This window comes from Paraburkholderia fungorum, assembly GCF_046027215.1.
Classification (GTDB): Bacteria; Pseudomonadota; Gammaproteobacteria; order Burkholderiales; family Burkholderiaceae; genus Paraburkholderia; species Paraburkholderia fungorum_D.
The window spans coordinates 1-57,671 of the sequence record NZ_JAQQEN010000001.1 but is presented as its reverse complement, the minus strand read 5'-3'; the positions used below and the strand labels follow the sequence as shown (position 1 = coordinate 57,671).

The window sequence follows — 57,671 nt, the reverse complement described above, 5'->3', positions numbered from 1 at the left end:
GCGCGATGGCCGTCTGCACGTCGGCATGCTTCGAATCGCCCAGATGACCGAGACTCGCGGCCAGATCGGCCGGCCCGACGAACAGACAATCGACGCCCGGCGTCGCGGCTATTTTTTCGACTTCCTGCAAGCCACGCGCCGATTCGATCTGCACGATGGTCGCGATCTGCGCGTTGGCGTTCTGCACATAGTCGCGCCGCATCCCGTACGAAGCAGCACGCACCGCGCCCGCGACGCCTCGCAGGCCGTCGGGCACTTCTGCGCTTGGATATTGCGTCAGACGCACGGCATGAGCCGCCTCTTCGGCCGTTTCGATATTCGGGAACATCAGCGTGCGCGCGCCGGCATCCAGCACGCGCTTGACGAGCCATGCCTCGCTGGCGGGCACGCGCACGACCGGCTCACTCGGCAAATGCGCAGCGGCGATCGCGCGCAATTGCGACGTGACGTCGCCGCTATCGTTGGGCGCATGTTCCATGTCGATCAGCAGCCAGTCGAAACCGGCATGCGCGAGCGCCTCCGCGGCCTCGTCACTGCCAAGCGACAGCCACAGGCCGAACAGAGGATCGGTCTCTTTCAGACGTTGCTTGAGGGGATTGGTGAAGGTGCTCATCGCCGCGCTCCCCGACATTGGGAAACATCGACTGAAACCCGGCTGAAGAGGCTGGCGTGGCGGGCCAGGCAAACGCCCGGGCCATGGTGGCCAGCGTGCCTGCTGCGACGCAATGCGGTAACCGGCATGTCTCGCTCCGTGTGGTTGTGGGAGCGATCATACCGTGTCAATAACGCCGGGGTTGGGTCGCGCTGCTAGTCGCGGACCACGTCGGCCCAGCAATTCGGCGTCTCGAACAGACGCACCTTGTGCAAGCGCAGATTGATGCCGTAATGCGCGTCGTAGACGTTCGCGAGGATGTTGAACGCGACGGCGGCCAGGTTTTCAACCGTTGGAATGCGATCGAGCACGACCGTCTTGTGGCCCACCATGCTGTCCAGAAAGCCGCGCACCTGCGTGTCGCCTTCATAGACGAGGAACGCGTGGTCCCACTTGTCGACCAGATGCTCGACAGCGAGCGACTTCACGTCGGCGAAGTCCATCACCATGCCGCGATCGGGCGCGCCTTCGGTGTCGACCAGGTCACCTTGCAGCGTGATTTCGAGCACATACCGATGGCCGTGCAGATTACGGCACTGGCTGCGGTGATCGGGGATGCGGTGACCCGCGTCGAATTCGAGTTTTCGTGTAATCGTCAGCACGGCAAATCAGGGAATGTTCAGATACTTGTGGGTCTGCATCGACAGGCGCCATTGCGGATGGCGTTTGCACCAGTCAATCGCGAGCTTCGTGTTGATGTCGCGCGACGGGCCGTCCATTGGCTGGACGAGGAAATACTCGAAGTCGAGCTTCGCATAATCGGACAGCCGCTGGTTGTCCTGCGGAATCACGACCTTCAGTTCGTTGCCCCTGGTGACGACGAGCGGCGCGTCGGCCTTCGGGCTCACGCAGATCCAGTCGATCGTCTCGAGCACCGGCAACGAGCCGTTGGTTTCGATGGCGATTTCAAAGCCGGCGGCATGCAGCGCGTCGACAAATGGCTGATCGATTTGCAGCATCGGTTCACCGCCCGTGCAGACGACGAAGCGCTCGCCCTCGCCTTCCGGCCATTGCGACGCGATCATGTGCACCAGATCTTCGGGCGTGCGGTACTTGCCGCCGTTCTCGCCGTCAGTCCCGACAAAATCCGTGTCACAGAACTGGCAGACCGCTTCGGCACGATCTTCTTCGCGGCCCGACCACAGATTGCAACCGGCGAACCGGCAGAACACGGCCGGACGCCCGGCATTCGCGCCCTCGCCCTGCAACGTGTAGAAGATTTCCTTGACCGCGTACGTCATGCTGCTTTCTACCTTGTGTTCCTGGAAATGATTGCCTGTGCTGCGCCCGTTGTTCGGGCGGCGGCGTTGCGTCCGACTGTCACCTTAAACCGGCTCGGTCACCTTCTCACCGGACAGATACGCCTCAAAGCCCCGCTTGCGCAAGCGACACGCAGGACATTCGCCGCAGCCGAAGCCCCACGCGTGCAACTCGGCGCGCTCACCGACATAACAGGTGTGCGTTTCGACGCGCACCAGTTCGACCAGTTCATCGCCGCCCAACTCATGCGCGAGGCGCCACGTATCGGCCTTGTCGAGCCACATCAACGGTGTTTCGAGCAGGAAGCGCGTATCCATGCCGAGGTTCAACGCGACCTGCAACGCTTTCATCGTGTCGTCGCGGCAATCGGGATAGCCCGAGAAGTCCGTCTCGCACATGCCGCCCACCAGCACCTGCAATCCGCGCCGATACGCGATGGCGGCGGCGATGGTCATGAACATCAGATTGCGGCCGGGCACAAACGTATTCGGCAAGCCGTTGACCGTGGCGTGAATCTCGATTTCGCGCGTCATCGCGGTATCGCTGATCGAGCCAAGCACCGACAGATCGATCATGTGATCGTCGCCGAGGCGCTCGGCCCATGCCGGAAAAGCGCGCGCGACGGCGTTACGAAAACCTTCGCGGCATTCGAGTTCGACGCGGTGCCGCTGACCGTAATCGAAGCCCAGCGTCTCAACCGTTTCATAACGTTCGAGCGCCCAGGCGAGGCACGTGGCGGAATCCTGGCCGCCGGAAAACAGCACCAGAGCGCTACGTTTAGCGTCTTTGCGGATCACCGTGAAACTCCGTGAATGATGGGTGCCACGTCGCCCTGCGCGAAGTGCGCCATGCAAGCAACGCGGCGCGACGCGTGCCGGCACTGCTGCCGGCCCAAAGCAGTATAGGCCGCGCCTTCCGCATGCAGAGTCGCTGGGCGCTTATACCGTTAATCGTCGGGCGAAGAGTTCGGCGCCTGTTGCTGTCTTGCCGCCGTGTTGCGGCAGAGTGCCAAAAAGGCCCAGCTCGAGGAAACGAAAAGTCTTGTACGGTGCGATGGCACGCCGGCGACCGCCCGGCTGCTCGCTCGCAAGTCCTTGAACTGGCGCGATTTTATCACGCGATGCCTAACGCCGCCGAGCACAGCTCCGCCGCGGTGACACGCAACCCGCCGCAACGAGTGCCCTTCAGAAAAGGGGCAAAAAAACGGAAAAGCCCCAGGAATCTTGCGATTTCCTGGGGCTGAATCCTGGTGGCCTGGGACGGAATCGAACCATCGACACGCGGATTTTCAATCCGCTGCTCTACCAACTGAGCTACCGGGCCAACGAAGAACGAAATGATATCAAAGGGTCCGCAGCACGGCAAGTCCCTTCTCGAAAAAATCTGCCGGAGTGAGGCTACGCCCTTACTCCCCTTTGTTCTTGCCGAGATCGACGCCGAGTTGCTTGAGCTTGCGATACAAGTGCGTGCGCTCGAGGCCCGTCTTCTCCGCAACGCGCGTCATGCTGCCGTTCTCACGCGCGAGGTGATATTCGAAGTACGCGCGCTCGAACGCATCGCGTGCGTCACGCAACGGGATATCGAATGAGATCGACGCGGTTTGTGCAGCCAACGCACCGCTCCCCATGCCGTCCGACGACAGCATGGGCAACGCCGCCGCCGAAGCCACGGCCGACGCGCTGACCGGCAACGCCGGCTTCACAGCCGCGCCGCCGGGCGCCCCCGCAGCATTGCCGCGCGCGAGGCCCTGCTCGACTGCCTTGAGCAGCTTTTGCAACGCGATCGGCTTCTCGAGGAAGTTGAGCGCGCCGATCTTGGTGGCTTCCACCGCCGTATCGATCGTGGCGTGACCGGACATCATGATCACCGGCATGGTCAGTTGCCCTTGCGCAGCCCATTCCTTGAGCAACGTCACGCCGTCGGTGTCAGGCATCCAGATGTCGAGCAGCACCAGGTCCGGCGCCTGACGCAAACGGAAGTCGCGCGCTTCCTGCGCGTTTTCCGCGGCCTCCACGACATGCCCTTCGTCGCTCAGGATCTCCGAGAGCAATTCCCGGATGCCCATTTCATCATCTACCACCAGGATGGTTGCCATTTACGCTGCCCTTGTCTGCACTGTTGCTTTTGTCGTTCCCTGTGACGCATTGCCATGCGCCGGCCGCGGCCCTGCTCCAGGTGCCGCAGCATCGTCTGCCAGTTGGAGGAAGAGGATCGAAATCTGCGCGCCTTCGATCACATCGCCCGCTTTCATGCGATTGCGAATGTCGATGCGCGCGCCGTGTTCGTCGACGATCTTCTTGACCATCGCAAGACCGAGGCCCGTTCCCTTGGCCTTGGTCGTCACGTAAGGCTCGAACGCACGTGTGAGGATACGCGCGGGGAAGCCCGGTCCGTTATCCGACACCGTCAGACGCACCGCGACGCGCACTTTGCCTTCCGCGTCGGGGTCTCCGTATTCTACTGTCCTCGTCTCGAGCAGCACACGGGGTTGCTCGACATCGGCTACCGCATCCTGCGCATTCTGCAGCAGGTTGTGAATCACCTGGCGTAATTGCGTCGCGTCGCCACGAATCACCGGCAGCGCAGCGAGCTCCACCTGAATCGCGCTCTTGCCCTCTTCGATACCGTACAGCGTGAGCACTTCGCTGACCAGTTCGTTCAGTTGCAGATGCGCGAGCACCGCCGGGGGCGTGCGCGCATAGTCGCGGAAATTATCAACCATCTGCTTCATCGCCGCGACCTGGTTGACGATGGTGGTCGCGCCGCGCTTCAGCACGTCGGCATCCGACGGCGACAGCTTGTCAGCGAGCTTCATCTGCAAACGCTCGGCGGAGAGCTGGATCGGCGTGAGCGGGTTCTTGATCTCATGCGCGAGCCGCCGCGCGACTTCGCCCCACGCGACCGAACGCTGCGCGGAAATCACGTCGGAAATATCGTCGAATACGACGACGTAGCCCGAAGTCTGCATGTCTTCCGCATCGCGATCGGTGGCGGACACAAGGCGCGCGCCGCGCACGAGCAAGGTGAGCGGCTCGGTCTCGCCCGGCACCTGCACCGCGAACTGCTGCTGCCAATGGCCACGGTCGTCGTGACCGTCGCCGCTGGCGGCCTCGCGATCCGCAAAAGCCTTGCGCACCATGCCGCCGAATTCAATCAGCACGCCGATGCTATCGAGCGCCGAACCGAGTACCTCCTGGAAAGGCTGACGGAAAATCCGCTCGGCGCCGCGGTTTGCCGTGGTGAGCCGGAACTGCCGGTCGAATACGAACACGCCTGCGGTCAGGTTCGCGAGAATACTTTCCAGGTAGGCCTTCGAATGCTCCAGCGCGATACGGTTGTTCTCCACGGCCGCTCGCGCTTCGGAAAGCTGCCGCGTCATCGCATTGAACGACTGCGTGAGGAAGCCCAGTTCGTCCCGCGACTTGATTTCGCGCTTCGGGGTGTAATCGCCTTCGGTCACTTCCTTCGTGCCCTGCGCAAGGAGGAACAACGGCCGCGCCAGCTGATTACCGAGCGCCAGCGCCAGCATCATCGCAATGAAGGTGGCGAGGAACAGCGCGAGCGTCAGCGTGCCGATATACATCTTGCGCAAGCCGGTGCGGCCCAGCGCCTTTTCCTGATACTCGCGATAGGCGCGCTGCACCGCGTCGGCATTGCGCGCGAGCGAGGGCGACACCGGCTGCGTGAGCTGCAGGAAGCGTTCGGTGGGCTGCAGCAACGACGCGTTCGAGTCCGGAATGCGTTGCACCACACGCAGCCGCAACGCGCCTTTGTTGCCGTGCGCATGCGGATCGCCGTCGACTTCGCCTTCGATCGCGGCAAAGCCACGGCCGCGCGCCTGATCGATCATCAGCGGCGTGGGCAAGTCGTTCGGCACGAGCGTGGCGTAATTGCCGGACGCCTGCGCGACCACGTGCATGTCCGGCGTCGCGCCCGACATGCTGCGTGTCGGTTCGACGATAGTCGCATCCTGCACGCCGAACTGATCGCGCAGACGCAGGAGCGTGAGTGTCGTGCCGGCCGCATCCGCGCTTGCGAGCTGCTCGGACATCAGACGGCCCTTGGTCTGCAGGTCGGACAGCGAGGCATCGAGCATGCCGCGGCCGAGATTCAGGCCCGAGGTCAGCGCGGTTTCGACGTTCACGTCGAACCACGATTCGATACTGCGCGACACGAACTGATACGACACGACGTAAATGATCCCGCCCGGCACCACGCCGACGAGCGCCATGAAAAAGGCGAGCTTCGCGAGCAGCCGCGTGCCGAACTTACCCTTTCGAAGCCGGACAATGATGATGATGACAAGGGTCGCCACCACCAGCAGGAAGATCATCGCGACCATGAGGTTGGCCGCGTAGAGCCACTGGTAGTAGCGGTCGAAGAATTCGGTATTCGCGCTGGCGGCGGCCAGCAGGACGAGCAGCAACACGGCCGTCACGGCGACCGTGGAGACCAGCACGCGCACGACGATGCTGGTGACACTGGTGTCTCGGCGTACTCTATTTAGCACGTTCGGTCACCGTAAAGGTAAAACGCTTCCACTCGGACGCGAGATTCCAGTCGCGGTTGTTCACCGCGTCGATCTGGAACGGCTTGGGCATGAGCGCAATATCGAGTTGCATGCGTACGGACGCGTTGTAGGTCTCACCAACATGCACCTGGTTGCGCTCGATCACATGCCACGACGTGATGTGTTTGATCACCGCAAGGGCATCTTTCAGCGTAGTGAAACCGAGTTGCAAACCGCCTGAGGACACGCTCGAGACGCGGTACTCACGCGTAAGCGGCTGGAACGACAGGCGAATGCTCTGCGACACGCTCACCGGTTGTTCGTCGAACCAGTACCAGCGCGGCCGGCTTAGCTCGAAGTCGGTCGTGAAATACAGCGGAATGCCTTTATTGACCGCGTCTTCGAGGTTGCTGTTCAAATCGAAGTCGAACCGCGCGTCGAGTGCCCAACCGGTGCCGTCGGATTGCAGCGACGCGCGCTGCACCGCGATCGAATCAGCGTGCGCCGCGCCCGGTGCGGCCAGCCATACGGCCAGCGCGATCCAGAGCACGGCAGCAAGCCGAAGCGGGAAAAAGCGTTTGATGGTCACCGTTTCTGAAAGCGCGCGTAGAAAAATCCGTCGTGGTCTAAGTTCGAGCCGGCGCTGTCTTCTGCGGGTTGTCCGGCATGGGAACCGGCCGATGTGTCGGCGGGCGCGCGGGCGACTGTGGGTAAAAGTTGCCCCGGCGCGTCCAATCGTACCGCATCCTGGTACTTGTCTCCAAACCACTGCGCCTGCAACTCGCCCTCTTCGGGGAAGATCGAACACGTAACGTAGAGCAACTCGCCGCCTGGCTTCACAAGCGGCCAGAGCGCGTCGAGAATGCGCCGCTGCTCGGCCACCAGCGCGGCAATATCGGATTCGCGACGCAACCAGCGGATATCCGGATGCCGGCGCACGATGCCCGACGCGGAGCACGGCACGTCGGCCAGAATGCGGTCGAATGGCTGGTCGATGTCGTCGTGCCATTTGCCCGGCTGGCCGGCATCGCCGATGCGTACTTCAGCGTTGAGCTGCAGACGCTGCAAATTTTCACCGATACGACGCGCGCGCGACGCATCGCTTTCGAGCGCCACGAGCTGGAGATTGGCGAGTTCGAGCAGGTGGCCGGTCTTGCCACCGGGCGCGGCGCACGCGTCGAGCACGCGCATGCCGTCGCGCACGCCGAGCAGTTGCGCCGCGAGTTGCGCGCCGGCGTCCTGCACCGAGACGACGCCGTCGTTGAAGCCGGGAATGCGGTCGACCGGCATCGGCGTGGCGAGCTTGACGGCGTATTCGCCCACCTTGCTCGCGGGAATGTGGTGGTCAGCCAGCACTTGCAGATAGGCATCGACCGTGGTGCGGCGCGCGTTCACACGCAATGTCAGCGGACCTTGCGCGTTGCCGGAGGCGAGCACCGCTTGCCACACATCGGGCCACGCGCGTCTCACAGCGCCGATCCACCACGCGGGGTAGTTCCAGCGCGCCACTTCGTCGGCTTGCGCGGCGCTCAGCAGCGTCTCACGTTCGCGCAGGAAACTGCGCAACACGGCGTTGACGAGACCCTTCGCGAAGGCGAATTCACGACGTGCGCCAATCGCGCTGACGGCCTGATCGACGACCGTGAACGGCGCATACGCGGCGCTCGCTTCGTCGTCGACAAGCAAGGCAAGCGCGCAGGCGAGCACGTGGCCCACATGCGGCGGCGGCGCCTTCTTCACCAGCTTCGCGATCAGCCATTCGACAGTCGCGAGGCGCCGCGTGGTGCGGTACGCGATGTCCTGGACCGCGCCGCGCGCGGCGGCGGTACTGCCTTCGGGTGCGGACACGAACACCGATTGCAACGCCGCCGGCAAGGCCGCGCCGAGGCGCACGGCGCCGACGGCCTGGCCTGCGCAGTCAAGCGCGAAACCGAGCGATTCGGGCGCGAGATGCAGCATCGACAGACGGGATTCGCGCGGACGCGCCGATGGGGAAGCAGTACGCGAAGAAGGCTTTGGAATCATGAAAGAGGCAAAAGCAGGCCACGCGGTACGCGCGACGCAAACAGCACACATTGTAGCGTGGCGCAGCGCGGGCGCTCCCGCAGCCGAATCGTCGGCACTGCGCCAATAAAAAAGGCGAGCACGCCGACTCGCCTTTCACGCAGCGCGAACGCCACTCCCATGCTGCCTTATTCGAAACGCCCGGTGCGCGCCATTTCCATCAGACGCGCGACACGCTCTTCGGTTGCCGGGTGCGTCGAGAACAGATTCGCGATCCCGCCACCGGACAGCGGATTCATGATCATCATCTGCGCCGTGGCCGGGTGCTGCTCGGCGACGGGAAACGGAATACCGCTAGCGTAACGATGGATCTTGTCGAGCGCCGACGCGAGCGCCTGCGGATCGCCGGATATCTGCGCGCCGCCACGGTCGGCCTCAAATTCACGCGCGCGCGAAATCGCCATCTGGATCAGCGCACCGGCAATCGGCGCAAGCAATGCGACCGCGATGCCGGCAATCGGATTCGTTGAACGGCCGTTTTCGTCGCGACTGCCAAAGAACATGGCAAAGTTCGCGAGCGCCGAAATGGCGCCGGCCATGGTTGCCGACACGGTTGAGATCAGGATGTCGCGATGCTTTACGTGCGCGAGTTCGTGCGCCATCACGCCGCGCATTTCGCGCTCCGACAGCACGCGCAGAATGCCGGTAGTGGCCGCGACCGCCGCATGCTCGGGATTGCGGCCGGTGGCGAACGCATTTGGCGCGTCTTCGTTGATCAGGTAGACGCGCGGCATGGGCAGACTGGCGCGGGTGGCAAGCTCGCGCACCATGCGGTAAAACTGCGGCGCGCTGGTTTCGTCGACTTCCTGCGCGTTGTACATGCGCAGGACCATCTTGTCCGAGAACCAGTACGAAAAGAAATTCATTCCGAGCGCGATCACCAGCGCGATCGTCATACCGCGCGACCCGCCGATCATTCCGCCGATCACGATGAAAAGGGCCGTGATCGCGGCCATCAACATCGCGGTTTTGACCCAATTGAACATGTCTGCTACTCCTTGCCCTGACGCGGGTTCATATCTGCGCCGCGTGATCGCGGCGCCTGATTGTAAGCTAAATGTTAGATATGGGCGCGCAAGGAAAATTCAATCATCTTGATGCGGTGGCGAGCTTGATGCCCAAGCCGACAAAAGCGCTGCCGACACCGCGATCCAGCCATTTCTTCACCGACGGCTTGCCGGAGAAACGCCGCGTCACACTTCCCGCGATCCACGCGACAAAACTGTTCCAGATCATGCTCATCACTACGAACACGACGCCGAGCGTAAGGAACGCCAACGCCTTGTGATCACTGCTGGTCGTAACGAACTGCGGGAAAAAGGATACGAAAAACAGCACCACCTTGGGGTTCAGCACGTTGGTCCAGAAACCTTGCAGGAAGAGTTGCCGCAGCGATTTCGGCGCGCCGGCCGCACGCGCTTCGCCCACGGCGGCGTCAGCCGCCGGTTTCGCGAAAAGCAGGCGCGCGCCCAGATAGATCAGATAAATGGCGCCGACGAATTTGATGACCGTGAACGCGGTGGCCGATGCAGCAAGCAGCGCCGTCAAACCAAACGCGCAAGCCAGCGAATGAACGCAGCAGCCGGCGGAAATGCCAAGCGCGGACATCAGACCCGCGCCGCGGCCCTGCGCGACGCTACGCCCAACGATATACGCCGTATCTGGACCGGGCGTCACATTCAACAGAAAGACCGCGACGACGAAAAACTCGAAATGGGTAATGCCGAACATGGAATCCTCGAAAACTGGGTCGTTGCATGGGGGATTCTAACGCGCGGCGGGTGCGCTGCGGGACGCGTGGAACATCGGCCGAATGGCCGATGCTCAGAACACGCGCGCCGCTGTTATCGTGCTGCCGGTAGGTGGAAACGCTGCCCCGCGGCCAGCGTTGCGCCGGCCAGGAATTCGCGCGCCGGCAAGCGCTTGCCGCCGGGTTTCTGCAATTGCGTGAGGCGCAGTGCGCCTGCGCCGCACGCCACGACGACACCTTCCGCAGAGACGTCGACGATCGTGCCTGGCGCGTGCTGGGCTTTCGCCTCGGCCGGCACCGCCGCCCAGATCTTGATCGACGTGCCGTCTTCCAGCGTGGCCACGCCACCCGGGAACGGGTCGAACGCGCGGACCTGGCGCGCCAGCACGTCGGACGGTTTGCGCCAGTCGAGTACCGCTTCGTCCTTGGCGATCTTTTCGGCGTAAGTCACGCCGTCCGCCGGTTGCGGCGTTGCCGCCAGCGCGCCCGTGCGCTCCAGTTCGATCAGCGCTTCAACGATCAGCTTCGCGCCATCTTGCGCAAGACGGTCGTGCAAAGTAGCCGTGGTGTCGTCGTCGGCAATCGGCGTGCGCGCTTCGGAGATCATCGCGCCGGTGTCGAGCCCCACGTCCATCTGCATCAGCGTGATGCCGGTTTGTGCGTCGCCCGCTTCGATCGCGCGATGAATCGGCGCGGCGCCGCGCCAGCGCGGCAGCAGCGAGGCGTGAATATTGATGCAGCCGCGCGGCGGAATATCGAGCACTTCCTGCGGCAGGATCAGGCCGTAAGCGGCCACCACCATCACGTCGTGCGGCGTGGCGCGTAACAGATCGATAGCGGCAGCGGCCTCAGCCGGATATTTGCCGGCGCGGCGCAGCGAAGGCGGCTGCGCGAGCGCGAGTCCGTGCTCCTGCGCGTACCGCTTCACCGGGCTCGCCTGCAATTTCATCCCGCGTCCGGCGGGCCGGTCGGGCTGGGTCAGCACGAGCGGCACGGAAAAGCCAGCGCTGTGGATCGCAGCCAGCGCGGCCGCGGCGAACTCCGGCGTACCGGCAAAAATGACGCGCAACGAATGACTCATGAATGGGGCACCAGGCGAAGTGAACGCGCATTACATCGCGTGGGCGAGCTTCTTCATCTTGCTCTTGATGCGCGTCTGTTTCAGCGACGACAGGTACTCGACGAATACGCGGCCCATCAGGTGATCCATTTCGTGCTGGACGCAAACGGCGAGCAGCCCTTCGCAATCGAGCTCGAACGTTTCGCCCTTTTCGTTGAGCGCCCGTACGCGCACCTGCTCAGCACGTTCGACGTTGTCGTAAATACCGGGCACCGACAGGCAGCCTTCTTCCGAAAGCTTTTTCTCGTCGCTCGACCAGATGATTTCCGGATTGATGAAGGCCAGCAGTTCGTCGTGCGCATCTGACACGTCGATCACGATCACGCGCTCATGCACGTCGACCTGGGTCGCGGCGAGGCCCACGCCGGGCGCGGCGTACATCGTTTCGGCCATGTCGGCGACAAGCCGGCGAATGCGGTCGTTGACCACTTCCACGGGCTTCGCAATCTTGTGCAGCCGTTTGTCCGGGTAATTGAGGATGTTCAGTAAAGCCATGATCTTGAAGTTGATTTTGAGGCGCGCTGCCCGGCGGACGGCCCGCGTTAGCCATTCGGCCAGCTTGTGGGCTCATTGCGTTACGCAGAGGATAGATGGTGTCGAACCGGTTCGATTCAACGCGCCACATGCGCTAGACGACGAGCCCGCGCGGGTAGGCGCGGCGCTGCAGTTATTTCGGATGATGAAATTTTAGCATGGCGCCCGCCTGCCCGCTGGCCCTGCTGGAGGATCGCCCCTGATGCACACCTTGCCTGCAACCGAGATTGAGCTTGCCGCCTGGCTGCGGCTTTCGCTTGCGCCGGGGCTGAAACCCGCCGCGCTGCGCCTGCTCCTGAGTGCGTTCGGGCTGCCCGAGGCAATCTTCGATCAATCGCTGGAGGCGCTCGCCGGGATCGCCGGCGAAGCCGCGGCGCGCGCCGTGCTGACGTCGCCCGGTCCCGAGTTCGAGGCGCAACTGGCCGCGGTGCTCGCGTGGCGGGAACTGCCCGGCAACCAGGTCGTGTCGCTCGACGACCCCGCCTATCCGCCCGCACTGCTCACCATGCCCGATCCGCCGCCCCTGCTATATATAAAGGGCCGGCTGGATCTGTTGCACAACCGTGCAATCGCCATCGTGGGTAGCCGCAGCGCGACGCCGCAAGGTGTCGAAGACGCGGAGCGTTTCGCGCGGGAGTTGTCCACAGCCAGCGTCACTGTCGTGTCCGGGCTGGCGCTCGGCATCGACGGCGCGGCGCATCGCGGCGGCCTGTCCGGCGTCGGCGGGACGGTCGCCGTCATCGGCACCGGTGCGGATCTCGTGTACCCGGCGGCACATCACGCGCTGGCGCGGCAGATCGCGACGCAAGGCGCGATCCTCTCGGAATGGCCACTCGGCACACCGGCGCGCGCCGCCAATTTCCCGCAGCGGAACCGTTTGATCGCCGGCCTTGTCAGCGGCGTTCTGATTGTCGAAGCCGCCATGCGTTCGGGCTCGCTGATCACGGCGCGGCTTGCCAATGAAATGGGGCGCGATGTCTTCGCTTTACCGGGTTCGATCCACGCACCCTTGTCGCGCGGTTGTCATCGGATGATCAAGCAGGGCGCGAAACTGGTCGAGACGCCGGATGAAGTGCTGGAAGAACTGGGATTCGCGAGGCGGTCGGCTTCAACGGCACCGCGTGCGCCTGGCCCCGCACAAACAGCGATGTGGGACGACACGACGCAACCAGAACCGGCCTCGGCTGCGTCACGAGACGCGGCGAGCATCTCCGCGGATGGGCAAAAGCTCCTCGCGGCGCTCGGCCATGCGCCGACCACACTTGAAATTCTGGCCACCCGCACCGAGATGGAGCACGCGACATTACAAAACACCCTGCTGCAGCTCGAACTCACCGGCCAGTTGAACGTGCTGCCCGGCGGACGCTTCGTGCGGGCAAGCCACGGCTAAGCTCGCGTCGGCGCCCGTTGACCACGACTCACCGGCGGCCATGCTACATTCGCGCCAAAGCACCTGACAAAAGTACGCAAGGAACCACCATGCCCGCGCTGAATCTCGACACCGACCAAGACCGGATCGCCGAGCGCGTCAACGAACCTGACACGCTGTTCGTTGCCTGCCTGTGCGCGGAATGGTGCGGAACCTGTCGTGACTATCGGGACGCGTTTGACAAGCTCGCGGATAAGCACCCGGATATCTGTTTCGCATGGATCGACATTGAAACTCATGCGGACCGCTTCGACGATCTGGATGTCGAGAATTTCCCGACAATCCTGATCGAAGACTCGGTCACGACACGTTTTTTCGGCACGGTTTTGCCGCAGGCTGCCATTGTGGAGCGGATGTTGTCTGACCTGACGGCCGTGCCCGGCATCAGCGGTGCGCCTAAACTGCGACCCGCGCTGACCGTCGCCTGAAACTGGCTTGCCGCCTGCACAGCCTTACGGCACAGGCGTTGCGAGCGGCGCGCGGAGCATTTGCAGCAGCTTGCCCAATAGCTGGGCACGCAATTATGATGGCGCGCTTTTATGGCGCTTGACACGTTGCTTTCGCGCCGTGTGCTATAAAGCGGTCGTTATTGGGTCGCAAAGGTCGCAAACGAGGGTCGCGCGCTAGTGTCGCGCACTCAAGGCCATCAACCCGGATCTACCAACCTCACATCGAGTCATGTCCAAAGCACTGATCATCGCCGAAAAGCCTTCCGTCGCGAACGACATCGCGCGGGCTTTGGGCGGCTTTACCAAGCATGACGAATACTACGAAAGTGACGACTACGTCCTTTCCTCGGCAGTCGGCCACTTGCTGGAAATTGCCGCGCCCGAAGACTATGAAGTCAAGCGCGGCAAGTGGAGCTTCGCCAATCTGCCCGTCATTCCGCCGCATTTCGATCTGAATCCGATCGCCAAGAGCGAGTCGCGCCTGAAGGTGCTGACCAAGCTGCTCAAGCGCAAAGACATCGATCGCCTGATCAACGCATGTGACGCGGGGCGCGAGGGCGAACTGATTTTCCGCCTGATCGCGCAACATGCGAAAGCCAAGCAGCCGGTGCAGCGCCTGTGGCTGCAGTCGATGACAGCCGGCGCCATTCGCGACGGCTTTGCCCGTCTGCGTAGCGACGAAGAAATGCAACCGCTCGCCGACGCGGCACGTTGCCGTTCGGAAGCGGACTGGCTGGTCGGCATCAACGGCACGCGCGCCATGACCGCGTTCAACAGCAAGGGCGGCGGCTTCTTCCTGACCACGGTCGGGCGGGTGCAAACGCCCACGCTGTCGATCGTGGTCGAGCGCGAAGAAAAAATTCGCCGCTTCGTGCCGCGCGATTACTGGGAAGTGAAAGCGGACTTCGTCTGCGCGGCCGGCTTCTACGAAGGCCGCTGGTTCGATCCGAAATTCAAGCGCGACGAGTTCGACCCGGAAAAGCGCGATTCGCGTCTGTGGGCACTGCCCGCAGCGGAGACGATCGTCGCGGCCTGCCGTGGCCAGATCGGCACAGTAACGGAAGAATCGAAACCGTCCACGCAACTGTCGCCGGCACTGTTCGACCTGACCAGCTTGCAGCGCGAAGCCAACGGCCGCTTCGGTTTTTCGGCGAAGAACACCCTCGGCCTGGCTCAGGCGCTGTACGAAAAGCACAAGGTGCTGACCTATCCCCGGACCGACGCGCGCGCGTTGCCGGAAGACTATATGGATACGGTCAAGGAAACGCTGGGCATGCTCAAGGAGAGCAACAACTATCTCCCGTATGCCAAGCAGGTGCTCGACAAAGGCTGGGTGAAGCCGAACAAGCGCATCTTCGACAATTCGAAGATCAGCGACCACTTCGCAATCATCCCAACGGCGCAAGCGCCGAAGAACCTGTCCGAACCGGAACAGAAGCTCTACGACCTGGTCGTGAAGCGTTTCCTTGCGGTGTTCTTCCCAGCAGCCGAGTACAAGGTGACGACGCGGATCACGGAAGTGGTCGGCCATCACTTCAAGACGGAAGGCAAGGTGCTGGTTGAACCGGGCTGGTTGCAGGTCTATGGCCGCGAAATCAGCGGTGAAGACGCCAACCTCGTGCCGGTGCAGAAGGACGAGAAGGTCAAGACGGACAAGATCGCCGCCCAGCAACTGGTGACGAAGCCGCCCGCACGCTACAACGAAGCAACCCTGCTGTCGGCCATGGAAGGCGCGGGCAAGCTGGTCGAAGACGACGAGTTGCGCGAAGCCATGGCGGCCAAGGGACTCGGCACGCCGGCCACGCGCGCCGCCATTATTGAAGGCCTGCTCGGCGAAAAGTACCTGATCCGGGAAGGCCGCGATCTGATTCCGACCGCCAAGGCATTCCAGTTGATGACGCTGTTGCGCGGCCTCGGCGTGAAGGAATTGACCGCGCCGGAACTGACCGGCGAGTGGGAATACAAGCTCTCGCAAATGGAGCGTGGCAATCTGCCGCGTGACGCGTTCATGCAGGAAATCGCCCGCATGACGCAAACCATCGTCAAGCGCGCGAAGGAATACGATTCCGACACGATTCCCGGCGACTACGCGACGTTGCAAACACCTTGTCCGAATTGCGGTGGGCAGGTGAAGGAAAACTACCGTCGCTTTGCCTGCTCGAAATGTGAGTTCTCGATTTCGAAGATTCCGGGCGGACGCCAGTTTGAAATTCCGGAAGTCGAAGAGCTGTTGCAAAACAAGACGATCGGACCGCTGTCGGGCTTCCGCAGCAAGATGGGCCGGCCGTTCTCCGCAATTCTGAAGCTCTCGCTCGACGACGAGATCAAGAACTACAAGCTCGAGTTCGATTTCGGTCAGGATTCGGGCGGTGAAGACGGGGAACCGCCTGACTTCTCCGATCAGCAAGCGGTTGGCGCGTGCCCGAAATGCAAGGGCCGCGTGTTCGAGCACGGCATGAGCTACGTATGCGAGAACTCGGTCGCCAATCCGAAGACCTGCGACTTCCGCTCCGGCAAGGTGATCCTGCAGCAGGAAATCGCTCGCGAGCAGATGGCGAAACTGCTCGAAGAAGGCCGCACCGATCTGCTGACGAACTTCAAGTCGTCGCGCACCGGTCGCAACTTCAAGGCGTTCCTCGTCAAGCAGAACGACGGCAAGATCGGCTTCGAGTTCGAGAAGAAGGAACCGTCGGCCAAGACTGCAGCGAAGACCGCGGCGGCGAAATCCGCGGCCAAGGCGGCGCCGGAGCAGGAAGATGAAGACGCGCCGGTTGCAGTGAAGGCTGCACCCGCGGCAAAAAAGGCAGCGGCAAAAAAGGCAGCGGCCAAGAAGGCGCCCGCGAAGAAAACGGCGGCGCGCAAAACCGGCTCCTGATCCGAACTAGGGGTCGGTGGAAGGTAGTTCGCTTCCGGCCGGCTTCGCGTGTGCCATAAAAAAGGCGCAGTCACTTCACGTGACTGCGCCTTTTTGTATGCCTGCCAGACAGCGCCTGCTGCGACGCGGCCTGACTCAAGCTAGAGCCTCAAAGTCTCATCTCACAGCGGTGACAAAGCCGTCGGCCGTGCGCGATTCACCGTCTTCGTCAACGCCTTTGGCATCGGCGCCAACTCGCTGTCCAGAAGCCGCGAGAGCGGCTCGGCGCCGTCGAACGCTTCCGGCGGCATCGGATCCGCGGAATCCGTCGCGGTCGCCGTGGCGGGCCGCATGAGGCCGTCCTTGATCCATTGTTCGCCCAGCAGACTGTTCGGCGTCTGGCTGAAATGCTCGACCAGATGGTCGATGAACGTGCGCACCTTGGCCGGCAAGTGGCGACGGCTCGGATACGCAATGTTGATCTCGACCTGCGGCAAACGGTAGTCGCCGAGCAAACGCACGAGCCTGCCACGCGTCATGTCCCGGCCGATCAGATAGCTCGGCAGAATTGCGATACCCATGCCGAGCAGCGCGAACTGCCGCAGCATTTCCGTATTGTTCGCCACGATGACGTTCGACGGACGCACCCGCACTTCGCCTTCCGGCCCGGTGAATACGCGCTCGTCGCCCCAATACTCGGACGGCAGGCTCAGGCACGGATGCTCGAGCAAATGTTCCGGGCGGTTGGGCGTGCCGTGTTTCTCGAGGTAGGCCGGCGTGGCGCATACCGTCATGCAGCCGGTGGTCAGGCGCCGCGTGACAATGCTCGCGCTGCGCATCTGCCGCGCGATCACCACGCCCACGTCGAAGCCTTCTTCAACCAGATCCACCTGGCGATCGACCAGCGTGACATCGGGAATGACTTTCGGATAACGCTCTGCATACGTCTGGAGCACGGGCGCCAGGTTATGCAACCCGAACACGACCGGTGCGACGATTCGCAACGTGCCGACGGGTTCGTGATTTCGCGCGACCACCATCTGCTCGACGTCTTCCAGTTCGTCGAGAATCTGGCGCGCGCGTTCAAGATAAACCTGGCCCGATTCCGTCAGCGACAAGCTGCGGGTTGTGCGATTGAGCAGCCGCGTACCAAGGCGGCCTTCGAGATCGGCGACGTGGCGGGTCGCAACTGCGTTGGAAATATCCATCGCGCTTGCAGCGCGGGCGAAACTGCCGAGATCCGCCACTCTGACGAAAACTCGCATCGACTGCAAATGATCCATGAGACAACTCCTGCCGTGTTACTGCTTCCTGAACAATTAGTGAAAACCAGTGAAGCGAACTTGGAATTCTCCTACGACTCGCGAAATCGTGCAGAAGTTGCCCCAAGGGGCCGAAATTTTGTCGATATTTGTGCGATTGTGTTCGTCAATGTAGGGCAAGGACACTCATTGTTCCCAGAAGGGCAACAATCTGCTGCAGTGCAGCTTGCACTGCCCTTTTGTTCGAACAGATGTGAACGTGTGAACAGGCGTCGTAGGATCGGCAAAAGTGACCTGAAACGGCATCAATAAACAAAAAGCCGCCCGAAGGCGGCTTTCTATGCGAAGTGAATACTCACATGATCAGGCGGCGAGTTTGCCTTCCAGCGCGCTCTTGGTTTGCGCCAATGCCGGCGGCAACCCTTGCTGCAGCGTATCAAACAGCTCGGCGTGCAGCGTGAGTTCGTCACGCCAGGCCGCGTCGTCCACGGATATCACCTGCTGGAATTGCTCCCGGCTGAAATCAAGGCCAGTCCAGTCGATGTCTTCGTAGTGCGGAGACACGCCGAACGCATGCTCCTCACCTTGCGCCGAACCTTCGACGCGGCCGACCATCCAGCTCAATACCCGCATGTTCTCGCCGAACCCCGGCCAGACGAATTTGCCGTCCGCGCCCTTGCGGAACCAGTTGACGCAGAAGATCTTCGGCAGCTTCGCGTTCATCTGCTCGAGACGCTCGCCGGTTTTTAGCCAGTGGCCAAAGTAATCGCTCATGTTGTAGCCGCAGAACGGCAGCATCGCGAACGGGTCGCGGCGCACCACCCCCTGTTGGCCCGCAGCGGCCGCAGTGGTTTCCGAGCCCATGGTGGCCGCCATGTAGACGCCTTCGACCCAGTTGCGCGCTTCGGTGACGAGCGGCACGGTGGTCGAGCGGCGGCCGCCGAAGATGAACGCGTCGATCGCGACGCCTGCCGGATTCTCCCAGTCGGCGTCGATCGAGGGACATTGCGCGGCCGGCGCGGTGAAGCGCGCGTTCGGGTGGGCCGCCTTGCGCCCGCTTTCTTTGGCAATTGCCGGCGTCCAATCCTTGCGCTGCCAGTCGATCAAGTGTGCGGGCGGCTCGTCGGTCATGCCTTCCCACCAGACGTCGCCGTCGTCGGTGAGCGCGACGTTTGTGAAGATGACGTTTTCCTTCAACGTGGCCATCGCGTTGAAATTGGTTTTTTCGCTTGTGCCCGGCGCGACGCCAAAGTAGCCGGCTTCCGGATTGATCGCATACAGGCGGCCGTCCTTGCCCGGCTTGATCCACGCGATGTCGTCGCCGATGGTGGAAATTTTCCAGCCGTTCAGCCCTTCCGGTGGGATCAGCATCGCGAAGTTGGTCTTGCCGCAGGCCGATGGGAACGCCGCCGCCACGTGATGCTTGCGCCCTTCCGGCGAGGTCACGCCGAGAATCAGCATGTGTTCGGCAAGCCAGCCCTCGTCGCGGCCCATGGTCGACGCGATACGCAGCGCAAAACATTTCTTGCCCAGCAACGCATTGCCGCCGTAGCCCGAGCCGTAACTCCAGATTTCGCGCGACTCAGGAAAATGGACGATGTATTTGGTCTCGTTGCACGGCCAGGGCACATCTTTGGCACCGGCAGCAAGGGGCGCGCCGACCGAATGAACGCACGGCACGAACTCGCCGTTTTCGCCCAGCACGTCGTACACCTTGCGGCCCATGCGCGTCATGATGCGCATGTTGGTGACCACATACGGGCTGTCGCTCAGTTCGACGCCGATATGCGCGATCGGCGAACCGAGCGGGCCCATCGAGAACGGCACGACGTACATCGTGCGCCCGCGCATCGCGCCTTCGAACAGGCCGTCGAGCGTCGAGCGCATTTCCGCGGGGGCAATCCAGTTGTTGGTCGGCCCGGCGTCTTCACGCCGCTGCGCGCAGATGAAAGTGCGGTCTTCGACGCGTGCCACGTCGGACGGATCGGACCAGGCGAGATAGGAATTCGGCCGTTTGGCGGGATTGAGTTTTTTGAGGGTGCCGGCCTCGACCATCTGGGTGCATAGGCGGTCGTACTCCTCCTGCGAGCCGTCGCACCAGACGATCCGATCGGGTTTGGTCAACGCGGCGACGCGCTGGACCCAGTCGATCAGTTTTCGGTGTTTGACCCACTCGGGCGCTCCTGCGGACGCCTCGATGGTGGGCTGTCCTTCGAATGAGGGAAGATTCATCGACCTGTCTCCGTTTTGATAACAATAGAAAAACGGTACAAGCCCAAAGGGACACTGCATGCGAGAGGCGTTCAATTCATCGCGCCGGTGTTTTTACAACCCGACGCGCGATTGTGCAGGTCATCATGGGCTACGCAGCCCGTTGCGCGGAAGTGGCCGCCAGACGGCCTTGCCGACGGTTTGTCTGCAACCGTCTGTAAAGCGGCTTGCCTCAACACGCAACAAACTGTTAAAAACGATGTCAATCCGCCTTGCCGTGGCGCTACCGTTCTTCGCGGCAGCTTCTACGGTAAGGCATTCAGCCAGACCGGCATGTGACCTAGGTCACATGTTGGGACAGTCAGCATAACACTCCGTTCCGCACCGCTATGGTGCGCCGCAAGACACATACCATGAAGATTGCCATCCTCGACGATTACCAGGACGCCGTTCGCAAGCTCGACTGCTTTCAATTGCTGGCCGACCATGAGGTCAAGGTTTTCAACAACACCGTGCGCGGTCTGGGCCAACTCGCGAGCCGTCTTTCCGAAGTCGACGCTCTGGTCCTGATTCGCGAACGCACCCGCATCAGCTCGCAACTACTCGACAAATTGCCCCATTTACGCATGATCAGTCAGACGGGCAAGGTGTCGAGCCACATCGATCTGGCGGCCTGTACCGAGCGCGGCATCGCCGTGCTCGAAGGTAGCGGCTCACCGTTCGCGCCAGCCGAACTGACGTGGGCACTCATCATGGCCGCTCAACGGCGGATTCCGCAATACGTAGCAAACCTTAAGCAAGGAGCCTGGCAACAGTCCGGTTTGAAGACTTCGGCGCTGCCGCCGAACTTCGGTCTGGGCCAGGTATTGCGCGGCCAGACGCTGGGCATCTGGGGTTACGGCAAGATCGGCCGGCTGGTCGCCGGTTACGGCAAAGCGTTCGGCATGAACGTGCTGATCTGGGGCCGCGAGCACTCACGCGAAGCCGCGCGCGCAGATGGCTATGGCGTCGCCGAGAGCCGTGAGGCGCTGTTCGAACAGAGCGATGTGCTGTCGCTGCATTTGCGTATGCATGACGACACGCGCGGCATCGTCAAGCAGGAAGACCTGATGCGCATGAAGCCAACCGCGCTGCTCGTGAACACGAGCCGGGCCGAACTCCTCGACGAAAACGCGCTGGTGAATGCGCTGTCGCACAACCGTCCGGGGATGGTCGCGATCGACGTCTACGAAAGCGAGCCGATTCTCCAGGGTTATAGCCTGCTGCGCATGGAGAACGTGATCTGCACGCCGCACATCGGGTATGTGGAACGCGAGAGCTACGAACTGTATTTCACTGCGGCGTTCAACAACATTCTGGCTTTCGACGCCGGCGATACGGCTAGCGTGGCGAATCCTGAAGCGTTGCAGGGCGGCCGCCGGCGTTAATCGGGCGGGCGCTGGGGGTTGGGCGCCGGCCGTGAACGTGGCCGGCCGTGAGCGCGGCCGTCCGGCAACCGCGGCGCCGCTCAGCGCGCTTCGTGTGCGCCCGCTTCCAGCAGATCGGGCATGCGTTCGAGGAAGGTCTCGCCGTCGGCACGGCCAAGGTTGTACGCATGCACCATCTGCGACGGACTCGTATAGTCCCAGCTCGAAATCGGCACCTTGCGTGACGGCTGCACGTAGAGCCGCTGCTGCACGCCGTGCGGCACGACGAACATCTGCGGACGCGGATAGAGACGCGTGACCATCACCAGCACATTGCCGGGCGCTTCGGCGTCGAGCGCGCCGACCGGCACGTTATCCACCATTCCCCCGTCCAGCACCGGCCGGCCATTGCGCCGCAACACCGGCGTGAACGGCGGCGTACTGGACGATTGCAGGATCAGGTCCGCGAGATCCTCGACGGTCGCGCAATCCTGCGCGCGCACGAATTCTGGATGAAAGCCGAGCGTCTGACCAAGCGTTGGGTGCAGGGTCTTGCGCACGTATTTTTCGATGTTGTACGCGATCAGCCCTGCCGCGACGGCGCTGCGCGCGCCGAGCCAGCGCGGCAGATGCGACACACCGATGCGGATTTCAGGCGCATCGGCGAGTGTCGAGAATTTCTCGCGATAGATATCGAGCAGCGCTTGCCGGTAGATCCGGTAATGCGGAAAGACCGATTCGCCGCGCAGCAAATTGCCCCAATAGGCATTGCGGGTGTTGTGACGCAATGCGTCTTCGTAATAGCGCATCACCCAGTCGGAGTCGCGCGTGTAAAGCATGCAGGCGGTCGCGGCGCCGGCCGAAATGCCGGTAATGACGCGTGGCCGGATGTGCAGTTCCGGTTGCACAACGTCCCAGAATCCTGCCTGCCACCAGCAGCGATTGCCGCCGCCTGCGAATACGACCTGATCGAACATCCTGGCTTTTTCCTCTAATGCGGCTCTGACTGCTCCGATTCAGTCGAGCAGCGCGTATGTGGTGGTGGCATGAACGGCCATGTGGCCGGCTTCGTCGAATAATTCGACTTCGCCGAACACCAGATTGCGGCCCATGCGCAGCACGCGGGCGGTGATCAGGACATCGCCCTTGCGGACCGCGCGCATGAAACTGATATTGAGCGACACCGTGCTCATCGGCTTGAAGCCGCCGAGCGCAGCGGCGATCGCGACGATCATCGCCGTATCGGCGGCCGCCATGAAGACCTGCCCGCAGATCACGCCGCCCGAATGGCGTAGCCCGCCTGAAAACGGCAGGCGCAGCGTCGCGCTCTCTTCGTCGACCTTGACCGGCGTGAGCGTCAGGGTGCGCACCCACGGCGCGAGGATGCGGTCGAGCAACTCGAGAATCTCTTTGTCATCCATGTCTGCCCCCGGTCGAAAGCCGCGCGACGTTTCGGGCGGCAGGTGTCCGCGACATGATACCGGGACGGTGCGCGCCGCGCCGTTTTGGCGATAGCCGACAGGCCGTGGCGATATACGTGGCGGGCGTTGCAAATATTTTTAAGAAATCTGCGAAGGGGGCTTGGCAAGCTCAAAAAGTTTCTGCATAATCTCGTTTCTGTTTGGGGCGTTAGCTCAGTTGGTAGAGCAGCGGACTCTTAATCCGTAGGTCGAGTGTTCGAGTCACTCACGCCCCACCAAAGAATCAAACAAAAAGCCCAGTCCTCGTGACTGGGCTTTTTGCTTTCTTGGTTTCGTGCAGGCGCTGTGTAGGCAAATTCAATCAACACGTGTTGGCCTCAACACCGCGTTTCGCGGGATGGACACGACCTCGCAGAGCGGGCGGGCGCGCATACCGTCGCGATAAGGTCGAAGCGACCTCACCGGACAGACCTGCAGGAACAGCGACGGCCACTAATGGAAATGTGTGCCTTGCACGTCTGCAACCCTTGACGGGGCAGCCGATCGGTGGATCGCTTCACATTCCGCTGGTCCCTACGGCAAGTTCGTCCTGACACCGCGCGCGAGCGCGTCGCCGCTTTCCCGCGGGCCATGACGTGCGCGGTCGGGCGCGGCGCGTCATTCTTTGCTCAGCAAAAAGCTGCGCGCACGCACCTATCGTAAATAGCTCGGAATTTTTGCTTTGCACTCTTTCAGCGCCTGAGTGCTGCGTTCGATAACGCCGAACCGATATTTGCAATAGTCGGCAAAATGCGCCCGATCGATCGGTGCCAATTGATCAATTGGCACATCGTCTGCCTCGTTGGCAAATGGGTCGTAGAACCTCATTTGCAGCGTCGGATAACGCTTAACGAAGGTTGTGGTTTGCACCTCGTGATCAAGATACGAATTAACATAACCGATGTACGCGACCGCCATGGTAACAACGCCTGTACTGGCAATTGCCATCAGACATTTTTGTCCCGCGTTCATGGTGCGCTCAGCCCGGTAAAATTGCGAAGTTCTTTGACGAGCGCCAAACCGACGTTGCCCGGGCAAATCTTCCCCTCGCCAAGTTGACCAGGGAACTCACGGTGCGCACCAAGCGTATTGACATAGAAAAAATCCTGCAAAATAGCGATGAACGTTTTGAGCGAGTTCTTCTGCTTTTCGGGAATCTGGGGCCGCTGTTTGAACCCTATCGCATCGAGGATTGTACGGACCTTCGCGACGCCATCGCCCCCTTCCTCTGGGTCAGTTAGGTTCTCCAGCATCACGATACCTATACCAACGAGTCCAATCGGCTTGCACTCCGAAACCGCATACTCGCCCGCACCGTCGATAATGACGGCCTCACTGCCGTCCCCATAAGTCACAACGTCGCCAACGCGGGCGACTTGTCAAGCCAATCACCTTAAGACCGCTAGTGGCCGTAGTGACCCGTCCCCCGCGCTCCGTGAGCGAGCAGATGGTGGCAAAAAGATAGGTCGGCGCTTGCTTGTGCTGATCGTCGTTCATCCAGAATCCCTTTCCTGTTAAATGGGTGTGATCGCCCCGCTGCAAACTATCTCGAACAGAGAAGCGAACACAATTGGATGAATCCGAAATTTTTCTAAAGACGCTTAAATTTTTGGTCGGTGCTTTTGCACCCGCCAAAAGTGAAAAAGCCAACCCTCACGGGCTGGCTTCAGTGCTGTCTTTTTGATGGTTGAGTCACCCGTCATTCGGCGGCATCAGACTCCGGCGAATCCGGAGTCAGCGACGCCCCACCAAAGAATCAAATAAAGAGCCCGGTCCTCGTGACTGGGCTATTGTTTTGTTAGTCTAGGGAAAAACGTTATAGCAGGTCCGAATTCCGCGCCTGCAACAAGTCGAACAGTCACCTCGAATTGAATCCACTAAAGCGCTACTCGTGTCCAAATCAATATCCGGTCCCGCAGATTTGATGACTCCTCTGTCTGACGAGGAGCTTGACGAACTCGCCGAGTTCCTTGTATCCGACCAGGTGTCAGACGACTCGTTTATGATCGTCGGCCTCGACGGGTATCTCACCGCCATTGCAATCGGCCCGACCACGTTAGCGCTCAGTGACTGGCTACCCCGCGTGTGGGGCCCAAGCGAAGACCACGCACCGGAGTTCGAGTCTGACGCCCAGGCGCAGCGCATTCTCGAACTGATGCTGCGGCACTTGAACGACATCCTTTGGCGTTTTGAATTTGACGAGGATGGCTTCGAGCCTCTGTTCGACATCGTCGATTTTCCGGACGGCCCTGTGGGATTCGCCGAGAGCGATGAATGGGTGATGGGCTTCATGCACGGCATCGCGTTGTGCCGGCAAGATTGGCAGCCGCTCTTCGATAGCGAGCAAGGACAGGAATGGCTCAGGCCGCTACGCCTTCTGAATGACGACGATCTCACGGCCGAAGAACAAGCCATCTCAAGGATACCGGCCGAGCGCGACGTCCTCACAAAGCAGATCCCCGTCAGCATCGCCGAGATCCACCATTTCTGGCTTCCCTATCGTCAGGCCGCCCACGACCGCAAACTCGCCACCACGATCCAGCGCACCGAACCGAAAATCGGGCGCAACGATCCATGCCCATGCGGCAGTGGCAAGAAATTCAAGAAATGCTGCGGCGCTGCGGCGACGCTTCATTGACGCGCCAACGCGCCGCCGAAACCGAATTTCGCGGCGCCCATCGAGCGCCGGAACAGGCCGCGCGCGGCGAGTAACTGACTTCGCTAACTTACTCCGGTCGCTTACTTCGGCGTGACGTCAATATTCCCGAGATACTTCGCCGCCAGCGTCTTCACCGTGCCGTCTGCCTGAACCTTGGCAATCGCCGCGTTCAACTGATCACGCAACGCGGTATCGCCTTTGCGAATACCGTATGCGATGCCGCTGCCGAGAATCTTGTCATCGCGCACCGGTTGGCCCACGAACGCATAGTCCTTGCCGCTAGGCTTCGACAGAAAACCCGTCTGCCCGGCCGGCGCCAGCACGAGCGTCGCGTCCAGGCGGCCCGCCACGAGATCGGTATAAACCTGGTTCTGGTCCTGATACGGCACCACGGTGACGCCGGCCGCTTCCCAATGCGCCTTCGCGAAGGTTTCCTGAATCGACGCCTGCAGCACGCCCACGCGTTTGCCCTTCAGCGACTCGGTGGTCGGCAGCAGACCGCTGTCGCGCTTCGCAATCAGCTGCGTCGGCACGCGGTACACGACGGTCGTGAAATCGATCGCCTGACGACGTTGCTCGGTCGCGTTCATCGCCGAATTGATGGCGTCGAATTTGCGGCCCTGCAGCGCGGGAATCAAACCGTCGAACGAGGTTTCCACCCATTTGCACGTCATATGCGCAGCGACGCAGACGGCATTGCCGACATCGATATCGAGACCTTGCAGTTCACCGTTCGGCCCTTTCGATTCGAACGGCGGATATTGCGCTTCGAGTCCGAAACGCAGCGTCGAGGTATCGGCAGCGAGCGCGGCTGACGACGCGCCAATCGCCGCAAACGCGCAGGTCAGCGCCAGCAGAGGTTTGAGCAACTTCATATCGTGTCCCTTTCCCTTTGTTTTGTTGTAACGGCAGCCGCCTGACGATCATACTGCGGCCAAAATGCCGCTGTCTCGCGCAGCCGGTGGATCAGATTTCGCACAAACGCCGCGCGCCTTCGATCAGCGTAGCGTCGTCCTTCGAGAAGCTCAGGCGGATCAGACCGGAATCCGTGCCGTCGGTATAAAACGCCGACAGCGGAATCGTCGCGACGCGCGCATCGCGAATCAGACGCAGCACGAAATCGCTGTCACTCTCCTCGGAGAAGCCGCGAAAACGCGCGAGCATGAAGAAGCTGCCTTCGCTCGGCAACAACTCGAAACGCGAATCGCGCAACGCATGGGCGAGCAGATCACGCTTCTTCTGATAGAACGCGGACAAGCCGAGATAGCTGTCGCGATTCGCGAGTGCGTCGACGAACGCGTACTGCATCGGCGTATCGGCAGAAAACACCATGAACTGATGGACCTTGCGAATCTCGTCCATCAATGCGGCAGGCGCGAGGCAATAGCCGACCCGCCAGCCGGTCACGTGATACGACTTGCCGAACGACGACACGATCACGCTGCGTTCCGCGAGTTCGGCGTCGCACGCCATGCTCTGATGTTTGGCGCCGTCGAACACCACGTGTTCGTAGACTTCGTCGGAGAGGATCACGATATCGGTGTTGCGCGTCACCGCCTTGAGACGGGCGATGTCGTCCTCACTGAACACGGTCGCTGTCGGGTTGTGCGGCGTGTTGATGATGATCATGCGCGTCTTCGACGTGATCGCAGCCGCGACCTCGTCCCAGTTCACACGAAAATCGGTCAGCGAGAGTTTGATCGGAATCGGCGTCGCGCCTTGCAGGCGCACGATCGGGCCATAGCTATCGAACGACGGCTCGAAGTAGATCACCTCGTCGCCGGGATGCACCAACGCGCTGATCGTGGAGTACAGGCCTTCGCTGGCGCTGGCGATCACGGTGACTTCGCTTGCCGGGTCATAGCGCACGCCATACAGCGTCTCGACCTTGTCCGCGAGCGCTTCACGCAGGGGGGCGATGCCGGCCATCGGTGCGTACTGGTTATGACCGGCGCGCATGGCTTGAGCGACGCCGTCGACCAGCTTCGCATCCGGCGCGAAGTTCGGTGCGCCCTGCGACAGGTTCAGCGCGTCGTGTTGCGCGGCCAGTTGACCGATCACGGTAAAAATCGTCGTGCCTACGTCAGGCAGTTTCGAGCGGGCTTGCATGGCGCTCTGCATAAGACTTCTCCCTTTCTCCATCCGGCAGCGGATCCGTGGACGCCGTTTGCGCGGCGATCCCATCCGGTTTGGTGAATTAGGCATCAGCCAAAGAACCGTCACAATCGAAACTTTGTCATGCGCGGCATGCGTTTACGTCATGGCGGGCGCAACGCCGGTCTGGCGGGCTCTAAAGCAATGGAATCGGGGGGTTAGCGGCCGAAATGGGGTCACGCGGGGCGCGCGAAAAACCGCAGAGGTATGACGTAATGTGATGCGCCGGCACGGCTGCGACCGGGCGGTCGCAGCCATTGCAAACGGCGTTACTCGTCCATCAGGCGGACTTTGACTTTCTTGCCCTTCACCTTGCCGGCGCTGAGCTTGCGCAGTGCGTCTCGCGCGACACTGCGCTCCACAGCCACATAAGTCGACATTTCCGTCACGTTGATCTTGCCGATCTGCGAGCCGGCGAAACCGGCCTCGCCGGTCAGCGCGCCGAGAACGTCGCCGGGACGGATCTTTTCCTTGCGGCCGCCGAGAATCTGCAGCGTTTCCATGGGCGGCAGCAGCCGCTCGTTGCTCGCCGGCTTGAGGTCGGCCAGCTTGTGCCACTCGACCTCGCGCTTTTGCGCCTGTTCAAGACTGCCCACGCGGCCCATCTCGTTCATGCTCGCGAGACTGAGCGCCCAGCCTTCCTGATCGGCGCGGCCCGTGCGGCCGATGCGGTGCACGTGCACTTCCGGGTCCGGCGTCACGTCGACGTTGATCACGGCTTCGAGCTCCGCGATGTCGAGACCGCGCGAAGCGACGTCGGTAGCGACCAGCACTGAGCAGCTGCGGTTCGCGAACTGGATCAGGACCTGATCGCGTTCACGCTGATCGAGTTCGCCATGCAGCGCGAGCGCATGAAAACCCTGCGCGCGCAGCACGTCGAGCAGATCGCGGCATTGCTGCTTGGTGTTGCAGAACGCCAGCGTGCTGACCGGACGGAAATGGTTCAGCAGCAGACCGACCGCATGCAGACGCTGGTCTTCGGTCACTTCATAGAAGCGCTGGCGAATCTTGGTGTTGTCGTGCCGCTCGGCGAGCTTCACTTCCTTCGGATTGCGCAGGAATTGCTGGCTCAGCTTGACGATGCCTTCCGGGTACGTCGCGGAAAACAGCAGCGTTTGCCGCTCTTTCGGGCATTGCTTCACCACGGTGGCGATATCGTCGAAGAAACCCATGTCGAGCATGCGATCGGCTTCGTCGAGCACCAGCGTGTTGAGCGACTGCAGCGGCAGGCTGCCGCGCTCGAGGTGATCCATGATCCGCCCCGGCGTGCCGACCACGATGTGCGCGCCGTGTTCGAGGCTGGCCGTTTGCGGACGCATCGGCGTGCCGCCGCACAGCGTCAGCACCTTGATGTTTTCTTCCGCACGCGCGAGGCGGCGGATTTCCTGCGTGACCTGATCGGCGAGTTCGCGCGTCGGGCATAGCACCATCGCCTGCACGGCGAAGTTGCGCACGTCGAGACGATTCAGCAGCGCGAGGGAAAAAGCCGCGGTCTTGCCGCTGCCGGTTTTCGCCTGCGCGATCAGATCGTGGCCGGCCAGCGCGATCGGCAGGCTCGCGGCTTGAATCGGCGTCATCTCGACATAGCCGAGCTGCGTCAGATTGGCGAGCGTCGCGGCGGGTAGCGGTAGCTGGCTAAACGGCGCGCCGGCTGGTGTGGGACTGTTCATAGAGGTGAGGGCTCGCTATCGGCTGAAGAGGCTGAACTAAGGATCTAAGGACTATTCGGCCATGGGGCCGGTGGCGGGTCGACCTTCGATCTGCTCGTACAGCACCGAGCCGTCTTCCCCATCGAAACGCTCGACGTAATTGCGCGCGCCACACATCGGGCAGCGGAACAGGAGGCCTTGCCCCTCGTTCTTGATGACGACGTCCGACATTTCCCACTGCTCGCCGCAGGGCTGGTTTCTACAGGTAAACACGTTGATTCTCCAACTGGATTCGATAATTTATTGGCTGGGCCGGACGAACCGCCCGGCCATGCATGCGGCTTTTTGCGCAGCGACGACGGATGAAGCGCCTTAACCCAGATGCGTGTGCCGCGCACGGGTTGCGCTCACTTCCATTTCGGTGAGGCCCTGGACGATGCCGCAGTTCTCAACCGCCTGCTCGCCGTGACATTGCTCACGCAGCATGGTCAGTTGCACTTTCAGTTGCTTCAGTTCGTCGATGCGCGTGTCGACGTGCGTAATGTGCTCGTCGATCAGGGCATTGATGCCGCCGCAGCCGTCCGCGGGTGCGTCTGTTAGACGCAGCAACGCACGGATTTCGTCGTGAGTCATGTCGAGCGCGCGGCAATTCCGGATGAAGCGCAGCCGTTCGACGTGCTTCACGGTGTAGCTGCGGTAATTGGCCTCAGTGCGCTCCGCTTCGGGCAACAGGCCCTCTTTTTCGTAGAAACGGATGGTTTCGGTCGTGCAATGGGCGATTTTCGCCAGTTCGCCGATTTTCATGGACCCTCCGGCTGACGGCCTTGACCTTGTAGTGGCTTCAAGGTGTTTACTAGACCACAAATCGAACCAGGAAGCCACCATGCCTCACGCCAGCCACGCCGAAGCCGACCGCCCCGAACAGGCCAAAGCCTGTGCCCACGAGCCTGATGGGCCTGATGGGCCTGACGGGCATGCTCATGAGCATGAGCATGAGCACGAGCACAGCCCCGGCAAAACCTGCGGTCACGACCACGCGGCGCCCGATCATGGCCACGATCACGTCCACCGTGACGGCGAATCCTGCGGTCACGACCGCGAGCATGCCCACGACCACGCCGACGCAGCCTGCTGCGGAACCACGGCTGCCATTGCCATGCCGGTCCGCCTCCCGCCATCCGAAGCCGTCGGCAGCGACATACGCACTGCCATCCGCATCATGCAGATGGACTGCCCGACCGAAGAAGCGCTGATCCGCAAGAAGTTCAGCCGCATGCCGTATGTGCGCAGCATCGAGTTCAACCTGATGCAACGGGTCCTGACGGTCGTGCACGCGCCCGACGCGCTCGACTCGATCCTCGCCGCGCTGCGCTCACTCGACTTCACGCCTGAGTTGGCCAATCCCGACGCGGACGCCGCTCCAACAGCCGCGCCGCCCAAGCCATGGTGGCCGCTGGCGCTCGCGGGTATCGCCGCGGCGGCCTCAGAGGCCGTCAGCTGGCTCGGCGCGCCGGCCTGGCTGGCGGCGGGTCTCGCGGTCCTCGCCATCGCCTCCTGCGGGCTGACAACGTACAAGAAGGGCTGGCTCGCGATCCGTAACGGCAACCTCAACATCAACGCGCTGATGAGCATTGCCGTCACCGGCGCGCTGATCCTGCGCCAGTGGCCGGAAGCGGCGATGGTGATGGTCCTCTTCACGATCGCCGAACTGATCGAAGCGAAGTCGCTCGACCGCGCTCGCAACGCGATCCAGGGCCTCATGCAACTCACGCCGGAGCAGGCAAGCGTGCAACAGGCCGATGGCAGCTGGCAGACGATGGATCTCAAAGCCATCGGACTCGGCGCGGTGATTCGCGTGAAACCGGGTGAGCGGATCGCGCTCGATGGCGAAATTGTCGCGGGCCGCTCCAGCGTGGATCAGGCGCCGATCACCGGCGAAAGTCTGCCGATCGATAAGACCGTGGGCGACGCCGTGTTCGCCGGCACGATCAACCAGGCCGGCTCGCTCGACTATCGCGTCACGGCCGCGGCCAGCAACACCACACTCGCGCGCATCATTCACGCCGTCGAAGAAGCGCAAGGCACCAAGGCGCCAACCCAGCGTTTCGTCGACCAGTTCGCTCGCGTCTATACGCCGATCGTGTTCGTGATCGCGCTGGCCGTCGCGGTGCTGCCGCCGTTGCTGTTCGGCGGCCTGTGGCAGGAATGGGTCTACAAGGCGCTGGTGATGCTGGTGATCGCCTGTCCGTGCGCCCTCGTGATCTCGACGCCGGTGACGATCGTCAGCGGTCTCGCCGCGGCGGCCCGCCACGGCATCCTGGTCAAAGGCGGCGCCTACCTCGAACAGGGCCGCAAACTGAGCTGGCTCGCGCTCGACAAGACCGGCACGATCACCCACGGCAAACCGGTGCAAACCGAGTTCGAGGTGCTGGCCGATGCCGACGTCGATGTCGCCCGTTGCCGGACGCTCGCGGCGAGTCTCGCGGGCCGCTCGGATCATCCGGTGTCGATGGCCATTGCGGCGGCCGCGAAAACCGACGGCACGACGAGCATTACCGTGGACGCCTTCGAAGCACTGGCGGGACGCGGCGTGCGCGGCGACATCGAGGGCCTGCCGTATTGGCTCGGCAATCATCGGCTGGTTGAAGAACTCGGGCGCTGTTCGGAATCGCTCGAAGCACGTCTTGACGCGCTCGAACGGCAGGGCAAAACCGTCGTCATGCTGGTGGACGCCGAACGCGTGCTCGCGCTGTTCGCTGTCGCTGATACGGTGAAGGACACTAGCCGCGCCGCCATTGCCGATCTGCAGCGCCTCGGCGTGCGCACCGCCATGCTCACCGGCGACAACCCGCATACCGCTGCGGCGATCGCGCAGCAAGTCGGCGTCGACGAAGCGCGCGGCAACCAGTTGCCCGAAGACAAGCTGAACGCCGTGGCGGGTTGGTCGAAGGACGGCGCGTTGGTCGGCATGGTCGGCGACGGTATCAACGACGCCCCTGCCCTGGCGCGTGCCGACATCGGCTTTGCGATGGGCGCGATGGGCACCGACACCGCGATCGAAACCGCCGACGTCGCCTTGATGGACGACGATCTGCGCAAGATTCCGCTGTTCATCCGCCTGTCGAAAGCGACGCATTCGGTGCTGGTGCAGAACATCACACTGGCGCTCGGCATCAAGTCCGTTTTCCTTGTGTTGACGGTAATCGGCTTGGGCACGATGTGGATGGCCGTGTTCGCCGATGTCGGCGCGAGTTTGCTGGTGGTGGCAAACGGCTTGCGGCTACTGCGCAAGTGAATGCGCGGCGGTGATCCGCGAGTGATGGTCAATGAAGGTCAACGAAAGTCAAGAAATCTTGCTGGCGAACTGACGGAAGGAGGTCGAGATGGGATTCTGGGGAAGGATGTTGAGCGGGCATGGCGGCGGACACCACGGCGGTGGACATGGCGGTGGATACAGCGGCTGGGGCCGCGGCGGCCACGACGGTTCACGCAATGACGGCAACGGTAATGGCAGCCCTCCTGCTCCCACGACGCCTGTCGCGCGCGCCGTCGGCCTGGACTGTCCGGCGTGCCGCGCCTTCAATGCAACGAACGCGAGATTCTGTCAACAATGTGGGACATCGCTACTGCCGGCTGCATGCAGTGGCTGTCAGGCAGCACTGCCGCCGGGCGCGAAATTTTGTCAGCAGTGCGGAGCAGCGACGTAACTGTTAGCGGACTTCAACGTATCCGACGGCCGTACGCCGAAAAGCTTCCGATAATCGGTGGCGAACTGGCTCAGATGCCAGAAGCCCCACGCGGCGGCCACATCCTGCACCGAGCGCGACTCACGCGACGCAGCGCACAGATCGCGTCGCGCGCCATTCAAACGGATGGTGCGCAGATACGTGGCAGGCGCCATGCCGAGCACATCCTGAAAGCAGTACTGCAGCGTGCGACGGCTCACGTGTAGCCGTTCGCACAACTCCGGCACATTGATCGCGCGCTCACGATTGGCCAGCACATATTCGCGCGCTTCCGAAACAATCGACTGACGACGTGGACGCGCGGGCATCGCCGCATGCCCGGCGGCCGGCAACGCGCCCACGTTGAATAGCGACGCCAGCACCGTCGCCTGCAAATTGTTGCGCGCGAATGAGGACAGCGGCGCGGCGCTCGCGGCGCCGTCATCGAGAAGCTGGCGCAGCGATGCGCACAAGCGCGCCTTTCGCTCCGTGCCGATCGCTACGACTTCGGTATGCGGAAGATGCTCGGCCAGCCCGACACGCTCCACGTCAGCCGCGTAACGGCGCAACACTTCGCCCTTCACCACCACGCCGAAAATCTCGTAGCCCGCTGAAGTCAGCAACTCAAACTCGATCCCACCCGGACGAAACGCGAGCGCGTCGCCCGCGATCATTTGCGCGTCGATGCGACCGGAGCCGTCGGGACATGTCGGAATGCCGAACCAGTAGGCGTCCTTCTGCACTTCGCAGGTTTGCCGCAACGTGTGGCTGGTTGTTTCGACGAACACCTGCATATGGTCGAGACACAACTCCGTGAGACCGCCGACAAAGTGGCCGGCGGATAACTGGTCGTAGGTCTGGTTCCAGCCGTGAAGATTGCGGGCCTGCTCATCAGCGTCGTGCGCCACACGTGTCTGCACGCAGAAGCTCGGCTGCGGCGCATGCTCCGTTGGATCCGTCACGCTGTTGCCTGGGAATTCAATCGTCATAGCGGATTCGCGAAAACAGAATATCGAGCGAGGACAAAGGCAATTCCCATGCCGATGGCATTCGTCACGCGCCCTGATTACCACCACGAACGCGCTGTTCAATTCCTGAACAATGCGCTGCGCAATGGTCAGAAACGGGACGGTCACTTCGCTGCGGATTGAACAGTACAACGTGCGGCACCTTGCGGCAGTGCTTTCTGCGCGTGCACGGTTCACCAGCGCGGTGCATTGGCACACTTCTGGCTCTAGCCTCTCGCGGCCAAGCGAAATATCGCGCCGAATATAACCCATTCAATCATGTGAGGAGCACACAGATGAATCACGCAGAGATGCAATTTCTGACCACCGAATTCCCGTACAAAAAGCAGTATGCGAATTTTATCGGCGGCGAATGGGTCAAGCCGGTAGGCGGCGAGTACTTCGACAACGTGTCGCCCATCACCGGCGAGCCGTTCACGTCGATCCCGCGTTCACGCGAAGCGGATATCGAACTCGCACTCGACGCCGCGCATCGCGCGAAAGCTGCATGGGGCAAAACCTCGACGGCGGAGCGCGCGAACATCCTCAACCGCATCGCCGACCGGATGGAAGCGAATCTGCAACGCATCGCCGTTGCGGAAACGATCGACAACGGCAAGCCACTGCGCGAGTGCATGGCCGCCGACATTCCGCTCGCCATCGATCACTTCCGCTATTTCGCCGGCGCCGTGCGGGCTCAGGAAGGTGGCATCTCCGAGATCGATCACGACACCGTCGCCTATCACTTTCATGAACCGCTCGGCGTGGTCGGCCAGATCATTCCGTGGAACTTCCCGATTCTGATGGCCGTGTGGAAGCTCGCGCCCGCGCTCGCCGCCGGCAATTGCGTCGTGCTGAAACCGGCCGAACAAACACCCGCGTCGATTCTCGTGCTACTCGAATTGATCCAGGATTTGCTGCCGGCTGGCGTGCTGAACGTAGTGAACGGTTTCGGCCTCGAAGCCGGCAAGCCGCTCGCGTCGAGCAAGCGCATCGCGAAGATCGCCTTCACGGGTGAAACGACGACTGGCCGTCTGATCATGCAGTACGCAAGCCAGAACATCATTCCGGTGACGCTCGAACTCGGCGGCAAGAGCCCGAACATCTTCTTCGCCGACGTGATGAGCCAGGACGACAGTTACTTCGACAAGGCGCTCGAAGGCTTCACGATGTTCGCGCTGAATCAGGGCGAAGTCTGCACGTGCCCGTCGCGCGTGCTGATCGAGGAATCGATTTACGACCGCTTCATGGAACGCGCGCTAAAACGCGTCAAGGCGATCACGCAAGGCCACCCGCTCGACGCCAAGACGATGATCGGTGCGCAGGCTTCGCAGGAACAGCTCGAAAAGATTCTTTCGTACGTCGATCTCGGCAAGCAGGAAGGCGCCGAATGTCTGATTGGCGGTGAGCGTAATCAACTCGAAGGCGAGTTGAGCAAAGGCTACTACGTGAAGCCGACCGTCTTCCGCGGCCACAACAAGATGCGCATCTTCCAGGAAGAAATCTTCGGACCGGTGGTGTCGGTTACGACCTTCAAGAACGAAGCGGAAGCGCTCGACATCGCCAACGACACGCTCTACGGTCTGGGCGCCGGCGTATGGACGCGCGACGGCACGCGTGCTTATCGCTTCGGCCGCGAAATTCAGGCGGGTCGTGTGTGGACCAATTGCTATCACGCCTATCCGGCGCACGCGGCATTTGGTGGCTACAAGCAATCGGGTATCGGCCGCGAGAATCACAAGATGATGCTCGACCACTATCAGCAGACCAAGAACCTGCTCGTCAGCTATAGCGACAAGCCGCTCGGTTTCTTCTAAACGTAGCGATCCTGTTCGAGCGGGCCGCCTTGTGCGGCTCGCTCTTTTCAGCGTTTAAGCGAGGGCATGTGATGGCTGATGCAAAAGAAGTGGCCCGCGTGATTGCCACGCCCGCTGCGGTCGAGTTGATCGAGAAGCTGCGCGCCGAGCACGGAGCGGTACTGTTCCATCAATCCGGTGGATGTTGCGACGGCAGCGCGCCGATGATGTTTCCTCAGGCCGAATTTATGGTCGGCTCATCGGATGTGAAACTCGGCGTGATTTCCAACGTGCCGTTCTACATGAGCGAATCGCAGTTCGAGTATTGGCAACACACGCAACTGATCATCGATGCGGTGCCGGGTAACGGCGGCATGTTTTCTCTGGAGCGCCCCAGCGGGTTGCGTTTTCTGACACGCTCACGGCTCTTCGAGGACGACGAAAACGCGTGGCTCGAAACGCATCCGGTGGAACGAGTCGATGCGTAATTTTTCAGGGTGCGCCTGAATCTGCTGAACCGTCGCCTACGGCGGGTGTCGCGGGCGCGCTCGCCAACAATGTGTCGCTATCGTCTTTCAATCCGACACCGGTGAGACCCAAACGCCTTGCATGCGTCAGCAGGTAATGCAGTTTGTGCGCAGCGGCTTCGTAGTTCAAACCTTCAGGCCGCACGTTTGAAATGCAGTTGCGTTGCGCGTCGCTACAGCCTACTTTCGGCGCATAAGTGAGATAAATGCCGAGGCTATCGGGCGAACTCAAACCTGGCCGCTCGCCGATCAGCATCACAACCAGCTTCGCACCGAGCAACTCGCCGATCTCATCCCCCAACGCGACGCGCGCCTGACGCGCGACAACCACCGGGCCGATCTTCCAATCGGCCAGGCGTGGCACGACGGCTTGCAGAAGCGGAATCGATTGCTTCGATGCCGCGAATGCCGAAAGCCCGTCGGCAATCACGAACACCACCTCGGGCGATTCGATTACGCGCTTACCCAGCGCTTCACGGCTGTCGTCGCTTAAACGCCTGCCCAGATCGGGGCGGCGCAAGTAATGTTCGCGATCGGGCGCGGCGCTATGAACATCGAGCGTGCTGAAATTTTGCGCGCGCAGTTGCTCGTGCAACACGTCGGCATCGAGTGGATGATGGACGGCGTCGCGCGCTTGCGCATGCGACAGGTTGAACGCGAGCAGCGGCGCAGTCGGCAAACTGTTGCCGGCGCGGCCCAACGCGATGCGCGCGTTGGTGAACTGGCGCAGCGCATTCCACGGATTCTTTTCGAGGAAGTCGCTCATGCGATGCCCATCCAGTCGCGCGCACCTTCCAGCAGCGGCTGTTGTGTCGACGCGCTGAGCAATGCACCGCGCGCGTCAGTGATCTGCATCGACTCCAGCCACTCTTCGAATTCCGGTGCGCGGCGCAGACCCAGCACATCGCGTACGTACAACGCATCGTGAAACGAGGTGCTCTGATAGTTGAGCATCACATCGTCCGCGCCTGGAATGCCCATGATGAAGTTGATGCCCGCTACACCCAGTAAGGTCAGCAGATTGTCCATGTCGTCCTGATCGGCTTCCGCGTGATTCGTGTAGCAAATGTCGCAACCCATCGGTACGCCGAGCAGCTTGCCGCAGAAGTGATCTTCGAGACCTGCGCGGGTGATCTGTTTGCCGTCGTACAGATATTCTGGTCCGATAAAACCGACCACCGTGTTAACCAGAAACGGATTGAACTTGCGCGCGACTGCGTACGCGCGCACTTCGCACGTTTGCTGATCGACGCCGAAATGCGCATCCGCCGACAACGCACTGCCTTGGCCCGTTTCGAAATACATCAGGTTATTGCCGACGGTGCCGCGTTTCAGCGACAAACCCGCTTCATACGCTTCCTGCAACAGCGCGAGCGAAATCCCGAAACCCGCGTTCGCTTTCTCCGTCCCGGCAATCGATTGAAACACCAGATCGACCGGCGCGCCTTTTTCAATTGCTGCGATCGTGTTGGTGACGTGGGTCAGCACGCACGATTGCGTGGGCACCTGATAGCGCTGACGGAAGTCGTCGATCATCAGCAACAGCTTGGTGATCGCAGCGAGATTGTCGCTGGCGGGGTTGATGCCGATCATCGCGTCGCCGCAACCGTACATCAGGCCGTCGAGCATCGAGGCGGCGATGCCTTTGACGTCGTCGGTCGGATGATTCGGTTGCAGACGCACCGACATATGGCCCGGCAAACCGACCGTATTCCGAAACCGCGTAATCACCGGACGTTTGCGCGCCGCCGCGATCAGATCCTGGTTGCGCATCAGCTTCGACACCGCCGCGACCATTTCCGGCGTGAGGCCCGCGGTGATGCGCGTGAGCGCGTCGGCGTCGGTCGTGCTGCTCAGCAGCCAGTTGCGGAAATCGCCAACGGTGAGGTGCGCGATCTCGGCGAACGCCTGTGGCGAATGTTCGTCGATTACGAGGCGCGTGACCTCGTCGCTTTCGTATGGAATCAACGCTTCGTTGAGAAACGTGCGCAGCGGCACCTGGGCGAGCGCCATCTTGGCCGCGACCCGTTCTTCCTCGCTCGCCGCCGCGACACCCGCGAGCTGATCGCCCGATCGCAGCGGACTGGCCTTCGCCATCAGCGTTTTCAGGTCGGCGAAGCGATAGGTGCGGCTGCCAATTGTCTCGGTGTAGCTCATCTTTACGACTCCATCGCCGCTGCTTGCGCAGCGGCTCGATCCGTCATTCTTCGAGCAGGGCGTCCGCTGGCGCCGCTTCGCGTTGGTGGCGCGTCAACAGGAAGTAGACGTAGCCGAGCGCGAGGAAGATGGCGAACACAACGGCCACCAGGAAATTGAAGTAGACCATGGTTGCCAGACAAATCGCCGCGGCCACCAGCGCGAACGCCGGAAAGAATGGAAACAGCGGCGCGCGGAACGGGCGCTCCATGTTCGGGTCCGAGCGGCGCAGCTTGAACAGCGACAACATGCTGATGATATACATCACGATAGCGCCAAATACGGACATCGTCACGATGTTCGCGGTGAGCGTCTGGCCGCCGAACTGGATCAGTTCGTCGCTGTAGATCGCGGCGATGCCGACCACACCGCCCGCAATAATCGCGCGATGCGGCGTCTTGAAGCGCGGATGCACCTTGGAAAGCCACTCCGGCAGGTAACCGGCGCGGGCCAGCGCAAAGATCTGCCGCGAGTAGCCGAGGATGATGCCGTGAAACGACGCGACGAGCCCAAACAGGCCGAGCCACACCAGCATATGCATCCAGCCGCTATGTTCGCCGACGATGAACTTCATCGCTTGCGGCAGCGGATCGTTGATGTTCGAGAGCTTGGTCCAGTCGCCCGCCGCGCCGGCGAACACCATCACACCGATGGCGAGCACCACCAGCGTGAGAATGCCGGCGACGTAGGCGATCGGAATCGAACGCTTCGGGTTCTTCGCTTCTTCGGCGGCCATTGCAACGCCTTCGATCGCGAGGAAGAACCAGATTGCGAACGGAATCGCAGCGAACATGCCGTGAAACGAGCCCATGCTGAACGTGTCCGCGCCCGACCAGCCGCCTTTCGTGAAGTTCGACCACTGGAAGCCCGGCGAGACGACGCCCATGAACACCAGCAATTCGAAGATCGCGAGCAGCGTCACGCACAACTCGAAGGCCGCGGCGATCTGCACGCCGACAATGTTCAATGCCATGAAGACCAGATACGCGCCCATCGCCGCGTGTTTGGGTTCGAGACCCGGAAACTGCACGTGCAGATAAGCGCCGATCGCGAGCGCAATCGCCGGTGGCGCGAAGACGAATTCGACCAGCGTCGCCGCGCCCGCCAGATAACCGCCGGTCGGGCCGAATGCGTGGCGCGCGTAGGCGAACGGGCCGCCCGCGTGTGGAATCGACGTGGTGAGTTCGGTGAAACTAAAAATGAAGGTGGTGTACATCGCCGCGATAAAAACCGCCGTGATGACGAAGCCCAGTGTGCCGGCGCTCGCCCAGCCGTAGCTCCAGCCGAAATATTCGCCGGAAATGACGAGACCCACGGCGATTCCCCACAATTGCCACGTGCCGAGCGTCTGCTTCAACTCGTGATGCGTGACCTGACCGACGTGCTGACTTTTCGACTCTGATTTCATCGGGCGCTCCTAAGGTGGCCGCTTGCTTTGCGCCGCAAGGGTTTGCGGTGCATGGGCGGACAGGCTTCAGCCGATGGTAGTAAGCCAATAATCGAGGTGTTATCGAAATTCGGCAAAGTTCTGGGGTGGCGGTGTCAGCAGGCGCTTAACTCCATCGACGTGCGGCTAGGTGAAGTTCGCAGGATTTGGTAAAGGGGGACGTGGTACTTTTATTCGTATCCATCCAGCACTCTTTATGTTGGCAAGCTCATGAACGATTCAGCCAATCGGGCACGCTACGAAACGCGGCTGGGCCGCGTGCTCGACCATATTTACGATCATCTCGACGAACCGCTGGATATCGACCGCCTCGCGGACATCGCCTGCCTGTCACCGTATCACTGGCATCGGATTTATCAGGCGATGTATGGAGAGACGGTGGCAACAACCGTGCGCCGATTGCGACTGCATCGCGCCGCGGGCTATCTGGCGAATGAATCGATGCCGATTGCCGAGATTGCCGAGCGCTCCGGCTACAGCAGTTTGCAGTCTTTCACTCGCACTTTTCGCGCTGCGTTCGGCATGCCGCCGGCGCAATACCGCAAGCAAGGCACTCATAGCCGGTTTCGTCCGGCGCTCTCAGGAGACGATCAAATGACGATGCGTGAAGTGGTGATTCGTCACGTGGAGCCGATGGAGATTTTGTCGGTGGATCACGTTGGACCGTATATGCAGATCGGCAAGGCGTTCGATGGTTTGTTCGGTTGGTTAGGAAAACACAATCTGCTCGCGCCGCCGATGCGCATCATCGGGATTTACTACGACGATCCCGGTGTGGTTGCGGAGAATGAACTGCGGTCGAAGGCGGGCGTGTTGTTGCCGCAACGTGTTGAAGCTTCGGTGACGGTGAGTCCGCCGGTTTCCGTGGCGCATGTGAAAGGCGGTGAATACGCAGTGCTGCGGCACAAAGGGCCGTATAGCGATATGCGCGCGGCATATGAGTGGCTGTACGGGACGTGGCTCGTGCAGTCGGGGCGTGAAGCGGCGGATGCGCCGGTGTTCGAGGAGTATCTGAATAGCCCGAAGGAGACTGCGCCTGCTGAGCTGCTCACGGAGATCTGTTTGCCGCTGGTTTGATGCTTTGCTGCTTTTGTGCAGCTTTAAGCGGCGTGCTCCGCGGATGTCTCTCTGGTTTTTATAGTCTTTGTATATGTATACGTAGTAATAGTTAACAAGCGTTGCTCCTGGCTGTGGATAACCTGAAACTTCGCTTACGGATCAAAGCACTGCGAGATCGATAACCCTGCGGAGCAAAGACGGACAGCGACCCGGAGCCAGGGAAAACTTTTGGGCGGCCTGGCGAGTGCGCGGTTTTATCAAGGTTTCGCCCACAACGTGTCAGGTGGCTTTTACAAAAGTTGTCCAGAGGGGGCTGTGGATAAGTGGGGGTGGTGACTTGCCCACCAGCAAGCATTGTTAGGGCCGGCCAACCGCCCGCCGGGAGTTCCGACAGGGTTTGGCATCAATACGCGATATACGCGGGGCTCCCAAGCCGTGTCCTAATCTCCGCAATTTATACGGAGATTAGGGGCGTTATTCACCGCAAAAGCGCGCCGAGGCCGATAGCATGCTGTTTAAGCGCAGCCGACCCTTGCCCGGCCGGCGCTCGAAGCGTTGCTGAGACACGCAACGCCGCGTCCACCGAAACCTGAACTATCATCACCATTTCAGATGGGCGATCGTCTCCGCTTCTCCAACCCTTGCACCATGAAATTCGACTATTCCACGCTCGACCTGCTGCGCCAGAATCATCCTGCGTGGCGGCTGCTGCGTTCGGACCACGCGCCGCTGATAGCGAGTTTTTTGCAGCGGACTTTCACGGCGCCCAACGTGCGCCTGATATCGCAGGCGGACCTCGCCGAAGCGCTCGAAGACGAGCTGTTTGCCTTGCGCGAACAACTCGGCGCCACCACCTTTCCCAAAGCGGCTTCCGACTATCTCAACGACTGGGCCGCCAACGACAAAGGCTGGCTGCGCAAATTCTATCGGCAGGATTCCGACGAACCGTATTTCGATCTGACGCCCGCTACAGAAAAGGCGATTGCGTGGCTTGGCACGCTCACTGAGCGCAGTTTCATCGGCACGGAATCGCGCCTGCTCACATTATTTCAACTGCTCAAACAGATGAGTGAAGGCAGCGAGAGCGACCCCGAAGCACGGCTCGCGGAACTGCATAAGCGCCGCGCCGAGATTGATGCGGAAATCGCCCGTGCTGAAGCCGGCGACATTTCGATGCTCGACGATACAGCGGTGAAAGACCGCTTCCAGCAATTCGTGGCTATCGCGCGTGACCTGCTGACCGATTTCCGCGAGGTCGAGCACAATTTTCGTGGCCTTGACCGCCGGGTGCGCGAACGTATTGCGCTGTGGGACGGCGCAAAAGGTGAACTGCTGGAAGAGATCATGGGCGAGCGCGACGCGATCGCGGACTCGGATCAGGGCCGCAGCTTCCGCGCGTTTTGGGACTTCCTGATGTCGAGCAGTCGCCAGGAAGAGCTAACCACGTTACTCGACCGGGTGCTGGTCCTGCCGCCGGTGGCCGAACTCAGGCCCGACGCGCGCACACGCCGGGTCCACTACGACTGGCTCGAGGCCGGCGAGCACACGCAGCGCACGGTTGCTTTTCTGTCGCAACAGTTGCGGCGCTTTCTGGACGATCAGGCGTGGCTCGAGAACCGCCGCATCATGGATATCCTGCATGGCGTGGAGGCCAAAGCGCTGGCGCTGCGAGACACGCCGCCGGTCGGTGAGATCATGACGATCGCCGACATCGCGGCCGACATCGAATTACCGATGGAGCGTCCGCTTTATGTGCCTGGCGTGAAACCACGCATCGCCTCGATGGCCATCGAGGCAGGCGACGCCGACATCGATGCCGCGGCACTGTATTCGCAGATCGTCGTCGACAAGGCCAGACTAGCCTGGCACATCCGCCATGTTCTGCAGGATCGCTCGCAAGTCACACTGCGCGAGTTGTGCGAGATGCAACCGTTGCAGCAGGGCCTGGCCGAACTGGTTGCCTACCTGCAACTCGCCGGCGATACGTTCAGCACCGTGGTGGACGAACAGGTCAGTGAGACGATCGTTTGGCACAGCCGGAAAGAAAGCGGCGAACAACAGTTCAGGAAAGCGAGCCTGCCTCGTGTGATTTTCGTGAGATGAATATGCTGGAACAGGAACAAGATGCAGGGGCATCGACGCACGATCTGTCGAGCCTTCTGATTCCGTTGCTCAAGGGCGTGATTTACCGGGACGCGGATAGCGGTCTATGGGGCGCGCTGCTCGATCTGCAGGCTCGTGTGCGGGACTACGTCACGGTGCTGAACCTCGAGATGGTTCTGGACGAAGCCGAGGGTTATGCGTTCCTTCGCTCCCGGCCCGACACCGGCGACGATTCCTCTACTGCTACGCTGCCGCGCCTCATCGCGAGACGCCCGTTGTCGTTTCCGGTGAGTCTGATGCTTGCCTTGCTGCGCAAGAAGCTCGCCGAGTCCGACGCGAGCGGCGGCGATACCCGGCTCATTCTCAGTCGCGAGCAGATTGTGGACATGGTCCGTGTGTTTCTGCCAGCAGGCAGCAATGAAGCCAAGCTGATCGACCAGATCGACACGCACGTCAACAAGATCATCGAACTCGGCTTTTTGCGCAAACTGAAGCCAGCCGCCGGAAAGCGTGAGGCACAAGCCGGCGCCTTCGAGGTGCAGCGAATTCTCAAAGCGTTTGTCGACGCGCAATGGCTAGCCGATTTCGATACCCGGCTCGCGGCCTATCAGACGCAATTGGGCACAGCGGCATCGAGGAGCGCCGATGACTGACATGCAATTGCCCGAACTCGATTTTGTCGCCGATAACGCGCTGTCCGGATTTCGACTGCATCAGCTGGAAGTCTTCAATTGGGGGACATTCGACCGTCGCGTGTGGACGCTGAACCCGGACGGCAAGAACGCGCTGCTGACCGGCGACATCGGCTCCGGCAAATCGACACTCGTCGATGCCGTCACCACGCTGCTGGTGTCGGCACATCGCATCGCGTACAACAAGGCGGCGGGCGCGGACAGCAAGGAGCGCACGCTGCGCTCGTATGTGCTCGGACATTACAAGTCGGAACGCAACGAAACCAGCGGCACGGCCAAGCCCGTTGCGCTGCGAGACCAGGACACTTATTCGGTCATTCTTGGCCGCTTTCACAACGCCGGCTACGACCAGACCGTTACGCTCGCCCAGGTGTTCTGGATGAAAGACGCGCATGGCCAGCCCGCGCGGCTGTTTGTCGGAGCGGAACGGGCGCTGTCGATTGCTGCGGACTTCGCGGATTTTGGGCCGGACATTACCGCGCTACGCAAGAGACTGCGCGCGACCGGCGCGGAACTGTTCGACAGTTTTCCACCCTACGGCGCCTGGTTCCGGCGCCGCTTCGGCATCGATAACGAGCAGGCGCTGGAGTTATTCCATCAAACGGTGTCGATGAAGTCGGTGGGCAATCTGACGGATTTTGTCCGCAGCCACATGCTCGAACCGTTCGATGTCGCGCCGCGCATCACGGCGCTGATCGGCCACTTCGATGATCTTAACCGTGCGCATGAAGCGGTTCTCAAGGCCAAGAAGCAGATGGAGCGACTCGAACCGCTCGTCGACGATTGCGAACGGCATGCGTTGCTCGTGTCGCAAGTCGACGGTCTGCGCGCCAGCCGGGAAGCGCTGCGATTCTATGCGGCCGATCTCAAGCTCGGCTTGCTCGATCGTCGGATCGAGAACCTTGCCGCCGAATGGGAGCGACAGGACGCTCATGTGAGGCGACTCGACGAAACGCGCTCCGCCCAGCGCATTCAGGAAAGCGAACTGCGGCGGAACATTGCCGAGAATGGCGGTGATCGGCTGGAACGACTCGAAGCCGAGATTCGATCGAAAGATCTTGAATGCGCAGGACGTAAGCATAAGGCGCAGCGCTACGACGAACTCGCGCAGTTGATCGATGAGCCGCGTGGGCAGGACGAGCCCGCGTTTCTCGCGCTCCGCCGACGCCTGCCGGAACTCGTCGACGCCGCGCAGTCGGACGATGCACGTCTGCAGAACGATCTGACTGAGCAAGGTGTGAACTTTCGCGCAGGCAAGCAGGAGCACGACGCGCTGTTGGCCGAGATTGATAGCTTGAAGAGCCGGGGTAGCAATATCCCGGCGGAACAGATTGCGATGCGCTCGGCGTTGTGCGACGCGCTTGCGCTGCCGGAAGCGGATTTGTGTTTCGCCGGCGAGTTGCTGCAAGTGCGCGAAGACGAACGCGATTGGGAAGGCGCCGCTGAACGTTTGCTGCGCAATTTCGGTTTATCGCTTCTGGTCTCTGACGAGCACTACGCTGCCGTTACTGAATGGGTCGACAAAACCCATCTCAAAGGGCGACTCGTTTATTTTCGGGTCAGGCAATCGGCAAGACGTGAACGCACGGAATTGCATCGTGATTCGCTGGCACGGAAGCTTTCCGTCAAGCCCGATTCGCCGTTTTACGATTGGCTCGAATCCGAAGTGACGCAACGCTTCAATGTGGTCTGCTGCGACACACAGGAACAATTCCGCCGCGAGACGCGCGCTATTACGCGTGCCGGTCAGATCAAGGCACCCGGCGAGCGGCACGAGAAGGACGATCGCCATCGGTTAGACGATCGCAGGCGGTACGTGCTGGGCTGGACCAACACGGCGAAGATCCAGGCGCTCGAAGCACAATCCAATCAGTTGGCGGCGCAACTGGCTGATCTGGGCGCACGGATTGCTAGAATTCAGGTACAACAGAGCGTGTTGAAGACGCGCCTGAACGCGCTATCGCTCCTCGCCGAACATGCTGAATATCGTGAGCTCGACTGGCAGACTCTGGCTGCGGAGGTTGCGGCGTTGCGCGACGAGAAAGCGCGTCTGGAATCTGCCTCCGACCTTTTGCAACAACTCACGGAGCGGCTGAACCAGGTCAGCGCGGCGCTCGCGGAAGTCGAGGAGCAGCTCGATGGTCACAAGGCAGAGCGCACACGCACAGAAGAACGGCAGCGCATTGCCAATGATCTGCACGCGCAAACGCGGGCGATTCTCGACGATCCTGCTTATGCGACGCATACCGCGTACTTCGACCGGCTCGCCGGGTTGTGGCCCGAGGTGCTCGGCAAGCATCAACTGACTGTCGAGTCTTGCGACAATCGCGAGAGCGATATGCGCAAATGGCTGCAGGAGAACATCGACGCCGAAGACAAAAAGGTCTCGCGGCAGCGCGACAAGATTATCGATGCGATGCGGGCGTACTGCGGGGCTTTTCCGCTGGAGACGCAAGAAGTGGATGTCGCGATCGAAGCGGCGGCGGAATATCGTGCCATGCTGGATACACTAAAAGCCGACGATTTGCCGCGCTTCGAAGCCTGCTTCAAAGATTTGCTCAATGAGAACACCATCCGCGAAGTCGCCAACTTCCAGTCGCAACTGGCGCGCGAACGCGAGACGATCAAGGAGCGGATCGCGGTGATCAACGAGTCGCTGACACAGATCGATTACAACGCGGGTCGATATATCGTCCTTGAAGCGCAACTGAGTCAGGACGCGGAGATTCGCGACTTTCAGAGTGACTTGCGTTCGTGTACCGAAGGTGCGCTATCGGGCTCCGACGACGCGCAATATTCCGAAGCCAAGTTTCTCCAGGTGAAGCAGATCATCGAACGTTTTCGCGGACGTGAAGGGCTGACGGAGCAGGACCGGCGCTGGTCGGCGAAAGTAACTGATGTGCGCAACTGGTTTGCGTTCGCGGCGAGCGAGCGTTGGCGGGAAGATGATACTGAGCATGAGCATTATTCTGACTCGGGTGGGAAGTCCGGTGGTCAGAAGGAGAAGTTGGCCTATACGATTCTGGCTGCGAGCCTTGCTTATCAGTTCGGGCTCGAATGGGGTGCGGTGCGGTCGCGGTCGTTCCGGTTTGTTGTTATCGATGAGGCATTCGGCCGTGGGTCCGATGAGTCTGCGCAGTATGGCTTGCGGTTGTTTGCGCAGTTGAATCTGCAATTGCTGATTGTTACGCCGTTGCAGAAGATTTATATCATTGAGCCGTTTGTTTCCAGTGTTGGTTTCGTCGATAACAAAGAGGGGCGTGAGTCGAGGCTGCGCAATCTTTCGATCGAAGAGTATCGCGAGGAGAAAGGTAGGAGCGCGACGTGAGTTGGACTACACCGGCTGATTTGCGTGCGCAGGTGAACAGGCTTTGGGAGCGGGGCGAACTGCTGGCCGGTTTGGCTTCGGGGGAGGCATTGTTTCCGAAGCGGCTTGTGCTCAAAGGGCCAACATCTGGCGAGATCGCAGAGCGCTTTGAAGATATTCGCCAGTGGAGTAGCTCGCTTAGGGCGATGACGCATTGTCGATTGCAGATGCGCGAGTTTCGACATCGAGTCTTTGGGGCGAACGCACTGCCGGATGAAGTGTGGATCGACTCGTTTGAGGATGCGGTTGCGTTTATTGGAAAACAGCGCGATGCGGCGCGGTTTGCGTCGCTGCTGGATGTGACGCGGACGCGTGAGCCGCGTCTCGTTTCATGGCTTGCCAAGCGACCGCTTCGAGCGCTTGAACTTGCTGAGGTTTGGGATCGGTTGCTGGATGTGTGTGCGTGGATCGAGGCGCATCCGCGGGCCGGTGTGTATCTTCGGCAGATTGATATCGCTAACGTGCATACCAAGTTTATCGAGGGATATCGTGGTGTGCTTGCGGAGTTGCTGGATTACGTGCTGCCGGTTGATGCCCGCGACTTGGAACGCTCGGGACTTGGTCAGTTTGCGCTGCGGTATGGGTTCCGTGACAAGCCGTTGAGAATCCGCTTTCGTGTGCTGGATGCGAAAAAGGCGCTGTTTCGTCCTGCCAGTACGGAGCAGGACGTTACGTTGGATGCGGCCAGTTTTGCTCAGCTGGATCCGGACGTTGCTCGCGTTTTTATCACCGAGAACGAGATTAATTTTCTGGCGTTTCCGCCTGTTGATGACAGTATGGTTGTCTTCGGTGCCGGGTATGGGTTTGAAATGCTGGCGAACGCTGCGTGGATTTCGCGTCGGAAAGTTCACTACTGGGGCGATATCGATACACATGGGTTTGCGATTCTTGATCAACTGCGTGGGCAATTCGGACATGTCGAGTCGTTCTTGATGGATAGGCAGACGCTGCTGACGTTCAAGTCGCAGTGGGATCGGGAGGAAAAGCAGACGGCGCGGGATTTGCCTCGGCTTCATCGCGAGGAGCAGGCGCTTTATGACGACTTGCGGGATAACCGTTTAAGGCCGAATTTGCGGTTGGAGCAGGAGAAGATTGGGTTTGGGTGGGTGGAGGCGGCGCTGGGGAAGATCGGGTAGCGCCCTGTTTCATCCCGGCAAGACCGGTCCGTTTTTGATTATCCCCGGCCGCTTGGGGGAGCCATTATCTGAAGGGGATTTGGAGATGCAACGTGACCTTGTTAGCTTGCGCGACCTCGTTCGTCAGTTTGCGGATGAGCGCGACTGGGACAAATTTCATACGCCAAAGAATCTCGCGACGGCTTTAAGCGTCGAGGCAAGTGAGCTACTGGAGCCGTTTCAGTGGCTGACCTCGGGAGACAGGAGCGAACTGGACGATGGCAAACAAACCGCCATTCGTCACGAAATGGCGGACGTGTTGCTATATCTTGTGCGGCTTGCAGACAAGCTTGATGTCGATCTTTATCGAGCTTGTTTGGAAAAGATGGAGATCAATGGGGAGAAATATCCTGCGGAGAAGGTCCGGGGGGATTCGCGGAAGTACTCGGATTACCAAGACTAAGAATCAAACTGAAGCTGAAGCGAAAATCAAAGATCGATGAAACTGTGCGCAAATCATTGCAGGATATTCATTGACTTACTCAGTCTCATGCGACGTTTGTCAGGGCAAGTCCGTCTCAAATCCAGCGATGAAATGTGAGTCCTGTTTTGTCGTTCATCGAACGTTCGACGCTGTTGCGCAACCCTCGACAATGCGCGAAAATACATCGGATGCCTAACAACATAACCGATGATCGCGACGCGTTACGTTCATAAAGCGTCACAGAACGATTGGCTCGTCGGATGGTAGAAGAGGACGCGATAGCGCCGCGCCGAGCATCAAGGAGAACGAGGAAGGAGATGAAGCGCGGGACGTATGGGCTGCCACCCACACGACCCGCTGACCACAAACAACCCTATCGAACTAGGAGTTGATCATGGCTGACGCCAATCATAAAGCAGTTGCAGCTGTAACCCAACGCATCTTGACCATTTCGTCACAAAGACGGCCAAGGCCGATGAAAGTTTTGGGACCTGAGAATTACAGGTTCTACAACGACTTGCCGCCCGCGCCTTGGATCCGATTGTCGGGTCGTTGGCTCGAACAGGCGGGGTTCGAGATTAGCGGGAGCATTCGGGTGGAGGTGAGCCAGGGAAGATTGGTTATAACGCCGGTGTAGCGAACAAACTTCCAGTGGTCACGCGGCGTTGTGTCCTCTTCGGGGAGGCTGCGCAATGATATTTGGCAGGTCTGCGGCGGCTCCCCCGCGGGGGCTGCTGAAGCAGTCGCTTTCCAATGCCGCTGTTCTTGCCCACTTCGGACAGCTGGACGTATTTGAAGATCCACCGCTCACTCCGGCTCTCATTCGCGGCGAATTATTCTGTATTGGATTGAACATGCCGGCTGCCCGACGCATTTGCGACTCCACAGTTCCTGTCGACGCTCACACCTTTTATGTCAATTCGTCGATCACTGATGCGCAAACGGTCGCTCACTCGCTTGAGCGATGGGATGCCGTCAAGAAAGCGATTCTTTCGTACGCCAAGCGCTTGGTGCGCAACGAGCGTCGCGCCCACCGGGCCTCTTCGAAGCACTTGAAAAGCTTTGCGGATGGACGCCCCGGTTTGGGCTACGCGGCGGAAACGGACTAAGCTGTCCTCGCGCGAGATGCAGCGCCTTCCTGTAGACACCGAAACGGATCTCCTTCCGTTTTTCCAGATCACTGTGGTTTGTTCGTTACCAGATTTTCCGATATTCTGTGCGCCGAAAGCCTTCGTTTGCAGAGTTACCCGCACGCGCAAAGCGAAGTAATAAAACAACACAAAAACTCAAATTGAAATGATAGAGACCCATCACGGTTTTCACTTTCGGCTTCGGCGCGGCGCATCAATCGGCGAGCTCGACGCGGAGTCAGACGCAGACTTTTTGTCGTCGTGTTTCGTGGATACGGGAGACTTCGAGACGCTGAAAGACTGCCGGTCTCCACACCGCATAATCGTCGGGCGGACAGGATCAGGGAAGACTGCGTTAATCAACCATTTGGTTGAAAATGTGAGTAACGTCATCGTAGTCTCTCCGGAAAATCTCTCCCTTAATTATCTTTCGAATTCAGATATTCTTGTTACCTTGGAAAAAGCAGGCGTTAAACTGGATATTTTCTATGGATTGCTTTGGAAACATGTATTTGCTGTTGAGCTACTAAAGCGACGTTGCCATCTCACTAACGAAGAGAAGACACGCACTTGGATCGCAGGGTTTATTCCTGGGCTGAAGCGAAAAGATCAAGCCAAGGAACGTGCATTTAACTACTTGTCTACATAGGGCGATACCTTTTGGCAAGAGACCGAATATCGGGTAAAAGAAGTTACCGAAAAGCTTGAGGGAGAAATCACGTCGAAGCTTGGGGCGGACATTGGCGCATTGAAGGCAGACGTAAGCGCCAGCGTCAAAAGGATGGATGAACGGAAGACGGAGGTCGTTAACAAAGCGCAGACCGTTATAAATTCGATTCAAATTAAAGCGCTTGCCGACGTGATCGCATTAATGAACGAGGAAATATTTACCGACCCCCAGCAGAAATATTACCTTGTTATTGACCGTCTTGATGAAAACTGGGTCGATGACGAACTTCGGTACAGACTGATTCGTGCTTTGATCGAATGTGTGAAGACCTTTCGAAGCATCGTGAACGTGAAGATAATTGTGGCTTTGCGCCAAGATCTTATTCAGACAGTGTTTGAGCGGACCCGCGACGCAGGGTTCCAAGAAGAAAAGTACGCCGCGCTTTTTTTACAGCTCCGGTGGGAAAAAGCCCTTTTGATAAAGATGATTAATGAACGCGTTATTCGACTGGTACGAGAACAATATACTTTGTCACCAATCGAGCTGGTAGATTTGTTTCCAAAAGCGATCGGGAAAGAGGAGTTCGTTGATTATTTGCTAGAGCGAACTCACTACCGTCCAAGAGACGCGATCGCATTTATAAACGAATGCTTAAAACGATCAGAGGGTAAGGGACAGGTTACGGTTCAGACGGTCCGTAATGCGGAAATAGAATATTCGGCAGCGCGAATGAATGCGCTGAGTTTCGAGTGGGTTTCTCATTTTCCAAGTTTTTTGGAATATTTGCCACTGATAGAACAAATGCCGTTTAAATTTAGATTATCTCAAATCCAGAAAGATCGTATTAACGAGTTTGTTGTCACCAAGTGTTTCGACGGTGAGCATGCCATTGACCCAGTAATTCGCGCCGGTTTCGCGTTTATAAATAATGATAACGCTCATGCATTCCGTGTTGAGCTTATAAAAGCGCTTTACTCAATAGGTGTGGTGGGTCTAAAACTGGCGTCTTTTAATAGTCAGATTTGGGCATATATGGATATCAATGCGCCTGGCGATGGGCAGATTCGGGCCGGCTCGGAAGTATTTATTCATCCCATGGCATGGGCGAGACTTGGCGTGAAGCCGAACTAGATAAGAGATCGGTGGGCGTCACGGCGGTGAAAACCGAAGCTACGTACCTGAGAAAAAGGATAAGAGTGCGAACTCTCGGTCCGTTCTATACATGATAATGTCCTTCATTACATATAAAATGAGATGGGCCGCCGTTCCCTCTGAAGCCGGGTTGGTCCTGTTTTTTTAGGAACTGAAAATGCCACTACAGAATCGCGTAGCCCCCACCGGGGAAATTGTATTTTCCGAAAGCCGCGGCCAGTTCATGGGCAATCGGGGACGCCTTCACAATGAAGCAAAGCAGATCGTCCGGGCCAGCCAACATAAACACTGGGTGACCTGTACCCTTGAATTCAAGGGGGTGCGGCGCACCCTGATGGCCGACGATAGCTACACCGAGCTTTTCTTTCTGGATGAAGCCACAGCGTTCGCCGCAGGTCACCGGCCTTGCTGGGACTGCCGGAGGCCGCAATACAAGACATTCACCCGTCTTTGGGCCTCAACGTTCCACGTTGAGAAATTCAACCGGGACGTCATGGATAACGCTCTTCATGTAGAACGCAGCAGCGGAAATGAGTCGGAAAGCACTCGTTATTCCGCGCTTGAATCGCTTCCAAATGGCACCTGCGTGCAGTTTGAAAAAAACTGGTATTTGATCTGGGGAGACCAGCTGCTTCAATGGTCATTCGATGGTTACGTCGCTGGGATTGCCCGGCCCAAAGGCCTGGAGGTAGCCGTTCTCACGCCGCGCTCCATCGTGGCGGTGTTGCAGGCGGGCTATGCTCCGGAGTTGCATCCCACGGCGGCAAGATACATCACGGATGAGGCCGGCTCGATTCACAACGTCACCTCGCAGACACCGACCATTTCTGCCTCATCGCAGTAGGCCAGTCGCATTAACTCTGTCCCACAGTCGCAAAACTGTGGCGCCAGTCGCACTTACTCTGGCGCCCTACGCCCGCTACAACAAGCTCAAACGTCAATATTCCCCGCCCGCAACGCATTCGACTCAATGAAAGCTCTCCGCGGCTCCACATCATCCCCCATGAGCGTAGTAAAGATCCCATCAGCCGCAATAGCATCCTCAATCTGCACACGAAGCAAGCGACGCACAGTCGGATCCATCGTCGTCTCCCAAAGCTGCCCAGGGTTCATCTCACCGAGACCCTTATAGCGTTGCTTCGAAATATTCCGTTCAGCATCAGCCAGCAACCACTTCATAGCGCTCTTGAAGTCGGTAACAGCCATACTCCGCTCACCACGCTTGATCACCGCCCCAGTCCCAATCAACCCCTTAAACGTATTCGCGGTATTGATCAGCTGCTGGTAATCAGCGGTCAGCTGAAAATCCTGATCCAGCACAGAAATCTTCTGATTACCGTGATGAGTCCGCGCGACGCGCAGCGAGCGCAGTTCACGCACCGGGTCATACATCGTCGTGACCTTAACCTCAGGCTTCAGCGGATCATCCCGCAACTTAGCCTCAAGCGCCTTCGCCGAACCCTCAGCCGCTTCCTCGCTAGACAGGTCAATCAAAACCCCATCCATCACAGCCTCAAGCGCCCCAGCGTCATACAACCGGCTCAGTCGGTTAACAACAGCCTGAGCCAACAAATAAGCCCGAGCCAACTCACCCAACGCATCCCCAGTAATCGGCGTAGCCCCTTCAGAAGCCAACAACTCCGACCCCTGCAACGCCAGCTTCAGGATGTGAGCATTAACCTCAGCCTCATCCTTCAAATACCGCTCATCCTTACCCGCCTTGATCTTGAACAGCGGCGGCTGCGCGATATAGATATACCCACGCTCGATCATGTCCGGCATTTGCCGATAGAAGAACGTCAGCAGCAGCGTCCGAATGTGCGCGCCGTCCACGTCAGCATCGGTCATGATGATGATGCGGTGATAACGCAGCTTGTCGAGGTTGTAGTCTTCCTTGCCAATCCCACAACCCAACGCGGTAATCAAAGTCACAATCTGCTCCGAAGAAAGCAGCTTGTCATAGCGCGCCTTCTCCACATTGAGCACCTTGCCGCGCAGCGGCAAGATCGCCTGAAACTTCCGATCCCGTCCCTGCTTCGCCGACCCACCTGCCGAGTCGCCCTCGACGATATAAATCTCGGACTTCGCCGGATCCTTCTCCTGACAATCCGCCAGCTTCCCAGGCAGACCAACCCCATCCAGCACACCCTTGCGCCGCGTCATTTCACGCGCCTTCCGAGCCGCATCCCGCGCCCGCGCCGCATCAACAATCTTGCCGCAAATGATCTTCGCGTCGTTCGGCGTTTCCAGCAGGAATTCCTCGAGCGCCTTCGCGACCACATCCTCCACCGGCGCGCGCACTTCCGACGACACCAGCTTGTCCTTGGTCTGCGCGCTGAACTTCGGCTCCGGCACCTTCACCGACAGCACGCACGAGAGCCCTTCGCGCATGTCGTCGCCGGCCGTCTCGACCTTCGCTTTCTTCGCGACTTCGTGATCGGTGATGTATTTGTTCAACACGCGCGTCATCGCCGCACGCAAACCGGTCAAGTGCGAGCCGCCGTCGCGCTGCGGAATGTTGTTCGTGAAGCACAGCACGTTTTCGTTGTAGCTGTCGTTCCACTGCATCGCGACTTCAACAGCAATGCCGTCCTTCTCGCCGCTGACGTGGAAAATGTTCGGGTGCAGAACGGCCTTGTTCTTGTTGATGTACTCAACAAAACCCTTCACACCGCCCACAAACGCGAAATCTTCTTCCTTGCCGCTGCGCAAGTCGTGCAGGCGAATCCGCACGCCGTTATTCAGGAACGACAGTTCGCGAATCCGTTTGGCCAGAATGTCGTAGTGATATTCGACATTGCCGAAGATCGTCTCGTCGGCCATGAAGTGCACTTCGGTGCCGCGGTTTTCGGTGTCGCCAACCACCTGAATCGGCGAAACAGCCACCCCGTCGATCTCTTCGATCACGCGGTTCTGCGGCACGCCACGGTGGAATTCCATGAAGTGCTTCTTGCCGTCACGGCGCACCACAAGGCGCAGCCACGACGACAGCGCATTCACGCACGACACACCCACGCCGTGTAGGCCGCCGGACACCTTGTAGCTGTTCTGGTCGAACTTGCCGCCGGCGTGCAGCTCGGTCATCACGATTTCAGCGGCACTGCGCTTCGGATCGTGCTTGTCGTCCATCTTCAGACCGGTCGGCACACCGCGGCCGTTGTCGGTGATCGAGATCGAGTTGTCCGCGTGGATGGTGACCTGGATGTCGTTACAGTACCCGGCCAACGCTTCGTCGATCGAGTTGTCGAGCACTTCGAACACGAGGTGATGCAGGCCGGTGCCGTCCGATGTATCGCCGATATACATCCCGGGACGCTTGCGCACGGCCTCCAGACCTTCAAGGATCTGAATGGACGAGGCGCCATAGCCGCTATTGTCGGGTTGCGAATTGTTCGTTTCAGTCATGGATTTTTTCCGGTTCTGCGTTGCTGCTGGGTTGCTGCTCGGGACTTTTCAAAACACCATAAAAACGCCAAAGGGGCGCTGCGCCCCTTGGTGTGTTCTTTGGTTTTGGACGCGTTAGATGCGCATCGGCATCACGACGTATTTGAATTCGTCATTCTCGGGAATCGTGATCAACGCGCTGGAGCTGGCGTCGCCAAGGCTCACTTGCAACATGTCGACCTTCAGGTTCGCGAGCACGTCGAGCAGATACGTGACGTTGAACCCGATATCGACGCTGTCGCCGTCGTACGCGATTTCCAGTTCTTCCTGCGCCTCTTCCTGATCGGCGTTGGTCGACATGATCTTCAACTGGCCCGGCTCGATGATGCAGCGCACGCCCTTGAATTTGTCCGACGTCAGAATCGCGGCGCGTTGCAGCGAGCGCTGCAGTTCTTCACGGCCGATCACGAACTGATTCTTGTGCGACTTCGGAATCACGCGCTGGAAGTCGGGGAATTTGCCTTCCACCAGCTTCGACACCAGTTCGACCTGGCCGAAGGTGAACTTCACCTGCGTGGGCGCGATGTCGATCTTCAGCGTGTCGTCGATGTCTTCCAGCAGACGCTGCAGCTCGAGAATCGTCTTGCGCGGAATGATCACTTCCTGGCGCGCAAACGAGCCTTCAATCTTCATCGACGAAAACGCCAGGCGGTGGCCGTCTGTGGCGACCGCCATCAGCTGGTCGCCGTCCACCACCAGCAGCATGCCGTTCAGGTAGTAGCGGATATCCTGCTGGGCCATCGAAAAATGGACCATGCCGAGCAACTGGCGGAATGTTTTCTGGGGAACCACCAGGTTCGCGCCGTAGTCTTTAGCTTGAGCAACGGTCGGGAACTCGTCGGCCGCCAGGGTTTGCAGCGCAAAGCGGCTCTTGCCGGATTGCACGGTCAACCGCTTGTCGTTCAGCGTGAGCGTGACCTGCCCGTCGGGCATGGCGCGCAGAATGTCGAGGAGCTTTCTTGCTGCCACCGTGGTCGCGACCGAATCGCCGCCCACGCCAAAATCGGCACGCGTGGTGATCTGCAACTCGAGGTCGGTCGACAGGAACGACACGTCCGGGCCGTTCTTGGTAATCAGCAAATTGGCGAGGATCGGCAACGTATGGCGGCGTTCGACGATGCCGCTCACAGTTTGCAGCGGCCTGAGGAGGTTATCGCGTTCGGTCTTGACCAGTTGCATAGAGTTCCTTCGTTGATATAACGGCCGGCGCGCCGTGCCTGGCAGCTTTCCCGCGCGCAACCCCGGCTCCCCGCCGGCGCCACGCAGCGCCTGTCACGGCGTGAAATCCGCCCGCGGCCGCCGGGCGGTTAAACCTGTATTGTGCCTGAAAACGGAACCGCTCCACTAAAATGGGGGCGAGTTCCGAAATAAACAGGTCGATTTTTCCGTGCGGCCCGCTTAGCCCTTCAGCGTTTGCTCCAGCACGTGCAGTTCGTGGTTCAACTGCGCGTCCGTGCCGCGCTCGGCGGCGATCTTGCGCACCGCGTGCAATACGGTGGTGTGATCGCGCCCGCCGAACAGCTCGCCGATTTCCGGCAAACTCTTCTGCGTCAGCTCCTTCGCCAGATACATCGCGATCTGCCGCGGCCGCGCGATGTTCGCCGGACGCTTCTTCGAATACATGTCCGCGACCTTGATGCTGTAGAAGTCAGCTACGGTCTTCTGGATGTTTTCCACCGAAATCTGCCGGTTTTGCACGGTCAGCAGGTCTTTCAGCGCTTCTTTCGTCACTTCGATCGAGATTTCGCGGCCGTGGAACTTCGAATACGCGAGGATCTTGCGCAGCGCGCCTTCCAGTTCGCGCACGTTCGAGCGCAAATGCTTGGCGACGAAAAACGCGACGTCTTCGTTCAGGCTCACGAACTCGGATTGAGCCTTGCGCATCAGAATCGCGACGCGCATTTCCAGCTCGGGCGGCTCGATCGCCACCGTCAGGCCGGAGTCGAAACGCGAGATCAGGCGGTCGTCGATACCGGAGATTTCCTTCGGATACGTGTCGCTGGTGATGATCACCTGCGCCTTGTTCGCGACCAGCGCCTCGAACGCGTAGAAGAATTCCTCTTGTGTGCGCGACTTGCCGGAGAAGAACTGAATATCGTCGATCAGCAGCAGGTCGAGCGAGTGGTAGTAACGCTTGAAGTCGTCGAACGCCTTGCGCTGGTAGGCCTTCACCACGTCGGACACGTACTGTTCCGCGTGGATATAGCGAATCCGCGCGCCGGCCTTGTCCATCAGAAGCTGGTTGCCGATTGCGTGAATCAGGTGGGTCTTGCCCAGGCCCACGCCGCCGTACAGGAACAGCGGGTTATACGAGATGCCGGGGTTGTCCGCGAC

The 57,671-nt window shown here is 60.3% G+C and carries 50 protein-coding genes and 2 tRNA genes (1 of these 52 running past the window's edge); 21 read left to right on the top strand and 31 right to left on the bottom strand.

Features of this window, described 5'->3' with window-relative positions; genetic code table 11:
* The 13 genes from PQR27_RS00260 to def all read right to left on the bottom strand — a co-directional run.
* Positions 1–613, bottom strand: the 5' portion of a protein-coding gene (locus PQR27_RS00260; RefSeq protein ID WP_408521742.1) for an HpcH/HpaI aldolase family protein. 170 nt of this gene lie to the left of the window's left edge; 613 of the gene's 783 nt are visible here — the first part of the coding sequence; it begins with the start codon at positions 611–613; its stop codon lies off the left edge, out of view.
* 194 nt (positions 614–807) lie between these two features.
* Entirely contained in the window at positions 808–1,254 is a 447-nt protein-coding gene (gene queD, locus PQR27_RS00255) for a 6-carboxytetrahydropterin synthase QueD (protein WP_408521741.1), read from the bottom strand.
* Between the two features lie 6 nt (positions 1,255–1,260).
* Complete coding sequence (gene queE, locus PQR27_RS00250) at positions 1,261–1,893, bottom strand: 7-carboxy-7-deazaguanine synthase (protein WP_408521740.1); 633 nt, start codon at positions 1,891–1,893, stop codon at positions 1,261–1,263.
* Positions 1,894–1,977: 84 nt separating this feature from the next.
* Positions 1,978–2,709: a 7-cyano-7-deazaguanine synthase QueC gene (gene queC / locus PQR27_RS00245; protein ID WP_408521739.1), complete on the bottom strand. Its 732-nt coding sequence runs from the start codon at positions 2,707–2,709 to the stop codon at positions 1,978–1,980.
* A gap of 450 nt (positions 2,710–3,159) precedes the next feature.
* Positions 3,160–3,235, bottom strand: a tRNA-Phe gene (locus PQR27_RS00240).
* Positions 3,236–3,317: 82 nt separating this feature from the next.
* Positions 3,318–4,007: a response regulator transcription factor EsaR gene (esaR, locus tag PQR27_RS00235; protein ID WP_408521738.1), complete on the bottom strand. Its 690-nt coding sequence runs from the start codon at positions 4,005–4,007 to the stop codon at positions 3,318–3,320.
* Positions 4,008–6,422 carry a sensor histidine kinase gene (locus tag PQR27_RS00230; RefSeq protein ID WP_408521737.1) on the bottom strand — a complete coding sequence of 805 codons (2,415 nt, stop codon included), beginning with the start codon at positions 6,420–6,422 and terminating at the stop codon, positions 4,008–4,010.
* Entirely contained in the window at positions 6,412–7,011 is a 600-nt protein-coding gene (locus PQR27_RS00225) for a DUF4390 domain-containing protein (protein WP_408521736.1), read from the bottom strand. The genes PQR27_RS00230 and PQR27_RS00225 overlap by 11 nt, the downstream gene beginning before the upstream one ends.
* Positions 7,008–8,447, bottom strand: a complete 1,440-nt coding sequence (gene rsmB / locus PQR27_RS00220) for a 16S rRNA (cytosine(967)-C(5))-methyltransferase RsmB (RefSeq protein WP_408521735.1) — start codon at positions 8,445–8,447, stop codon at positions 7,008–7,010. Before rsmB ends, PQR27_RS00225 begins: the two co-directional genes overlap by 4 nt.
* Positions 8,448–8,614: 167 nt before the next feature.
* Entirely contained in the window at positions 8,615–9,472 is an 858-nt protein-coding gene (gene htpX, locus PQR27_RS00215; protein WP_408521734.1) for a zinc metalloprotease HtpX, read from the bottom strand.
* Between the two features lie 103 nt (positions 9,473–9,575).
* Positions 9,576–10,217: a LysE family translocator gene (locus tag PQR27_RS00210; protein ID WP_408521733.1), complete on the bottom strand. Its 642-nt coding sequence runs from the start codon at positions 10,215–10,217 to the stop codon at positions 9,576–9,578.
* Positions 10,218–10,330: 113 nt separating this feature from the next.
* Positions 10,331–11,317, bottom strand: coding sequence for a methionyl-tRNA formyltransferase (fmt, locus tag PQR27_RS00205; protein WP_408521732.1), 987 nt, complete (start codon positions 11,315–11,317; stop codon positions 10,331–10,333).
* 30 nt (positions 11,318–11,347) lie between these two features.
* Positions 11,348–11,851 (bottom strand): peptide deformylase, encoded by a 504-nt coding sequence (gene def / locus PQR27_RS00200; protein WP_408521731.1) that lies wholly within the window; start codon positions 11,849–11,851, stop codon positions 11,348–11,350.
* A 241-nt stretch (positions 11,852–12,092) separates the two neighbouring features.
* Between def and dprA the strand changes: the two genes are divergently transcribed.
* The 3 genes from dprA (at position 12,093) to PQR27_RS00185 (ending at position 16,643) form a co-directional block, all read left to right on the top strand.
* Entirely contained in the window at positions 12,093–13,280 is a 1,188-nt protein-coding gene (dprA, locus tag PQR27_RS00195) for a DNA-processing protein DprA (RefSeq protein WP_408521730.1), read from the top strand.
* An 89-nt stretch (positions 13,281–13,369) separates the two neighbouring features.
* Positions 13,370–13,747 carry a thioredoxin family protein gene (locus PQR27_RS00190; protein ID WP_408521729.1) on the top strand — a complete coding sequence of 126 codons (378 nt, stop codon included), beginning with the start codon at positions 13,370–13,372 and terminating at the stop codon, positions 13,745–13,747.
* 250 nt (positions 13,748–13,997) lie between these two features.
* The gene (locus PQR27_RS00185) at positions 13,998–16,643 is read left to right on the top strand and encodes a DNA topoisomerase III (RefSeq protein WP_408521728.1); all 2,646 of its coding nucleotides are present in this window, start codon (positions 13,998–14,000) and stop codon (positions 16,641–16,643) included.
* Between the two features lie 161 nt (positions 16,644–16,804).
* Here PQR27_RS00185 and gvmR read toward each other — a convergent pair whose 3' ends face one another.
* Both gvmR and PQR27_RS00175 read right to left on the bottom strand, forming a co-directional pair.
* On the bottom strand, positions 16,805–17,905 hold the full coding sequence (gene gvmR, locus PQR27_RS00180; protein ID WP_408521727.1) for a transcriptional regulator GvmR: 1,101 nt from the start codon (positions 17,903–17,905) through the stop codon (positions 16,805–16,807).
* A 342-nt stretch (positions 17,906–18,247) separates the two neighbouring features.
* Positions 18,248–20,116 (bottom strand): phosphoenolpyruvate carboxykinase (GTP), encoded by a 1,869-nt coding sequence (locus PQR27_RS00175; RefSeq protein WP_408521726.1) that lies wholly within the window; start codon positions 20,114–20,116, stop codon positions 18,248–18,250.
* Positions 20,117–20,508: 392 nt separating this feature from the next.
* On the opposite strand from PQR27_RS00175, the gene PQR27_RS00170 reads away from it, so the two are divergent.
* Positions 20,509–21,522, top strand: a complete 1,014-nt coding sequence (locus PQR27_RS00170) for a D-2-hydroxyacid dehydrogenase family protein (RefSeq protein ID WP_408521725.1) — start codon at positions 20,509–20,511, stop codon at positions 21,520–21,522.
* Positions 21,523–21,602: 80 nt separating this feature from the next.
* On the opposite strand, the gene PQR27_RS00165 is transcribed toward PQR27_RS00170, so the two are convergent.
* Together PQR27_RS00165 and PQR27_RS00160 are read right to left on the bottom strand one after the other, a co-directional pair.
* Positions 21,603–22,478 carry a patatin-like phospholipase family protein gene (locus tag PQR27_RS00165; RefSeq protein ID WP_408521724.1) on the bottom strand — a complete coding sequence of 292 codons (876 nt, stop codon included), beginning with the start codon at positions 22,476–22,478 and terminating at the stop codon, positions 21,603–21,605.
* 39 nt (positions 22,479–22,517) lie between these two features.
* The gene (locus PQR27_RS00160) at positions 22,518–22,922 is read right to left on the bottom strand and encodes a PaaI family thioesterase (protein WP_408521723.1); all 405 of its coding nucleotides are present in this window, start codon (positions 22,920–22,922) and stop codon (positions 22,518–22,520) included.
* A 202-nt stretch (positions 22,923–23,124) separates the two neighbouring features.
* Between PQR27_RS00160 and PQR27_RS00155 the strand changes: the two genes are divergently transcribed.
* Positions 23,125–23,200: transfer RNA gene (locus tag PQR27_RS00155), tRNA-Lys, on the top strand.
* 415 nt (positions 23,201–23,615) lie between these two features.
* Here PQR27_RS00155 and PQR27_RS00150 read toward each other — a convergent pair.
* Positions 23,616–23,933 (bottom strand): hypothetical protein, encoded by a 318-nt coding sequence (locus PQR27_RS00150; RefSeq protein WP_408521722.1) that lies wholly within the window; start codon positions 23,931–23,933, stop codon positions 23,616–23,618.
* Positions 23,930–24,316 (bottom strand): hypothetical protein, encoded by a 387-nt coding sequence (locus PQR27_RS00145; RefSeq protein WP_408521721.1) that lies wholly within the window; start codon positions 24,314–24,316, stop codon positions 23,930–23,932. The genes PQR27_RS00150 and PQR27_RS00145 overlap by 4 nt, the downstream gene beginning before the upstream one ends.
* Before the next feature lie 569 nt (positions 24,317–24,885).
* On the opposite strand from PQR27_RS00145, the gene PQR27_RS00140 reads away from it, so the two are divergent.
* The gene (locus tag PQR27_RS00140; protein WP_408521720.1) at positions 24,886–25,599 is read left to right on the top strand and encodes a UPF0149 family protein; all 714 of its coding nucleotides are present in this window, start codon (positions 24,886–24,888) and stop codon (positions 25,597–25,599) included.
* A gap of 101 nt (positions 25,600–25,700) precedes the next feature.
* Here PQR27_RS00140 and PQR27_RS00135 read toward each other — a convergent pair whose 3' ends face one another.
* The 5 genes from PQR27_RS00135 to cadR form a co-directional block, all read right to left on the bottom strand.
* Entirely contained in the window at positions 25,701–26,495 is a 795-nt protein-coding gene (locus tag PQR27_RS00135; protein WP_408521719.1) for an ABC transporter substrate-binding protein, read from the bottom strand.
* 91 nt (positions 26,496–26,586) lie between these two features.
* Positions 26,587–27,741 carry a pyridoxal phosphate-dependent aminotransferase gene (locus tag PQR27_RS00130; RefSeq protein ID WP_408521718.1) on the bottom strand — a complete coding sequence of 385 codons (1,155 nt, stop codon included), beginning with the start codon at positions 27,739–27,741 and terminating at the stop codon, positions 26,587–26,589.
* A 302-nt stretch (positions 27,742–28,043) separates the two neighbouring features.
* Positions 28,044–29,444 carry an ATP-dependent RNA helicase DbpA gene (dbpA, locus tag PQR27_RS00125; RefSeq protein WP_408521717.1) on the bottom strand — a complete coding sequence of 467 codons (1,401 nt, stop codon included), beginning with the start codon at positions 29,442–29,444 and terminating at the stop codon, positions 28,044–28,046.
* A 51-nt stretch (positions 29,445–29,495) separates the two neighbouring features.
* Entirely contained in the window at positions 29,496–29,696 is a 201-nt protein-coding gene (locus tag PQR27_RS00120; RefSeq protein WP_028197690.1) for a hypothetical protein, read from the bottom strand.
* A gap of 99 nt (positions 29,697–29,795) precedes the next feature.
* Complete coding sequence (gene cadR / locus PQR27_RS00115) at positions 29,796–30,227, bottom strand: Cd(II)/Pb(II)-responsive transcriptional regulator (protein WP_408521716.1); 432 nt, start codon at positions 30,225–30,227, stop codon at positions 29,796–29,798.
* A gap of 79 nt (positions 30,228–30,306) precedes the next feature.
* On the opposite strand from cadR, the gene PQR27_RS00110 reads away from it, so the two are divergent.
* Both PQR27_RS00110 and PQR27_RS00105 read left to right on the top strand, forming a co-directional pair.
* Positions 30,307–32,718 (top strand): heavy metal translocating P-type ATPase, encoded by a 2,412-nt coding sequence (locus tag PQR27_RS00110; RefSeq protein ID WP_408521715.1) that lies wholly within the window; start codon positions 30,307–30,309, stop codon positions 32,716–32,718.
* 88 nt (positions 32,719–32,806) lie between these two features.
* Entirely contained in the window at positions 32,807–33,130 is a 324-nt protein-coding gene (locus tag PQR27_RS00105; protein ID WP_408521714.1) for a double zinc ribbon domain-containing protein, read from the top strand.
* On the opposite strand, the gene PQR27_RS00100 is transcribed toward PQR27_RS00105, so the two are convergent.
* On the bottom strand, positions 33,106–34,137 hold the full coding sequence (locus tag PQR27_RS00100) for a helix-turn-helix domain-containing protein (RefSeq protein WP_408521713.1): 1,032 nt from the start codon (positions 34,135–34,137) through the stop codon (positions 33,106–33,108). The genes PQR27_RS00105 and PQR27_RS00100 overlap by 25 nt on opposite strands.
* Positions 34,138–34,451: 314 nt before the next feature.
* Here PQR27_RS00100 and adh point away from each other — a divergent pair, with 314 nt between their 5' ends.
* Positions 34,452–35,972: an aldehyde dehydrogenase gene (gene adh, locus PQR27_RS00095; RefSeq protein WP_408521712.1), complete on the top strand. Its 1,521-nt coding sequence runs from the start codon at positions 34,452–34,454 to the stop codon at positions 35,970–35,972.
* Positions 35,973–36,043: 71 nt separating this feature from the next.
* Positions 36,044–36,439 carry a DUF779 domain-containing protein gene (locus PQR27_RS00090; RefSeq protein WP_408521711.1) on the top strand — a complete coding sequence of 132 codons (396 nt, stop codon included), beginning with the start codon at positions 36,044–36,046 and terminating at the stop codon, positions 36,437–36,439.
* Positions 36,440–36,443: 4 nt separating this feature from the next.
* On the opposite strand, the gene eutC is transcribed toward PQR27_RS00090, so the two are convergent.
* Genes eutC through eat form a run of 3 tightly spaced genes read right to left on the bottom strand, consistent with a single transcriptional unit; the run spans position 36,444 to position 40,082 of the window.
* Positions 36,444–37,244, bottom strand: a complete 801-nt coding sequence (eutC, locus tag PQR27_RS00085; protein WP_408521710.1) for an ethanolamine ammonia-lyase subunit EutC — start codon at positions 37,242–37,244, stop codon at positions 36,444–36,446.
* Positions 37,241–38,635: an ethanolamine ammonia-lyase subunit EutB gene (locus tag PQR27_RS00080; protein ID WP_408521709.1), complete on the bottom strand. Its 1,395-nt coding sequence runs from the start codon at positions 38,633–38,635 to the stop codon at positions 37,241–37,243. The genes eutC and PQR27_RS00080 overlap by 4 nt, the downstream gene beginning before the upstream one ends.
* Before the next feature lie 43 nt (positions 38,636–38,678).
* Complete coding sequence (gene eat / locus PQR27_RS00075; RefSeq protein ID WP_408521708.1) at positions 38,679–40,082, bottom strand: ethanolamine permease; 1,404 nt, start codon at positions 40,080–40,082, stop codon at positions 38,679–38,681.
* Positions 40,083–40,331: 249 nt separating this feature from the next.
* Between eat and PQR27_RS00070 the strand changes: the two genes are divergently transcribed.
* The 11 genes from PQR27_RS00070 (at position 40,332) to PQR27_RS00020 (ending at position 52,737) form a co-directional block, all read left to right on the top strand.
* Entirely contained in the window at positions 40,332–41,198 is an 867-nt protein-coding gene (locus PQR27_RS00070; RefSeq protein WP_408521707.1) for an AraC family transcriptional regulator, read from the top strand.
* Between the two features lie 630 nt (positions 41,199–41,828).
* Positions 41,829–43,283, top strand: coding sequence for a DUF3375 domain-containing protein (locus PQR27_RS00065; RefSeq protein WP_408521706.1), 1,455 nt, complete (start codon positions 41,829–41,831; stop codon positions 43,281–43,283).
* Positions 43,280–43,936, top strand: a complete 657-nt coding sequence (locus PQR27_RS00060; protein WP_408521705.1) for a DUF4194 domain-containing protein — start codon at positions 43,280–43,282, stop codon at positions 43,934–43,936. The genes PQR27_RS00065 and PQR27_RS00060 overlap by 4 nt, the downstream gene beginning before the upstream one ends.
* Positions 43,929–47,303 (top strand): ATP-binding protein, encoded by a 3,375-nt coding sequence (locus PQR27_RS00055; RefSeq protein WP_408521704.1) that lies wholly within the window; start codon positions 43,929–43,931, stop codon positions 47,301–47,303. Before PQR27_RS00060 ends, PQR27_RS00055 begins: the two co-directional genes overlap by 8 nt.
* Positions 47,300–48,478 carry a DUF3322 domain-containing protein gene (locus tag PQR27_RS00050; RefSeq protein WP_408521703.1) on the top strand — a complete coding sequence of 393 codons (1,179 nt, stop codon included), beginning with the start codon at positions 47,300–47,302 and terminating at the stop codon, positions 48,476–48,478. The genes PQR27_RS00055 and PQR27_RS00050 overlap by 4 nt, the downstream gene beginning before the upstream one ends.
* A gap of 85 nt (positions 48,479–48,563) precedes the next feature.
* A complete protein-coding gene (locus tag PQR27_RS00045) occupies positions 48,564–48,920 on the top strand; it encodes a nucleotide pyrophosphohydrolase (protein ID WP_408521702.1) in 357 nt (118 codons plus the stop codon).
* A 415-nt stretch (positions 48,921–49,335) separates the two neighbouring features.
* Positions 49,336–49,578, top strand: coding sequence for a SymE family type I addiction module toxin (locus PQR27_RS00040; protein WP_408521701.1), 243 nt, complete (start codon positions 49,336–49,338; stop codon positions 49,576–49,578).
* Between the two features lie 55 nt (positions 49,579–49,633).
* On the top strand, positions 49,634–50,050 hold the full coding sequence (locus PQR27_RS00035; protein WP_408521700.1) for a hypothetical protein: 417 nt from the start codon (positions 49,634–49,636) through the stop codon (positions 50,048–50,050).
* A 187-nt stretch (positions 50,051–50,237) separates the two neighbouring features.
* Positions 50,238–50,720, top strand: coding sequence for a P-loop NTPase family protein (locus PQR27_RS00030; protein WP_408521699.1), 483 nt, complete (start codon positions 50,238–50,240; stop codon positions 50,718–50,720).
* A 99-nt stretch (positions 50,721–50,819) separates the two neighbouring features.
* A complete protein-coding gene (locus PQR27_RS00025; protein ID WP_408521698.1) occupies positions 50,820–51,872 on the top strand; it encodes a P-loop ATPase, Sll1717 family in 1,053 nt (350 codons plus the stop codon).
* A 178-nt stretch (positions 51,873–52,050) separates the two neighbouring features.
* The gene (locus PQR27_RS00020) at positions 52,051–52,737 is read left to right on the top strand and encodes a hypothetical protein (protein ID WP_408521697.1); all 687 of its coding nucleotides are present in this window, start codon (positions 52,051–52,053) and stop codon (positions 52,735–52,737) included.
* 86 nt (positions 52,738–52,823) lie between these two features.
* Here the strand turns inward: PQR27_RS00020 and gyrB are convergent, their stop codons facing one another.
* The 3 genes from gyrB to dnaA all read right to left on the bottom strand — a co-directional run.
* Positions 52,824–55,298, bottom strand: coding sequence for a DNA topoisomerase (ATP-hydrolyzing) subunit B (gyrB, locus tag PQR27_RS00015; RefSeq protein ID WP_408521696.1), 2,475 nt, complete (start codon positions 55,296–55,298; stop codon positions 52,824–52,826).
* A gap of 114 nt (positions 55,299–55,412) precedes the next feature.
* Positions 55,413–56,516 carry a DNA polymerase III subunit beta gene (dnaN, locus tag PQR27_RS00010; RefSeq protein ID WP_028197661.1) on the bottom strand — a complete coding sequence of 368 codons (1,104 nt, stop codon included), beginning with the start codon at positions 56,514–56,516 and terminating at the stop codon, positions 55,413–55,415.
* A 219-nt stretch (positions 56,517–56,735) separates the two neighbouring features.
* Positions 56,736–57,671: chromosomal replication initiator protein DnaA (gene dnaA / locus PQR27_RS00005; protein ID WP_408521695.1), on the bottom strand; the 936-nt coding region annotated here is incomplete at its 5' end.

Excerpts from the sequence above, each read along its gene's own strand:
- PQR27_RS00150 (WP_408521722.1), bottom strand. The coding sequence starts at position 23,933 with ATGAACGCGGGACAAAAATGTCTGATGGCAATTGCCAGTACAGGCGTT.
- eutC (WP_408521710.1), bottom strand. The coding sequence starts at position 37,244 with ATGAGCGACTTCCTCGAAAAGAATCCGTGGAATGCGCTGCGCCAGTTC.
- eat (WP_408521708.1), bottom strand. The coding sequence starts at position 40,082 with ATGAAATCAGAGTCGAAAAGTCAGCACGTCGGTCAGGTCACGCATCAC.
- PQR27_RS00140 (WP_408521720.1), top strand. The coding sequence starts at position 24,886 with ATGACTCCTCTGTCTGACGAGGAGCTTGACGAACTCGCCGAGTTCCTT.
- PQR27_RS00080 (WP_408521709.1), bottom strand. The coding sequence starts at position 38,635 with ATGAGCTACACCGAGACAATTGGCAGCCGCACCTATCGCTTCGCCGAC.
- PQR27_RS00175 (WP_408521726.1), bottom strand. The coding sequence starts at position 20,116 with ATGAATCTTCCCTCATTCGAAGGACAGCCCACCATCGAGGCGTCCGCA.
- rsmB (WP_408521735.1), bottom strand. The coding sequence starts at position 8,447 with ATGATTCCAAAGCCTTCTTCGCGTACTGCTTCCCCATCGGCGCGTCCG.
- adh (WP_408521712.1), top strand. The coding sequence starts at position 34,452 with ATGAATCACGCAGAGATGCAATTTCTGACCACCGAATTCCCGTACAAA.
- PQR27_RS00210 (WP_408521733.1), bottom strand. The coding sequence starts at position 10,217 with ATGTTCGGCATTACCCATTTCGAGTTTTTCGTCGTCGCGGTCTTTCTG.
- PQR27_RS00070 (WP_408521707.1), top strand. The coding sequence starts at position 40,332 with ATGAACGATTCAGCCAATCGGGCACGCTACGAAACGCGGCTGGGCCGC.
- PQR27_RS00020 (WP_408521697.1), top strand. The coding sequence starts at position 52,051 with ATGCCACTACAGAATCGCGTAGCCCCCACCGGGGAAATTGTATTTTCC.
- dbpA (WP_408521717.1), bottom strand. The coding sequence starts at position 29,444 with ATGAACAGTCCCACACCAGCCGGCGCGCCGTTTAGCCAGCTACCGCTA.
- PQR27_RS00035 (WP_408521700.1), top strand. The coding sequence starts at position 49,634 with ATGATATTTGGCAGGTCTGCGGCGGCTCCCCCGCGGGGGCTGCTGAAG.
- esaR (WP_408521738.1), bottom strand. The coding sequence starts at position 4,007 with ATGGCAACCATCCTGGTGGTAGATGATGAAATGGGCATCCGGGAATTG.
- gvmR (WP_408521727.1), bottom strand. The coding sequence starts at position 17,905 with ATGGATCATTTGCAGTCGATGCGAGTTTTCGTCAGAGTGGCGGATCTC.
- PQR27_RS00100 (WP_408521713.1), bottom strand. The coding sequence starts at position 34,137 with ATGACGATTGAATTCCCAGGCAACAGCGTGACGGATCCAACGGAGCAT.
- PQR27_RS00040 (WP_408521701.1), top strand. The coding sequence starts at position 49,336 with ATGGCTGACGCCAATCATAAAGCAGTTGCAGCTGTAACCCAACGCATC.
- PQR27_RS00135 (WP_408521719.1), bottom strand. The coding sequence starts at position 26,495 with ATGAAGTTGCTCAAACCTCTGCTGGCGCTGACCTGCGCGTTTGCGGCG.
- dnaN (WP_028197661.1), bottom strand. The coding sequence starts at position 56,516 with ATGCAACTGGTCAAGACCGAACGCGATAACCTCCTCAGGCCGCTGCAA.
- htpX (WP_408521734.1), bottom strand. The coding sequence starts at position 9,472 with ATGTTCAATTGGGTCAAAACCGCGATGTTGATGGCCGCGATCACGGCC.
- PQR27_RS00165 (WP_408521724.1), bottom strand. The coding sequence starts at position 22,478 with ATGTTCGATCAGGTCGTATTCGCAGGCGGCGGCAATCGCTGCTGGTGG.
- PQR27_RS00045 (WP_408521702.1), top strand. The coding sequence starts at position 48,564 with ATGCAACGTGACCTTGTTAGCTTGCGCGACCTCGTTCGTCAGTTTGCG.
- queE (WP_408521740.1), bottom strand. The coding sequence starts at position 1,893 with ATGACGTACGCGGTCAAGGAAATCTTCTACACGTTGCAGGGCGAGGGC.
- PQR27_RS00060 (WP_408521705.1), top strand. The coding sequence starts at position 43,280 with ATGAATATGCTGGAACAGGAACAAGATGCAGGGGCATCGACGCACGAT.
- PQR27_RS00105 (WP_408521714.1), top strand. The coding sequence starts at position 32,807 with ATGGGATTCTGGGGAAGGATGTTGAGCGGGCATGGCGGCGGACACCAC.
- fmt (WP_408521732.1), bottom strand. The coding sequence starts at position 11,317 with ATGAGTCATTCGTTGCGCGTCATTTTTGCCGGTACGCCGGAGTTCGCC.
- gyrB (WP_408521696.1), bottom strand. The coding sequence starts at position 55,298 with ATGACTGAAACGAACAATTCGCAACCCGACAATAGCGGCTATGGCGCC.
- PQR27_RS00130 (WP_408521718.1), bottom strand. The coding sequence starts at position 27,741 with ATGCAGAGCGCCATGCAAGCCCGCTCGAAACTGCCTGACGTAGGCACG.
- PQR27_RS00160 (WP_408521723.1), bottom strand. The coding sequence starts at position 22,922 with ATGGATGACAAAGAGATTCTCGAGTTGCTCGACCGCATCCTCGCGCCG.
- PQR27_RS00065 (WP_408521706.1), top strand. The coding sequence starts at position 41,829 with ATGAAATTCGACTATTCCACGCTCGACCTGCTGCGCCAGAATCATCCT.
- dprA (WP_408521730.1), top strand. The coding sequence starts at position 12,093 with ATGCACACCTTGCCTGCAACCGAGATTGAGCTTGCCGCCTGGCTGCGG.
- PQR27_RS00190 (WP_408521729.1), top strand. The coding sequence starts at position 13,370 with ATGCCCGCGCTGAATCTCGACACCGACCAAGACCGGATCGCCGAGCGC.
- PQR27_RS00110 (WP_408521715.1), top strand. The coding sequence starts at position 30,307 with ATGCCTCACGCCAGCCACGCCGAAGCCGACCGCCCCGAACAGGCCAAA.
- PQR27_RS00030 (WP_408521699.1), top strand. The coding sequence starts at position 50,238 with ATGATAGAGACCCATCACGGTTTTCACTTTCGGCTTCGGCGCGGCGCA.
- PQR27_RS00185 (WP_408521728.1), top strand. The coding sequence starts at position 13,998 with ATGTCCAAAGCACTGATCATCGCCGAAAAGCCTTCCGTCGCGAACGAC.
- def (WP_408521731.1), bottom strand. The coding sequence starts at position 11,851 with ATGGCTTTACTGAACATCCTCAATTACCCGGACAAACGGCTGCACAAG.
- PQR27_RS00090 (WP_408521711.1), top strand. The coding sequence starts at position 36,044 with ATGGCTGATGCAAAAGAAGTGGCCCGCGTGATTGCCACGCCCGCTGCG.
- cadR (WP_408521716.1), bottom strand. The coding sequence starts at position 30,227 with ATGAAAATCGGCGAACTGGCGAAAATCGCCCATTGCACGACCGAAACC.
- PQR27_RS00055 (WP_408521704.1), top strand. The coding sequence starts at position 43,929 with ATGACTGACATGCAATTGCCCGAACTCGATTTTGTCGCCGATAACGCG.
- PQR27_RS00170 (WP_408521725.1), top strand. The coding sequence starts at position 20,509 with ATGAAGATTGCCATCCTCGACGATTACCAGGACGCCGTTCGCAAGCTC.